The organism is Paracidovorax wautersii (genome assembly GCF_900113035.1).
GTDB lineage: Bacteria > Pseudomonadota > Gammaproteobacteria > Burkholderiales > Burkholderiaceae_C > Paracidovorax > Paracidovorax wautersii.
The window spans coordinates 168626-223570 of sequence record NZ_FONX01000006.1; the positions used below are offsets into that span (position 1 = coordinate 168626).

A 54945-nucleotide genomic window follows, 5' to 3' on the forward strand; every position below is an offset into this window, starting at 1 on the left:
CAGCATCCGCTGCCCGTGGCGCGCTGGGTGGAGCGCCATGCGGGTTCGGGCGGTGGCGACGACTTCCTGGTCTGCGCGGCGCCGATCAGCGGCGGGCCGCGGCTGCGGGAACTGCTGTGGAACAAGGTCGGCGCTGCGGTGTTGACGTCGGCGACCTTGCGCGCCTGCGGGCGCTTCGCCATGTTCCTGGAGGAGGCGGGACTGCAAGGCTATGCGGCACTGGAACCTTTGGCGCTGGCATCGCCGTTCGACTATGGGCGCCGGGCGGTCCTGCATATCCCGGGAGTGCGCGCCGATCCCCGCGATGCGGCCGCCCATGGGCAGGAGATCGTGCGGCGTCTTCCTGCCTTGCTGGCGCGCCAGCGCGGCTCGCTGGTGCTGTTCGCCTCGGCCCGGCAGATGCGCGAGGTCCAGGCAGCCTTACCCGACGAACTGAAGGCCTGCGTGCTCATGCAGGGTGAATGCTCCCGGCGCGAGCTGCTCGAGCGCCACCGTGCCCGGATCGATGCGGGCGAGCGCTCGGTGCTGTTCGGTCTGGCCAGCCTGGCCGAGGGCGTCGATCTGCCGGGCGAGTACTGCACCCATGTCATCTGCGCCAAGCTGCCGTTCTCCGTGCCGGACAACCCGCTGGAAGAGACGCGCCGCGAGTGGATAGAGGCACAGGGGCGCTCCGCATTCCTGGAACGCAGCGTGCCGGAGGTCGGCATCCGGCTGGCGCAGGCCACGGGGCGGCTGCTGCGCACGGACGACGACCACGGCACGGTGACGGTGCTGGATCCGCGGCTCGGGAGAACGCATTGGGGCCGCATGCTGCTGCGCGGCCTGCCGCCGTTTCGCATCGTCATCGGCGACCGGCCGCTCGATGCGCCCGGCTTGGCCGAGGCGGCCTGACGTGGCGCGGGCGGCTCAGGCGACCCGCACGGCGGCAGCATGGAGCGGTGTCCGCCCGCGGCCGCCCCCTGGCCAAGCGGCGAACCGGACGGCGCGGCGCTGCTCAGCTGTGGCGGCATGCCCTCGGTTCCGGTACAACGCATTCGCAGGAGGAGAGAGATCATGCGCGTCATCAGGAAACCCCGGTATCCCGAGATCAACCAGCTCACCACGAAGCTGATCGTGGGCGTCATCGCCATTGCGATCGCTTCCGTCACCGGCTGGGTGTCCACACTCGAGCGCCCGCTCGCATCCATCAGCGAGTCGTATTTCGCGGGCGACTGGTCGCGCAACATCTTCGTCGGCTTCCTGTTTGCGATCTCGGCCTTCCTGCTCTCGTACAACGGGCAGACCCGGGCGCACATGGTCCTGTCCCGGGTGGCGGCGCTGGCGGGCCTCGGCGTGGCCATGTTTCCCTGCAAGTGCGGCGGCCGCGAGGAGATCATCCCCTATGTCCACTATGCCTGCGCCGCCGTCATGTTCTCGGTGCTGGCGTATTTCTGCATCGCGTTCTACCGGCATGCGCGCAGCAAGCCCCACCGGCAGGCGCACTGGCGCGCGAGGCTGTACCTCGCATGCTTCTGGGCCATGGTCGCGGCCATGGCCGTGCTGCTGGTCAATGGCATCTGGGGTGACGATCTGGGCATCGAGGCGCGGCTGCCGCGCATCGTGTTCTACGGCGAGGCGGTGGCGCTGTCGGCCTTCGGGGTGTGCTGGCTGGTGGCCAGCCGGGTGCTGCCCGGGCTGACCCGGCCCGAGGAGCGCCATCGGCTGCTGGCCGAGGACCCTCCCGGCGCGGACGACCGCGGCGGCGAGACGCCACGGTCGTGACGCTGGATCCGCAGTCCCTCGCGCCGCGGTGAGCGGCCGCGCCCGCGCGGAGCGCCCCTGACGGCGCTGCGCACCCTTGCCGGACAGTCCGCCGGATGGGGCGTCGGCCCGCTGCCGCTCGCACGCCCCTGGGAAGGGGCGGCGGGGTAAGGCTGCAAAATATGACAAGAATCGTCCGGCGCTCTGGTCTCGGTCCGGGCACAGGCATGGCATCCGAAACCATCTTGGGAGACATCATGGTTGTACCGTTTGATCACGGCGCCAGGCGTGACGGCGCACAGACGCTGGGGCGGGGCCTGCGGATCGCCTCGCTGATCATGCAGGCGGGCCAGGGCGGACTGGGTCTCTCGGACGTGGTGGAGGCCACGGGCCTGAACAAGTCCACGACCCATCGGCTGCTGTTGGAGCTCGTCGGCGCCGGACTGCTGTCCCGTGACGAGCAGCGCAGGTACCGGCTCGGGCCCCTGGCCTACGAGATGGGATTGGTCTCGTCCTACCGCTACGACGTGCGCCCGCTGTGCGAGACTTCGCTGGACCGCATCGCCTGCAGTACGGGCGACACCGTGTTCCTGGGCAAGCGGTGTGGCGCCTCGTCCGTGTGCATCGACCACCGCATCGGCGCCGAAGTGCGCCCGCCCATCGTGCCGCCGAAAGGCCGCGTCCATCCCCTGGGGGTGGGCTCGATGGGGATGGCGGTGCTCAGCCAGCTGAGCGACGAGCAGGTGACCGTGATCAACGCGGCGAACCGCAAGCGGCTGGAGGCCTTCGCCGGCGTCTCCTCGGCCTACGTCCAGGAGATGGTGGAGCGCACGCGCGCGCTGGGTTTCGCCCGGATGGCGAACCATGTGGCGCACGGGGTGGTGTCGCTCGGCGTGAGCATCAACGACGGGTCGGGACGGCCCCTGCTGGCCATCAGCGTGGCCACGACCCTGGGCCGCATGAGCCGCAGCCATGAGCAGTCGGTGCTGGACGCGCTCTATGCGGAAGCGCTGGTCCTGCAAGAGAGCCTGCTGCAACGCTCCCGCTTCCCGGCCGACGCTTTCGCCGTCCCCGTCACGCCCTAGCGCGCGGCCATTCGCGCGAAGTTCCCTGTATGTGGAACTTCGCGGCACCACGGGCGCGCCGCCCTTCCTAGACTTCGGTGCAACCGATGTGGATGGAAGGGAAAGCAATGCAGGCAAACGCGATGGCGTCGATGGGAGAGGCGCTGGTCCATGCGTTCGAGCGCTCCGGCGCCAGGGTGGCGATCGAGTGCGACGGCGCCGAGGTGACGTATGCGCAGCTGGCGTCGGACGTCGCCAGGACGATCGGCGCGCTGCGGGCCCTGGGCTTGAAGCCGGGCGACCGGATCGCGCAGATCGCGGCGAACGGCTATGAGGCCTTCCTGGTGGTCGCGGCGGCCTACGTCGGAGGCTTCACCCTGGTGCCGCTGCAATACAACGGCGATCTGGAGGACCATCGCTTCGCCATCGAGGACAGCCGGCCCGCCCTGGTGATCGTCGATGCAGGGCGTGCCGGCCGCGCGCAGCAATTGGCGGCGTCCTGCGGGCACGCATTCCTGCGCGCGACCCACGACGAGCTGGCCACCGCGGCCGCCGGGCAGCCGCAGCGCCCGCTGCGCTCGTTCGCCGGGGCCGCGGACCCGCAGGGCTGCGCCCGCCTCAACTACACCGGCGGCACGACGGGCAAGCCCAAGGGCGTGATGATCGCCTCGGCCGCGCTGACCTACGCCACGATGCTGCACGTCATCGCCAACGGCTACGACGGCGATACCCGGCTGCTCGTGGCCTCGCCGATCTCGCACGGCGGCGGCTCGTTCATCCCCCCGGTGCTGTGGATGGGCGGGCGCGTCGTCATCCACAACGGGTTCGATGCGGCGCGCGTGACCGCGGAGATCGCCAGCGGCCGGGTCAACTCGCTGTTCCTGGTGCCGACGATGCTGTACGCCTTGCTCGACCACCCGGACGTGGCCCGGATCCAGCGCGGGCAACTGCGCAGGGTCACCTACGGCGCCGCTCCGGCGTCGCCCGCCCGCCTGCGGCAGGCGCTGGAGCTGTTCGGGCCGGTGCTGGTCCAGAGCTACGGTCAGTCGGAGGCGCCCGGCGCCATCCTGTACCTGTCGGCGCAGGAGCATGTGCACGAGGATCCGCAGCGGCTCATGGCGGCCGGCAAGCCCTATCCGGGCGTGAGCATCAAGCTGGTCGGCCAGGACGGCCAGGCGCGCACCGGCTCCGGGGAGGTGGGCGAGATCTGCGTGCGGGCGCCGCACGTGATGCTGGGCTACCTGAACAACCCCGAGCTGACCGAGGCGACGATCAGGGACGGCTGGCTGCATACCGGTGACCTGGCCCGCGTGGACCCGTACGGCTTCTTCCATATCGTCGACCGCGCCAAGGACATGATCATCTCCGGCGGGTTCAACGTCTATGCGTCGGAGGTGGAAAGCGTCCTGGAGGCGCACCCGGACGTCAAGGCCTCGGCGGTGATCGGCGTGCCCGACGAACGCTGGGGCGAGGCCGTGAAGGCCTTCGTCGTGCCGCAGCCCCAGTGTTGCCCCGCCGAGGCGGATCTCATTGCCTTCGCCAAGGCGAACATCGGCTCGATCAAGGCGCCCAAGACGATCGAGATCACGGGCAGCCTGCCGGTGACGAAGGTCGGGAAGATCGACAAGAAGGCGTTGCGCGCGCCGTACTGGGAGGGCAAGGCCCGCGGAGTGAACTGAGCCTGCCGCGCTGCGGCCGGCCACGCAGCACCGTGTATCGGAGAGCCGCCAGCCGGTGCGGCCGCGCACCGGGTGGGGCAGGGCTGCTGTCCAAGGGAAGAACGGAAGACATCAAGGAGACAACGATGAAACGCAGATCGATTTTGCTGGGCGTGCCGCTGGGCGCCATCGCCCCCGCCATCTTCGCCAGCCCCAGGCCGGTCACGGTGGTCGTTCCGTACCCTGCTGGAGGCACCACCGACAAGGTGGGCCGCTACGTGGCGAATGGGTTGACGGAGAAGCTGGGCCAGAATTTCCTCGTGCTCAACAAGCCCGGCGCCGGCGGGACCATCGGCATCAGCGAGGTCGCGCGTGCGCCGGCCGACGGATCGATGCTCGGGATCGTCTACGACTCGCACGCCGTGGACCACCTCGTCTACCCGAGCCTTGCCTACCATCCGTTCAGGTCCTTCGAGTTCGTCAGCCTCGTGGTGACCGCGCCGCACGTGCTGGTCACCTCCGCCCGCACGCCCTACAGGACCCTGGACGACCTCATCGCCGCCGGCAAGGCGGGCCCGAACAAGGTGACGTACGGCGCGATCGGCGAGGGCACGTCGACGACCTTGAATGCGGCGCTGTTCGCCGAGAAGGCCGGCTTCCAGGCGCTGCGCGTGCCGTACAACGGCGGCGGTGGCGCCTACCTGGCGGATCTGCTGGCCGGGCGCTTCGACTACATCATGGGCGCCTTGCCGGCGGCCCTGGCCCATATTGAGAGCGGTCAGCTGCGCGCGCTCGCGTACGGCGGGCCCACCCGGTCCACCTTGCTGCCGGAGGTCCCGACGCTCAGTGAGACCTTCCCGGGCATGGAGGCTGCGTCCTGGGTCGGCGTGGTCGCTCCCGCAGGGCTGCCCAAGGCCAGGGTCGACCAGCTGAGCGATGCGATCCGCGCTGTGGTGCTCAGCGAGCCGCTGCGGCACAAGCTGGTGGCGGAGGGCTTCGTGGTGCAAGGGTCCACCAGTGCCCAGTTCCTCGAGCGCGCGCGCGCCGATTCCGAACTCCAGAGCCGGCTGCTCAAACGGGGCGCGAACAAGTAGCCCCCGACCGGCACCACCAGAACAAGAGGAGACAACCATGAAACACGCCATCGCGGCGGCGGGGGCTTGCTTTGCCCTGGCCGCCTCCCACTCCCACGCGCAGACCAACGTGGTGGTCTACGGCGTGCTCGACGTCGGCATGGACTACGGCAAGGCCGGATCGTTCAGCCAGGTGCGTCAGCTGTCCGGCGGGCTGGTCGGCTCGCGGCTGGGATTCCGCGGAACCGAGGACCTCGGCGGCGGCCTGTCGGCGGTGTTCCGCCTCGAAAGCGGCATCAACGCCGACACCGGCACGTTCGCCCAGGGCGGCCGCGCGTTCGGGCGGGAGGCCACGGTGGGGCTTTCCTCCAAGGACTGGGGCACGATCCGCCTCGGCCGCATGGGCAGCACCTTCTATGTGGCATCGCTTTCGGTCAATGCATTCCAGGCCGGCCAGTCGGGCTCGGTGTCGGCGATCACGAGGAGCACCGCGACGAGCGACAAGTACCCGCTGCACCTGATCGCCGCGGCCCGCTCCGACAACGCAGTGCACTACACCTCGCCGTCCTGGGGCGGCGTGCAGCTCCAACTGCACGGATCCGCCGGCGAGAAGAGCACCACGCAGGGCAGCATGGTCGGGGCCACGCTGCAGTACAACGCACGCCCCTGGAACGTCCTCGTCTCGGTGGCCAAGCAGCGCGGCGCCGGCAGCACGGACCGGGTGGGCGCGGCGCGCGGCCTGATGGTGGGCGGCAGCTACGACGCGGGCTTCGCAAAGGTCTTCGCCGGGTACACGCGCGAGAAGAACGACTGCCTCACCTGCACCGGCGTGCTGGAGCGCATGGAGGGGCTGACCGCCCGCGGCGCGGGCGACTTCACGCTGCTGAACCTGGGGGTGCGCGCGCCGGTGGGTGCCTGGACGCTGATCGGCGAGGTGTTCTACCTGCGCGACCGCAGCGACTACGCGGCGCCGGTGGGCAACAGGGATGTGCCGTGGCTGGCGCTCGGCGCGGAGTACGCACTGTCCAAGCGCACCACGCTGTGGGGATCCGTCGGGGCGGTGCGCAACCGCAACGGCTCCCAGTACGTGCTGTCGACCGGGCCCGCGCCGCGTCCGGCGAACGCGGTTCCCGCGGGCAACCCCACCGCCAAGAACATCGGCATCGGGATCACCCATGCGTTCTAGTTCCTTCGCCGCCGGCGGCCGGGAGGCGCGCCGATGAAAGCCGTCGTGGTGGTCGATTCGCCGCAAGGCAAGACGCTGCAGGTGCGGGAGGTGGCCGCGCCGGTGCCCGGGCCGGGCCAGGTGCTGGTGCACGTCCATGCCGCGGCCCTGAACCGCTCGGACCTGAGCCGTACGCAGAAGCACTATGCGCCGCGTCCAGTCCACATCGCGGGCAACGAGATGAGCGGCGAAGTCATCGCGCTGGGCCCGGGGGTGACGCGCTTCGCGCCCGGCGACCGCGTCATGGCCTTGGCCGACGGCAGCTACGCCGAACAGGTGTGCGTAGACGAAGACGTGGCCCTGAGGGTGCCGGACGCGCTGCCGCTGCTCGACGCCGCAGCCGTGCCGGTGAGCTACCTGACGGCGCACGACGCGCTGCGCAGCGCCGGCCACCTGGCCGGCGGCGAATCGGTCCTCATCCACTCCGTGACCTCCGGCGTGGGAATCGCCGCGGTGCAGATCGCGCGGGTGCTCGGCGCGGGCCTCGTCATGGGCTCGACGCGCCGTGCCGACAGGGCCGAGCCGCTGCGCGCGCACGGCCTGCAGGAGATCGTGGACCTGGCGCGGGCGCCCGACTTCTCGCGCGCCGTCCTGGAGAAGACCGGCGGGCAGGGGACGGCGCTGATCCTGGATGCGATCGGCGGCGGCGTGCTCGCCCAGAATCTGGCCGCGGCGGCGGTTCGCGGGCGCATCGTGGTGCTCGGCATGCTGGGCGGCACCGAGGACACGCTCGACCTGAACCTGCTCGCTTTGCGCCGGCTGCAGCTGATCGGCGTGTCCTTCCGCAGCCGCAGCCTCGCGGAGCGGGCGCAGGTGTGCCGGCGGTTCGAGGCGGAGCTTGGGCCGCGCCTCGCGGACGGCACGCTGCGCCCCGTGATCTCCAGGACGTTCCCCCTGGACGAGGCGCTGCAGGCCCAGGAGTTCATGCGCGGCAACCTGCACCTGGGCAAGATCGTCCTGCTGCCGTGAGCGACGCGAAAGACAAAAAGGAAGGTATCCGCCATGAACGTGACAGCCATCGGCCACGCGAGCACCCACACGGTCACGCTGCGCGGCCATGACCTGGCGCACGAGGTCCTCGGCAAGATGGACTTCGTGGAGGCGCTGGTCCTGTGCGTGCTGGGCCGCAGGCCGCGCGCCGAGGAGAAGCGGATGATCGACGCCATCCTCGTGGTGGCCCTGGACCATGGCCTGACCCCGCCGGCCATCGCCGCCCGGATGGCCTATCTCGGCGCACCCGAGTCGCTGGCTGGCGCCGTCGCGGCGGGGCTGCTGGGCGCGGGCTCCCGCTTCCTGGGCCCGGCGTCGCTGGCGGCCGAGCAGTTCGCCGGCTGGACGGCGGGCCTGACCGACGGCAACGGCCCTGAAGCCTACGCCCGGCTCGCGCGCGAACTGGCCGCACCTTCGGCGGGAACCCGGTTTGTCGGCTTTGGCCATCCGGTGCACACCGAGGGCGATCCCCGCGTCCCCGCGCTGCGGCGCATCGCGCAGGAGAACGGCTTCCACGGCAAGGCATGGCGCCTGGCCGACGCCATCGTGCAGGAACTCGAGCGGCAGGGCCGGCGCCTGCCGCTGAACGCGGCCGGCGGGACGGCGCTGTGCGTCCTGGGCATGGGGCTCGAGCCACGGCTCGCGACGTGCCTTGCGCTGATCGGGCGCTGCGGCGGACTGGTCGCGCATATCCTCGAGGAAAGCGCGGCGCCGCTGGCACAGGACGCCTGGCGCTTGATCGACACGCAATTCACCGCGCCGCCCGCGGACATCCGCCGGTGATCCCGGCGGGACCCGGGGATGGCGCCTCGGCAGCGCCCGGCCGGGCCAGGCGCCGCATGCTTGCGCCGAAGATCGTCGGCGCGTCCCAGCGGCCGGTGCGTTCATCCAGGCTTCAGGCGGCCTGAAAGGGCCAGGCGGCGGTGTCCGCCAGGGACAAACCGGCCGCCTCCGCGTCGAAGAGGCAGGCGCTCCGGAGGAAGCCTGCCTGGTGGCTCATGGGAACATGCCGCCTGGGTGATGCCCGGCGGCGCAGCGCCCCGCCGCTCGCGTGCTCCGGGCTACAGCGGGAACGCCGCGAGCAGCTCGGCGAAACTCAGTTGCGTGGGCAGCGCCGGAGCCTCATCCCGGCGGTACTGCTCGGGCACCTCCTGCGGCAGCATCTCGCCGCGTTGCACGGCGCGCTGGAGCAGGTCGTGCCGCTCGATCCAGAGCAGTTCATAGCGCGCGATCGCGTCCCATTCGGCCGGGGTGTTGCCCTCGACCTCGTAGGCGTGGTCGCAGGCGCGGGCATCGGTGTCGTCGTAGCGGACGCAGACCTCGCGGTAGGCGCCGAAATCGTGCGGAAAGCTCCGCACTGTGAACCGGGCCGGCACGTCGTCGGCCAGCGGGTACAGGCGCTCCAGCATGCGCAGGAACACCCGGCACTCGCGCCGCGAGCGCTCGTCGTAGTCGGCCCGGCCGACCTGGGCGCAGGCCTCCTCGCAGGGCGAGGGGCCGATGGTCATCAACTGGTAGGTCATGGGATATCTCCGAAAGAAGTGGCGGGCCGCCGGCCGGCATCGGCGACGGCGGCCCGGAGGTAAGGGCGCATTCCGGCCGGGCGGCCGGAATGCGCGCAGCAGGGGAGGGCGAGGACGCACTGAAGGCGCCGTCGCTGCCCCCGCCTTGCCCGGCTTACGTCAATCCCCAGGCCGCGCAGGCGAGGTCTCCGTCGAAGGGGCAGTGCTCAAGCAGCGTGGCGATGGCCGCGCGCTCCAGCGACACGGTGAGCGTGTCGAACCCCTCGGGATACTTGGCAAGACCGGTGTAGAGGTCGAATTCGCCGTCTTCCAGCGCTTCCTCGACGAGGCTGCTGGCGGCATCGAGGTCGAACTCACCATCCGGGAACGCCTCCTCTGGTCCGTTCAGCCCAGGAACCGCGCGGACCGCCGAGGCCTGGCACCGGATGCAGCGGTAGAAGCCCCCGCTGTCGTCGTACTCGGATGTGACCTCGAACGACAGCGTGACGGCGTCGAGCCAGGCGTGCTGGAGGAAGAGCGCCGCCAGCGTGGCGCCCGCCCAGCTGCGGTCGAGCCGCTCGCGATCGGCATGCGCCGCCCGGTAGCGGGCTTCGGCCCCGATGCCGGCGGCATTGAGCGCCACGGCGCCGTCGGCGCCCGCGAGGTAGGCGGGCTGCTCTTCTGTGGATTCAGTGGACATGGGTGTTCCTCGTTCTGCGGTGGTTTCCCTCTGAGAACACCACCGCGCTGGGTTGGATGTGGATCAGCAGCGGGTACCACCAGGACGGCACGGTGCAGACCTGGTGCCAGTCGCCGCGGCCGTCGTTGTCGCTGACGTGGACCTCGATGCAGCGCTCGCAGGCGAGCATCTCGGCCACGAACGTCGGCTCATGGCGTCCGGTGGCAGTCGCCAGGATGTGCAGGTGCGACAGATCGAGCGCGTAGGGCACGCCCGACTCGAACACCGCCCGGTATTCGGACCAGCTCGAGACCAGCCACGTGTCGCCCGGCGTGGGGTAGTGGCCCTCGATGCCGACCGGGCAGCCGAACAGGTCGGCGCAGCGGCGCGCGTGCTCCAGCGCCATGGACAGCGTCGCTTGCGCGCGCCGGCCGGCGTGCGCCGTGTACGCGGGCGCCCCGAGCCTGCGGCTGATGCGCGCCGCCTGGACGAACCAATCGGCGTGCAGCGTGAAGCCGCTGAGGTCGGCGAAGCGGCGGTCCGCGAGGACATGTACGTTGGCGTGCAGCCGGAAGCGTGTGCGCGGATGGGCCATGCGCAGCGCGTCGGCCCGGTCCTCGGTCAGGCAGCCCGTCGATTGCGGCACCAGCTGGACGTGCTCGGCCGACAGCGGTCCGAATAGCGGTTCGCCGATCGGAGCGTGCAGGAGCGCCGCGGCCGCTTCGTGGCGCATCCCCGGCCAGCAGGCCAGCGAGACATGCGCCTTCACAGCCGGACCTCCTGGTAGTCGGAGTCGGTAAAGTACGCCCGGTGCTCGATGACCACGCTGCCATCGGCCGTGTCGAAGACGACCTCGCCCGAGGCGCCGTCGCCGTTCTCCCAGCCGCCGAAGTGCTCGTCGACAAGCTCCATGGCGACGTCCGTGATGGCGTCGTCCAGGGGCCAGTCCTTCAGCGTCACCGTCATCTGCCAGGTGCCGCCGGACCATTCGCAGGTCTCCCTGTACTGGAGGACCTCGGGAATGGGCTCCAGCGTCCTGCCGTCCGGCAACTCGTATTGGACGCCTTCCGGGCCGCCGTTGTCGCCGGAGCCGGTGTAGCTGGCCACCGCGCGCGCGACGCCGTCGGCGCGCAGCGCGTCGAAGATCGCCGCCCGGTTGGCGGCGATGCGCTGCGGTGCGGAGAGCGGGGCGCTCTCCCGTTGCTCGTTGTCTTGCATGTCGTTTCCTCGAATGAAGGGGGCGCACGCGTTCCTCTCGGGACGGCGGCGCCCCAGGGGGTCATTGAAAGAGCCCGCCCTGACGGCGGGCTCGCTGTGGCGGCGCCTCGGGGCGAGGCGCCGTGATGGGGGCGCGCCAGTGGCGCGAGCGCGGACGCGGCCGGGTGTCCCGGCTGTCCGCTTTTCGCACCGTGGCGCGGCTAGGGCCGGCTCGGCGGCTGCGGTGTGCCCAGCAATCCGGCGAGCAGCGCGTCGTCCCTGGAAGGCCCGCCGCTGCCGGCGGGCAGCCGCGCGACGGTGTATCCCTGGGCGCGAAGCTGGCGGATGACCTCCGGCGCGTGGTGCGAGAACACCTTGCCGGTGCCCTCGGTGTGCGCAGTCAGCACGCGCCAGGCGTCCTCGCCGGCCTTCGTGTTCGGCAGGAACAACGTGAACAGCCCGTCGTCGCGCCAGCCGAGGTCGGGTGGGCCCGCCGCGGGCTTCGGACCGCGGCTCATCGCCGGTCCCGCGCCGCGGGCGCTTCCGTGAAGGCGACGACCCATTCCTCGGCGCCGTCGTTCACGTGGCAGGCGATGGCGAAGCGCCGCTGGCGCTCCGTCACACACTCGGGAAAGTGCGCGATGAGGTGCGCCACGCAGCGCACGTCCCAGTGATCGATGAGGCGGTGGCCACGGCGCCGCACGTGCAGCAGCCACTGCGACCAGTCGGTCCGGCCGGCCAGCGCCTGCGATCGGGCCCGCTGCCCCAGGGGCGAGCGTTGCGCGCTCTCTGCCGCGAGCGCCCTCAGCACCGCGCGTTCCTCGGCTTCCAGCAGCGTGTAGGGAATGAGCATGCGCACGGCGCGGCCGCCATCGAAGCCGACCGCGCCGTGCGAGGGATCGCAACGGGCGATCCGCTGGTCCAGCGCGCACTTGGCGCGCTCCTTGAGCGTCTCGAAAGGGATCTCGTACATGGTGTCTCCAGGCCGCCGCCCGCCAAGGGGGTGGTGGCATCGGGAAGAAGGGAAGGCGGGACGGCCCGTCAGGGCCGCCGTTGCCGCCTCACTGAAAAATCCGCGGCTCCACGGTCTCGCCGCACATGAAGGCGAGGTAGGCGCCAGCCCGGCCCGCGTCGGAAAACGCGGCGGCGACGGTGCCGCCCTGCAGCACCTGCCAGGCACGCGCTTTCTCCTCGGGGGTGTGGCGCAGCGCCAGCTTCGGCAGGCGGTAGGCGCGGTGCCGGTAGAGGTCGCGGCCGGTGTCCCACTCGACGATGCGCAGCAGGCAATCGGTCAGGATGGACCCGCCGCCGCCGGCGCCCGGCTCGACCAGCAGCGGCACCTTGAGGGTGCCGGTGGAGCGGCCGATGCAGCCGACGACGCCGTGTTCCTCCAGCCAGCACCGGCCGGTGGCGGTGTCGCCGAGCATCAGCCGCACCTTGCGGCCGTCGCGGCGGCAGGCTTCCAGCACGCGCGCCGCCTGAGGATCGGTGCCCGGCCCGAAATACGTACACCCGGCCAGCGGCGAGCGCCCCCAGGCGTGGACAGCCGTGCAGTATCTGGCGTAGCCGGCGAGCGTTCCGTGCTCGCCCTCCGCGAAAGCCAGATCCCGGCGGCCGAGCCGCTCGGCGATCAGGTCGGCATGGCCGCGGGCATTGTCGAAGCCCAGGCAGCTGTAGCCGTCGCCGCTCGGGATGACGTACAGCTGCATATCGGCATTCAGCGTCACATCCATGGTGGATTCCTCCGGTGAAGGCGGAACCCGGCCCTGCGCGGGACGGGCCCCGCGGGGTGGGTGAATGGTGGCGCCGTGGTGCCGGTGTCAGGCGACCAGGCGCGCCGGACGGCGTGCCGCAGGGTCGGCGAACAGGCGCCGCAGCGCCGTGGGATCGCCAGCGGTCAGCGCCGCGCAGGCGTGCTCGACCGCGCTCTCCACCTCGGGCGTGCTGGGCTCGGTCGGCAGGATGCTGGCGAGCACCATGTCCTCGCCGCCGAGGAACCTCAGCTCGCCGTCCGCGGCGTGGTGCAGCACCTGCCACACGGGCCGGGGCTGCGCGCACAGGTGCCCACGCACCAGCTGCGCGGCCTGGGCGAGCGTCTCGGTGAGCTCGACCCGCTCCAGTTCGCCGACGTCATGGCTGTAGAAATGGACCAGGTGGTGGCTCGGCTGCAGCGCCGTGAGCGTGTCCAGCGGCGGGCCGCCGCGGACCACGGGCGCGCCATCCGGCGCCGCCATGGCCAGGGGCGCGGTCTCCACGTGCTGGCAGCGCTCCAGATGGTCGAGCTTGAGCAGCAGCGCATCGGCGTGCGCGCGGTGCTCGTGCGACAGGTGGGTGCGCATCGCGAGGATCTCCTGCGTCATCACGCGCAGCTCTTGAACGATGGCGCGCTCGGCGCGGCGCTCGATGGCGCACAGGATTTCGGTGATGTTGGGCATGGGATGGCCTTTCTGAAAACGAGATGGGCCGCGACCCGCGAGCGGGTACGGCACGTTTGCGCGGACAGGGCCGCTGAGAAGGGGGAGGCGCCGCGCTGGGCGCGGGCGCAGTGGCTGGGGCCGGCGGGGCCGGCAGGCGATCGGCCGCCCGAGGGCGGCGATGCAGAGGGCAGCGGTGCAGTGCACCAGGCGGGTAACGACCGCAACGCCCGAGGTGCTCGGGAACGCACAAGGCGTGCTCGGGCGCGGGCCCGACAAGCGCCTTCAGCATGCCAGGGGCCGCGCAGGCTGGCGAGAGGGCGGCCGCGCTCGCGGCCGGAAACGGCGCCCGCGCGCGCTGATTCAGGGTGGCGGATCAGGCGCCGGGCATGGACGCCGTGGCAGGCGGGGGGATGGGAACGGCACCGGCCCGCGCATGCGGGCCGGTGCCGTCGGATCACCCGGCCGCCAGCACCGTCGGTGGCTGATCGCCGTGGTGCTCGACGACCAGGTTGCCGATGTTGCGGCACTGGTCGAGGAAGATGCTCTCGATCATGCCGACCGGCACCGCGATCCCGAGCGCTTCCAGCCTGTCGGCCACGGTGTTGATGTCGGTCCAGTCGTGGGCCGGATCGTCGAGGCTGGCATAGAGGAACTGCTCGTCCTCCCAGGGCGGCAGGTCGGCATAGAGGACCTGCAGGAACAGCTCGCGCAGCGGCCGGTCGTAGCCCGCCACCACGGTGACCTTGCGGCCGCGGTGCTCCAGATGGGCGATGTGGCGGCTCATGGCGCGTCCTCCGCGCCGTCGAACGCCGGCAGGCCGTCGACGGCTGGCGCATCCGCGTCGAACTTGATCCACACGACCCCGGCGGGCCGCGCGATGCGGAAGATGGCGGCCAGATCGGGCTCCTCCGGCGTCGTGTCCTCGGTGCCCACGTGGACGAAGCCGCCGTAGTCGTTGGGGTACGCGACGATGGACAGCCTGCCTTCGGCGAGCCGCTCGCGTGTCGGGCCGCTGAGGTGGACGATCGAGATCGCCGCCAGGGGCTCCAGGTGGCGCAGCAGGGATCGGGACAGCGCGGTCCTCATGACGCGCCTCCCTGCGCCTTGGGCGCCGGCGTGCGTGGGCCGCGGGCCCGGCGGGCGCGGCGGAAGACCATGCCGCACTGGCGGCAACGGAACCAGGTGCTGCGCCCCAGCGATCCGAGGAGGCAGCCGTCGCCCTGGCAGACAGGGCAGGGCGGGAAGGTGGCATGCGGCATGCTCGCCTCCGCTCAGGACATCGTGGCCGGAGTCCGGCCGTGGACAGGATGGGTCATGGAGTTCTCCTTGCAGATGGGCAGGGAACGCCGCGACCCCAGCGGGAAGCAGCATTCCCGTGGGAAAGAGGGCGCGATGCGCCCGCGGTCTCTGGTGCAGATAACGCCTGCGGCGCCCGGCGTCGGCCGGGAGGGCTTCCGCAGGAAGGCGCGGAAGCAAGGGACCAGCAGATTGTGGGCGGCTCCCGCCGCTGCAGGAAGCCGCCGCCCACCGCTCGCCCGCGCAATGGCCCCCGTAGACGGGGCATTGCGCGTGGCGGCAGCGCTCGGGGGCGCGGCACGCGCAGCGGCCGGGGCGGGGTGGCGTCGGCAGACCGCTCAGGGACCCGACAGCGCCAGCAGCTCGGCATAGAGGGCTTCGGCGGCGCGGGCGGTGCGTGCCTGCGCGCACCGGTCGAACCAGGCGTGGCCTGCGGGCACGCTGAACCGGGCGCCGCCCCCCTGCGCGATGGTCGCCAGCACGCGGCTGACCCGCACGCTGTAGGTGCCGTCGTCGAACACGACGCGCGTGCCGTTCCACCCCAGGCCGAGGGCCTGGTTCATGGCCTCGGCCGTGGCCTGGAAAAGTGCTTCGTGGCTGGCGCCGGGGTTGGCGGCGCGAAGCGCCGTCTCCACCGAGTTCCAGAGATTCATCGCGCCTTCGATGGCGCTGGGAATGGACATGCGGTACTCCTTGCAACGGAAGGCGGCCAGGCGATGCCTGCCCGCCGGTGGATGTGGCTTCAGGGGCGCGGCGTGCCGGGAGGCTTCCCGGGGTCCACGACGCGGGCGTCCGGCCCGAAATGCAGGCCGCTGATCAGGTAGTGCCGGCCGGTGGCCAGTGCGCGCACCTCGATCGCGTTCGGCGTGTGGACGCGGGCGACCTCGCATTCGCCCAGCCGTTGCGTCGCGACGAGGTCTCCGATGCCCAGCGCGCCCTCCCGGGCGAGTCGCACCAGTCGCAGGGTGCCGGGCGGGACGGGCTCGCTCTGGGGCGGCTCGCTGTACGAGCCCAGGAAGCGGCGGCGGCAGATGTGCCGGGCCGATTCGCGGTTCTGCGCATCGACGGCTTCTCCGTAGGTCCTCGCGTAGCCGTCGAGCAATTCGTCGAGCATCGCCTCGGTGCGCAGCTCGGCGCAGGCGTCCAGCCGCTCGATGGCCACCTTGGCCCAGAGGGGGAGGTACCGGTAGGGGGTCGGGCCCATGTCAGTGCTCCGTCGCTGGGGAGGTCTCGTCGACTGGCTCCGCACCCAGGCGGGCCAGCAGGCGGTTCATCTGCGGGATGCCGAAGTCCTGCGGCTCGAAGGGGCGGCCTCCGGGGCACAGGCCTTCGGCCTGGACGCTCTGCAGCGCTTCGAGCTTGTCCGCGCGCAGGCGGTAGAGGGCGTCCACGACGAGCTGCGCGTCGTCGTCGCCGAGGACCTCTTCGAGGTCGGAGGGGTCTCGGTCCGGTGCCGCATCGGCACCGGCATGGTCGGGAGTGGGCATGGTGTTCTCCAGGTGAAAAGGGGAACACCCGCCTCCCCAGGGAAGCGGTGTTCCCAGGGGAGTCGGCGAGCGCGGGTCGCGCTCAGGTCGGGGCAGGTGACGTCTGCGGCGCCCGGCCAGGGCCGGGAGGCGCCTCCTTGAAGGAGACAGCGCGCGAGGTCATTGTGGGCATCGCCGGCGGCACGCGGCGCGGCGCAGCGCGCATGCCCGCGAAACCGCCCCAGTACGCGGGCGGTTCGGGTGGCGATGCGGCGCGGCCTTCAACGGAAATCCCGCGACGTCGTCGCCAGCCGCCCCAGCAGCGGCGTGAGGTCGGCCAGCCGGTGCGCGACGAGGTTCTTCACGTCGCCCTCGCGCTGCCATTTCCCGTACACCGCGGCCAGGCGCGAGCGCAGCACCTCGGGCCGCTGCTTTTCCCGCAGCGACTTCCACACGGTGACCTGCACGTTGCCGGTCTCGGCCTCGAGGCTGACGAAGATGGTGCCGTTGGCCGCCTCCGGCTGCCGGCGCACCGTGCCGATGCCGGCGCAGCGCACGAAACGGCCGTCGGGCACGTCCTCGAGGTCGGCCGCCCTGGCCAACTGGCGCCGGGCCAGGGCAGGGCGCAGCAGCGCCAGCGGGTGGCTGCGCAGCGTCAGGCCGACCGTGGCGTAGTCGTGGCCCAGCTCCCCGCCCTCCCTCCAGCGCTGCGGGCAGTGCCGGTGAGGGTGCTGCGGTGGTCGATCACCTTCCGCACGCCGCGGCGCTCGTCCCGCTGAAACAGTGCGCCGCCGCCGTGACCACCCGGCGTGCATCGCCCGGGCGTGGTGGCGGGCGTCCGCCAGCCGCGAGGCCCTGCGTAAGGATTGAAGGAAGTGGTGGCCAGTGATAGAGTGAACGCGCTTGCGGTGCCATGCACCGGCGTGGGCAAGCTGCCAGCCCGCTGGTCGATCCAGCGAATCGCAGCCCTCAGAGACCACGGACTCCCGCCCGTTGTGCGACCCCGCCGCCCTTCCGATGGACGGCCCGACACCCGACCCGCGGCATCCCTTTCCAGGATGGCCCGTTTCTTTGTGTCCCGCGTGCCTGCGCATGCGGGATCGTCTTACCCTTTCCGCGGGAAGCTGCCACTTCCCCGAAGGGATCGGCGTGGCCCCGCGCGTTCTTCAAGGAGCCACCATGACCCATCCCGAATCGAACCCGGGCGCTTCCGGCACTGAGCCCCGCGAGGTGCCTGCGGGCACAGCACCGCCGTCAGCGGCATGCGCATGCCCCGAGACCGCCGGTAGCCATCGCGCCGCGGCCCTCGCGGCGCTGCGGACCGATGGCCTGGCCATTGGCGAGTGCATCAGGACGCTGGCCGTCCCCAATGACGATCCCTACGTCACTGCGGCCCGCGAGGCCATCCGATGGGACGACGACGTGGAGATCGACGACGAGACGACCACCTCGGTCGGCGACGGCGGCGCCTGGGTCCTGGCGTGGCTGTGGGTCAGCGACCACCAGGCCGGCGTTCTCTCGCACAGCGAGATGCTGGAGGAACTGGCCGAGCACGCGGGCCAGGCCCTCGCCGCCGTCCACGGCCTCGACAAGGAGACCTTCGCGCTGCGCGAGAACCAGCTCCTCTGGCTGGAGGAACTGGTCACCCACCATGCCGAAGAGATCGATGCGATCACGTCGGTACGGCCCACGGCCGAACCCGGCGCCATCCTGTGGGTCGACGAGACGGGGAGCGCCCTGTGGTTCGTTCCTTCCGAGGCGCTGCTGCATCTGCTTGGGCTCGCCAGGAAGGCCGGCCTGGCGCCGAAGCTCGCCGAACATTGCGAGCGCTTCTGCGCGCAGTACGGCAGGACGCTGGACGCGGTTCTGACCGTGATCCCGCTGGGCTGATCCGGTCGGGACAGGCACAGGCGCCGCCGGCGTTGCATCGGCCAATGCCGGATGGCCTCGATTTTTCCGGGCTGGGCTTGCCTGCGTACGCGGCGGCTCGGCCCGCCCTGGCCGGCGCCTGCCGGCCTTCGCTCTGGGCACCGGACCGCCGTGCGCGGACCGGGCGCCAGACCTTCATCGCCGTCCGACGCGCCGATCGGGCGCCGGACATGTTTCAACCCCCGCGGGACGCACTCCCGCAGGGGGCGGCCCCGCGACCTGTTCAATGGGACCGTCAATGAACAAGCACCAAGTCATGGCTCTTTCCAACCTGCGGCCGGAGACGGTCGTTGCCGTGGAAGGAGTTCCGTTCACCAGCCGCGCGCTGGCACTGCCTGGCGTCGAGGCAGCACGCGAGTCGCTGTCCGAAGTCGCCCCCGGCGGCGCGGCCGATGCGGACGAAGGGATCGACGTCAAGGCCGGATGCCGCCTGGAGCCCGACACCGAGGCCCGCATGGTCGTGATGGAGCAATTCATCGTGGCCGGCGGCCTGTGCCACGACGACGATGCCGGGCACTGCAACCCCCTGACCGAAGACCAGGGCAACGGCAGCCTGTACCACCGCGGGCGCCGCGCGCGCCCTGGCGAGGAGGCGTCCTTTTTCGAGGCGCTGGGCCGCGACGGCGAGGGCAACAAGGACCTCGCCGCGGAATGCGTGTCCGACCTCCTGGCCGGACAGGTCTGCGCGTCGATCCGTTCGAACCGTTCGCTGATGGCGACACTCGGCAATCTGCTGCGCAGCCGTGGCCGGGCGGCCGCCAGCTGGGACGCGGTCCTCAAGACGGTCGCGCAGGCCATCCACCAGGAAGGCTGGGCGTACGCGCTGGACTACGTGGCGCAGTGGTTCCTCGACGTGCCGTGGTGGGCCGAGCTGCCGCAGGCCTGGCGCGACAAGCTCAAGGACCTGTCCAGCCTGCTCGACGAGCGCGAGGCCGAGGCCGCGTGGAAGCGCGCCCGCGCCGCGGGCCGCATCGGCAGCCCGCTCGCCGTCCTGCTCGACATCTACGAGCATGGTGGCGTGGTCTACAGCGTCGCGGGTCAGGGCATGCAATGCCCCTGGGACACGACGCGCGGCGGCGCCATCTGGGTGCCGGACCAGCAGGCCGAGGACAACATCCGTTGCAACGTGCTGCGGGCGCTGGGCGGCGGCGAGGTGCGCTGGTTCGGCGCCACCGGCGGCGGGAACGAACCGCCGGTCGTTCGCCATTCCAACGACGGCGGGCACACCTGGGACGGTGACCATGCGACCGAGGCCGGCCCTCTGGCCGCGTGGGCCGACGCGCGCGGCCTGAGCCTCGCGCCGGCCGAGCTCGCGGCCACGCTCGCCGAGGAGGCCACGCGCTACTGCCAGGCCGTGCTGGAGGAATACAACGCCTGGGTCAACGGCGAGGTCTACGGCGTCGTCGTCTACGTGCTAGACCGCGCCACCGGACGGCGCATCGAGGACCGCGACGAGGAATGCTGGGGCTTCATCGGCCATGCGTATGCCGAGGAGACCCTGGAGGACACGGTGCTGTCCACGGTGGTGCGCCTGGGCGCCGCGGCGCACTAGCCGCGCAACGGCTGCCGCGGCCGGCCACTGTCCCATCCGGGGCGTGGCGCCGTGGCACTTCACATCCGTTCAGTCCCGGCGTACGGGCTGGGCACAAAAGGCCGTAGGCGGCAAGGCGCCGCCGCGGCGTCATCGATCACCCCCCGGGGCGCCGTGCCCCTCGGGGGCAGGCCGCCCCTTCACTTCCTGAAGGAGAAATCACATGAGCAACGACATGAGAGATCTTGTCGACAGCCTCCTGGCGTACGCGCTGAGGTACGCCGCCGACGACGGCAAGGCCGCCAGCGCCAGTTGCTGGGACCTGGTCGCCCAGGCGCGGCGCTGCCTGCGCGAGACCGAGCACCAGCGTAGGCCGGGCGAGGACGCAGAGGATGCCGAGGCGAACCGCGGGACGGCGCGCGCGCGAGCGCTGAACGCGCTGCGCCGCGACGGCCTGACCATCGGCGAGTGCCTCCAAGTGCTCGCCGCGCCCGAAGACGACCCGTATGTCTCGGCGGCCCGCGAAGCCACGGCGTCGAACGCGGACATCCGGATCGACGTCCACACGGCCACGGCGCGCGGAGAGGGCGGCGCGTGGGTGCTGTCCTGGCTTTGGATCAGCGACCGCCAAGCCGGGGTGCTTTCGCACAGCCAGATGCTGGAGGAAGTGTGGCGGCGTGCGGGCGACCTGCTCACGGGCGCGCACGGGCTCGATGACGGTACGGCGTGGCTGAGGAACAACCAGGTGCTCTGGCTCGACGCCGTGTGCGCCAGGTTCTCCCGGGAGATCGACGGCGTCGAGGCCGCCCGGCCCGGCGCCGGATGCGGCCCCATCGTGTGGGTCGATGAGCGGCGGCGCGAACTGCGGTTCGTGCCCTCGGAGGCCGTGCTGCAACTGCTGGCGCTGGCGCGCCGGGCGGGGCTCGAGCGCCATGTGGCGGAGCACTGCGAGCGCTTCTGTTCGCTGCACGGCCGCGCGCTGGATGCGTTGCTAGCTTCCGTCCCGCTGCGCTGACGCGGCGCAATGAACAAGGAGATGGACATGCCTCGATATGGCGTTTTTCAAGATGGCGGTCGCTATGACGACCTGGGCACACTCTGCGAGGCGATCGGCCTCGCAGAAGAGTTGATGGGAGGCATCCCGGTCGGCGAGTGCTCGACCTTCACCGTGGAGCGCGACGGCCGACTGCTGGCGAGCGTGACGAACCGCCGCATCACCGGGACCTTCCACAAGGAATACTGGAGCGCAAGGGAGGAGGCGGTGGAGTGCGAAGCGCTCGAGTTCGACGCGACCGGCCACGTGCTACGCATGGCGGGCGGAGAGCTGCGCGCGCTGCGCGACAACCGGGATAGCAGCGACGCGGTGGGGCAGGCGCACGTGGCGTGGAACGGTCCTTTCCGGGTCACCCTCGTGGAATCGGTGTGCGAGTTCTTCGGCGTGGACGACGTGGCGGACATCACCGACGAGGCCCTCGCGTTCGCGCGCTGGCGCTGGTACGAGGAAGCGCCGGTGAAGGCCTGCGTCCATCTGACGGTGGCGCTGCAGGTCCGCGTCGCGGCGGGAGCGAGTCTCGCCGAGTTCGTCGGGCGCCTCGACTGGGGATTCCATTCGCGGACCGTCGGCGTCTCGGTCACCGACGCGGAGATCCTCGGCGCGGAGCAGCCCGGGGACCCGGACGCCGCCGCCTTGTCCGAGGACGAGATCGCTGACTTCCTGTGCCGGCGAATCGAGAACGGTGAGCTGGCCGCCGAGGACATTCCCGTGCGCCTCGCACGGTACGGGCTGATGCAGCCGCTCGCCTTCGTCGAGGAGATGCGGGAGCGCATGGCGTCGGAGAAGGGCGGATAGCCGTCCCTGGCAGGACATCGACGAACCGTGGATCCCCCGCGCAGCTCGGCTGCCGGGGGATCGTCGCGTCCGCAGGCGCCGCCGCGCTTGAAATGAAGGCGGCGCGCGGGAGACTGGACGCGCAAAGGAGCCATCCGGCCATGTCATCCATCCTCAGCTTTCCAGAGCGCGGCCCATGGGGCAACGCGCGCTACCGGGGCAATTGCTCCGGCCATGTCTACCGCGCCTTGTTCGAGATGCTGCGGCCCCGCAGCTTCTGCGATCCCATGGCGGGCAGCGGCACCTCGGTGGAGGTGGCGCGCGAGCTAGGCATCCTCGCCCACGGCCTGGACCTGCGCATGGGCTTCAACGCGCTGCGGCACTCGATCCTGGCCACCATCGGCGGCGAGCCCGTGGACGCCTGCATCTCGCACGTGCCCTATGGGCCCATGATCGTCTATTCGGGCGAGGTCTGGGGCACGCAGGCGCATCCGGACGACCTGAGCCGCTGCGCCGACGACGAGGACTTCCACGAGAAGCTGCAGGTCGTGCTGCTCAACCAGCGCGCCGCCGCGCGTCCCGGGGGGCACTACGGCACCATCATCGGGGACCGTCGGCAGGGCGGGCGCTATGTCTCCTACCAGGCCGAGGCCATCGCGCGCATGCCCTCGGACGAGCTCGCGGCTGTGCTGCTGAAGGCGCAGCACAACGTGCGCAGCGATGCGCGCGCCTATCGCGGCATGGCGCTGCCGCGCATCACGCACGAATACATCCTGCTGTGGCGGCGCCGCGAGACGACGGTGTTCGGCGTGCTGCGCGGACTCGCGGCGGGGGCGCACCAGCGGCTGCGCTCGACGTGGCGCGCCATCGTCCACCTGTGCCTCATGCAGTTGGGCGGGCAGGCGGAACTGGCCACGCTTTACGAGGCCGTGCGCGGCGCGGCGGCGAACCGCTGCGAGGCGAACCCGCATTGGCAGGCCAAGGTGCGCCAGGTGCTCAATCGCTCGGAGCATTGGTTCGAGTCGCCCGGGCGGGGCGTCTGGCGGCTCAAGGACGCCTGAGGCTTCGCGAGGCAGCCGCGCGCGGCGGAGGTGATCTTGTCCGCGGCGCCCGCGCGGTGGCCGGGCCGTGGAAGAAACACCCCGGGCGCAATGCATGCGGCCCGGGGTGGCAAGACGCTCCGCAGTGGCGGCGGAGCGCGGCCTGCTCGGGGAGGAAAGCAGGGGGCTCGGCCCGGTGCCGATCGTAGCAGCGGCATGGCCGGACCAGCACCCTTCGGACCGTTGGAGCCCCGAAGGCGGTGGGCCAGCGGGCCATTCGGGCGGGCGCGGGTGCGCCCTTGATGGCGCCGATGCCGGGGCCAGACTGGCCGCATGACCATACCGTCTCGCTCCACCAAAGCCCCTGCAGGGAACCGCCGCCCGCCGACGGCGGCAGCGCCGCGCACCGCGGTGCGCCGGCCACCGGGGCCGTGCGCCGCCGACGCGCCGGGGAGGTGACCGCCATGGGCTATCTCAATCCCTTGCTGCGCTTGCCGGCCGCGCAGGGCCTGCAGGCGCTGGGTGCCCCGGAGCGTGCAGCGCTGGCGCGGCTCCTGATGGATCTGCGCGCCCAGGCCAACGACGAGGCCGAGAACGCGTGGCGCCGCCGCAAAGGCCCCATGGCCTGCTATTGGCGCGCGGTCGCGACGTATGCCCGTCACATCGCCCACGTGCTGCGCATGCCCCGGCGCCCGCGCCGCAGCCACGGTGCGGATGCCACGATGGCGCTGCCCAAGATCCACGCGGCCGCCATGACCGCGCAGGACATCGTCGCCGTCTTCGAGGACCTGTCGGTCCGCAACCGCAACCCGCCGCTCGACGAGGCCGTCGTGGGGCTCGCGCGCTGGATGTCGCAACGGCGCACGCGCCTGACGGACGAGGACTTCACGGCGCTCGCCGCCGTGGGCGGCGCGATCTACGAAGCCGCGCTGCAGCACCGGATGGCGGCCGGGTCGTTCCCGTCGATCCGGTGAACGGCTGGAGCCCCGCCCAGGCGGGCGAAGTCCGGAGAGTCGCGACGGGCCTCAGAAGGCCTTGGGCTGACTCCTGGCCTCCAGGATGGCCGACTGCAGTTTGCGCTTCACCACGGCGTCCTGGAGGTCGAGCCGGCCCCGCCGGGGATGTTTCGGCGTCTTGCCAGGCGCAGGCGCGAACCAGGCATCATCGAAGGGCAGCCGGTGGTGGTTGACCAGGTCGAACTTGGTGGCCTTGGTCAGGCCTGTCTTGGCGCTGGCATCGATCACGAACTCGCCCGGATACACCGCCGTCGTGTTCTGCGAAGTGGCGTACGCCACCACGACGACGGAACCCGCGGGATCGTCGGCCGCTTCCTCGACCTGAAGCACCAGGGCCGGCCGGTCCTTGGGGCCCGGCACGCCCACTTGCTGGGGAAAGCGGCATTCGACGATGTCGCCGGGCTTCGGGCGGGGTGTCCAGTAGGTCGCGCTCACAGCAGCGAACCGATGACCCTGCCTTTGCCCTTGGGCTCGGCCTTCGCGATCGCCTGGTGCTGGGTCCGGGTGAGCGGCAGGAGCTTCTCCGTGTCCTGCTCGACAAGCACCTCGTCCCTGAGCCTGGCGAGCGCGTAGAGAACCGTCTGGGTCTCGTTGAAACCCAGTTTCCTGGCAATGGCCTTCAACGCGTCGCGCGACACCGTCGTGAGGGTGTCGTCCTTGAAGTTCAGCTTCAGCGGCTGCTGGCCGGTGGTGGTGGGCATCGCACGATCCTTGTCATTTCGGTATATGCATAGGATATATATTTTTAGGGCATCCTGCAAACCGCCCGCCACCGGGGGACGTCGAGCGCGGACAGGGGCCAGGGCTATGATCTTTCCAGTGAAACAAGGGGTATGAAGATGGCGGATACCAGTGGGCCGGACGCCTCGACGCAGGAAGAGGCGCAGGCGCAACGATGGCTGGACGAGCTCCGGCGCGAGGTGCGCAGCGCGGCCGAGGGGCGCACGTCCGACGTGCAGCGGGGCGCCGAATCGCCGGCCGTCGCCGCCGCCCTGTTCGACAAGTTCGGCGGCGGCATCTGTGCGGCCGCCCATGTCCTCGGCCTTGACACCGGTGGCCTGCAGCGCGAGGTCGATGCGCTCGCCCGCCAGATCGATCCCGACTTCGATGCCCATCCCAAAGCGCGCTGGGCGGCGCGGCCGGGGGCGTTCTCGTTCGAACGTGACTAGGTGAGAGGTGCCGAGCGGGGTGGTCGGCCGAGGCCGGGGCCGTGAACGCTGGCGCGCTCGACGCCTGGCTGCAGAACCAGGGCTACCGCCAGTTGCGGCGGATCGGCGGCGTGGTCTGCGGCGTCCGTCGCTTCAACTTCACCTTCGGCCTTGTGGTCGGCCTCACCTGGGAAGGCTACGAGCGCCGCTATTGCTACGGGCACGGACAGGACGCGCTCGCGGCGCTGGGCGCGTGGGACGGCGAGGACCATCCTTGCGGTCCATGGATCAAGTGCAAGGGCGCCGGCATCGACCTGCTCAACCCGGCCCTGCAGGTCTGAGGGCGGCTGCGGAGCGCCCACCGCATCGGGAAAGAGGCCGGCGCGCGGGAACCGGCCGCATGCGCCCTTGAAGGCGCAAGGCGAGGCGATAGCCTGGAAACACACAGGAGCCTCGCCATGCCATCTTCCCTTCTCGATCTTCCATCGCGCGACGCGCCGGCCAAGCGCCCGCCCTGGCCCGACTGCACGACGCGCAGACAGACGCCCTCATCGGCGCCGTCCGCACCCTGCGCGCACCCCGGGGCGTTGTCGGCCAAGCAGGCGCACCCGCACCCGCGTGAGGACGGGGTCGTCCCGCCGGCCGCCGCGCAAGCGTCCCTGCGCTGCCGCCTGTGCACCTGCATCCTCGGTGCGGAGGAGGACGACGACCCCTCGCTGGCGCTGTGCGGCGCCTGCAAGCGCCGGCCCGAGGCGCGCCGCCTGGGGCTGGGCCAGCCCGGCGCCTCGCCGCCCACGGCGCCCGCGGCCCTGGCCGCGCGCGCGCCGTCGGCGCCTGCGCGCGAGTTCACCGAAGCCGAGCGCGCGCTGATCCGCAAGGTGCACGGCTTCATGCCGGCCCAGCAGTTGCTCGCGCTGCTCAACGAGCGGCTCGCCTGCGACCTCGGCCCCGATGCCACGCCGTACGGCATGGACCAGCTGCATGCGCAGATCGGCACCTTCACGGCGGCAGCCCCTGCGGGCGGCCACGGCTGGGCGGCCCAGCGCAAGCTGATCGCCCAGGCGCGCCGCTCGGGGCTGCTGGCCGCCATCACGGAGCAGGTCATCGACGACTTCGCCGTGGTGTTCTCGCTGAACCCCAAGCAGGTGCTCTGCCTGCGCGACACGCTGCTGCAGCCGGAGGACGGGCAATGAACCACCCTATGGTCCCCCACGCCGTCATCCGGCGCGAAGAGATGCTGACCGCGCACCTGGACCTCGGCGGCGCGCCGATCGACCTGGCCGAGTACGCCACCACGGGCCTGCTGGCGGTCGCGGTTGGCCCGCGCGGCATGGGCAAGACCAATGCCGGCCTGCTGATGGCCGAGCAGCTGTCGGCCCAGGGCTGGGTCAGCGTGCTGATCGACCCTGAAAGCGAGATGGAGTCGCTCTACGGCGCGGCGGTGCGCGACGCGGAGCATCTGGCCGCGCTGCTGCAAAGCCGCGCGCAGTCCATCGTCGTGGTCAGCGCGCGCGATGCCACCGCGTTCCTGCCCTATGGCCGCGCCATCCTCGACGCGGCCGAGCGCATCCGAAAGCCGCTGTTCGTCGTGGTGGACGAGGGACAGTTGTTCAGCACCGCCAAGAAATGCGCCGAAGATGCGGGCGAGGCCGCCGGCATCATCAACGAGTTCGCCGGCCGGGGCCGCAAGCGCGCCCTCGACCTGTTCATCACTGCCTTGCGGTACACCGGCACGCTGCACCGCACGCTCTTCGCGAACAAGAACCTGACCTTGATCGGCTGCCAGGAGGACGCGACTGCCTGGGCGGCACTGGCGCCGCAGTTCCGGGCATCGCGCATCGAGTTCACGGACCTCAATGCGCTGGCGCCGGGCGAATTCTTCTGTCTCTCGCGCCGCGGCGTCGAGAAGGTGCGCATGCCGATGGCGCAGGCGTTGGCCAGGGTGGCGCCCAAGGCCCGGCCCGTGCGCCGGACCCTGCCGGCCACCTTCAGCCAATGGGACCGCGCCATGCGGGGCATCCCGACCGGGCGCCTGCAGGCCTTGACCGATCCGGTGGTGGGCCTGCTGGGCGCCATCGCGGGGCTGTCCACCCAGCAGATGCTGGCCGGCGCTGCCGCGCTGCAGGACGAACTGGAGACGCGATGATGGAACGGCACGATGCTGCCGCGCTTGTTCCGGGCGGCGCGGACGAGGAACCGCGCTGGGTGGACTTCGTGCTCGCGCACGGCTGGCGCGCGGCCGTGCACCATCTGGCCACCGTGCTCGGGGTCGCCCGAGGCGGTCGCGTCGGTGCGGCGGACGGGCGCCTGCGAGAGGCGGGACAGGCCGCTCGACTTCGCCGAACTGTTCGCCCTGCGGCACGGCCGCGCTCCGGCCGAGGAGGAATGGCCCGCGCCGCGCAGGACGGGGCGGGGCGGCTACGAGTGGCAGGCGCCGGAGGTCGCTCTGCTGGCTGGGCTGGTGGGCCAGCTCGGGACGGAAGAAATCGCGCAGGTGCTCACGGCGCGCCTGCGCGAACGCACGGGCGATGCGGCCGCCGAGCGCACCGCCGTGGCCGTGCAGGGGCGCGTCCATCTGATCGGCCTGCAGTCGGGCGACGTGCTCGGCGGCATCACGACCACCGAGGCCGGGCGCGAGGTTGGCTCGACGGCGCTGATCCACCAGGCCATCCGCAGCGGCGCGCTCGCCGCGCACAAGGTCGGCCGCCGGCTCGTGATACCGCACGCGGCCTGGGCCGCCTGGAAGGCGCAGCGCGCCGCGCCACCCGAGGGCTTCGTGCGCCTTGCATCCCTGCGCGAACCCCTGGGCATCCGCAGCGACAAACTGTCCGAGTTCGCGCGCATGGGCCATGTGCCGACGGCCCTGCGCTGCAACCCCTTCGGGGTGCCCGGGCCGTCCACGCAGTTCGGCACCTGGCACATCGCGGCCGACATGGCGCGCCAGCTCATCGCGGACCGGCGCGCGGGCCGGCCCATGCCCTGGCATGGCAAGCCCCTGGCCGACAACCTGCGGGCCACCTGGCGCCGGTGGCAGCAGCGGCGCCACCCCGAGGACTGCGCGACCTGCCGGGACATCTGGGGCGTGCAGGGGGCGCCGAAGGACTTCGACGACTTCGCGGCGCGCTACCCGGGCCTGGCCCAGGGCGCCAAGCGCCACCTGACGCGGCCCTGGACGCCCGGAAGCACGGTGGCGGAGGTGGCCGCGGCGGCCTGCTGCCCGCAGAGCCACGTGCGCCGCGCCATCGCCAGCGGCGTCCTGGCGGCCGCGTCCTGCAACGGCACGCTCTACGTGACCCGCACCGACGCCACGCGGTGGATCGCTCGCCGCTGCCCCAGCGGCGAGGGAGAACGGTCCTGGATCGCGCTGGAGACGGCCTGTCGCCAGTACCTGTTCACGCCGCGCGAACTGCGCCAGCACATCGCGGCGGGCACCCTGGGCTCCAAACACGGCACGGAGGGCGCGATGCGCGGCAGGGACTACGTGCTGCGCCAGCAGTGCGCGCAGTTGCGCGAGCGGCTGGGGTTCAGCGAAGCGGAGGCCGCGCGCCGCGTGGGCGTCTCCATCGAGCGCCTGCGCGTGCTGCTCGACGGGCTCACGTGGCGGACGGCCCGGGGCATCCCGCTGGTGACGGTGCAGGCGGCCATCAAGCGGCGGGAATCCCAGGAGGGCCACACGCTGGAAGAGGCGGCGGCACTGCTGGACGTGCCGCTGGCCTGGGTGAAGGCGCGCAAGCGCGACGGCACCGTCCGCGTGGCGCAGGCGCGCTGGGACCGGCGCCGCCAGTACCTCACCGGGCCGATGGTGGAGCGGCTGCGTGAAGCGCTGCGGCATCCCCAGGCAGTGCGCGAGCCGCAGGCCCCCGAATGGCTGAGCCTGGGCGCCGCCGCGCGCGAGGCCGGGGTGAGCGCCACAACCATCCAGCACTGGGTGAACGCAGGGGAGCTGGCGTACCGGGGCACGCCGGGCCAGCGGCGCTACCACCAGGAGGCCTTGCGCGCACGGGCCCGGCGCCACTGGGCCACCTGCCGGTTCCACCGCGCCCGGCGGCCGGCGTGGCTCGAGTGCGCGCAGGACCCGTCCCCGACCCCCTGAGCGGCAGCGCCGGCCTGGAGCCGCCATCGGCGCTGTCCGATGCGCCGGCGTCCAGGCCACGGCCCTGGCCGGGCCCCGCCGGACGCGGGGTTGATCCGCCTGCTTTGCCTTCGAACCTGTCTCCGACGCCTCGCCATCGCGAGGACGAAGGAGAACGTGATGAAGCAACACCCTTCCGGCCGGGAAGGCCGGGGAATCGAGGATCCACGGCGCGAGCTTGTCGCGCTGCTGCAGGGCATGGCGCCGCGCTGGAGCGTTCGCGACGTGTTCGCCGACTTCATCGAGCTGTCGTGCCTGTCGATCAGCAACGCGGTGGACAAGGCCCAGTTCGACCAGCGGGAGGCCCGCTACCACGACATCGTGAAGAAGTACCCGCGCGAGGACTTTGAGCGCTTTCCGCGCATGCTGGGGTACCTCTCCCTCGCGATGGAACAGTGCTGCGCGCAAGGCGAGTTCGAGGACCTGCTCGGCAGCCTGTACATGACGCTGGACCTGGGCAACGACAGGGCGGGCCAGGTGTTCACGCCGTTCCACGTCTCGCAGCTCATGGCGCGGGTCCTCGTGGGGGACGCGGCCGCCGCCAGGGGCGAGGTCGAAGCCAATGGCTTCGTCGACGTCATGGAGCCCGCCTGCGGGGCAGGGGGGATGGTGATCGCGATGGCCGACGCGCTGCATGCGGCGGGGCTGAACTACCAGCAGGTCCTGCACGCCACGTGCGTCGACATCGACGTGCGGTGCGTCCACATGAGTTTCCTGCAGCTCGCGCTGCTGCACATCCCGGCCGTCGTGGTGCATGGCAACTCGCTGAGCGGAGAGGTCTGGAGCCGGTGGCATACCCCGGCCCATGTGCTCGGCGGCTGGCGATACCGCCTGCAGCGCCGGTTCGCCAGCGAGGAGGCATCCGCGCCCGAGGGGCAACCGGCCGCCGGAGCCGGCACCGGCGAGGTGCCGCGGCATGGGGGCGATGGAGGCCACGGGGCTTCGGCGTCGGCGACGCGCACGCATGCCGCCGCCCGCGAGCCGGGCTCCGCGCCGCACCTGCCACGCGCGCACGTGCAGAGGCTGCTGTTCGGGCCTGACGGCACCCAGGATACGGCGCGGCCGCCGCCCGGCGGGGTTGAACCCGCGCGCAAGCGCGGGAAGCTTGGGCAACGCGGCGACAGCGGCCGCCCCGACGACGAAACACCCCCTTCATCATGAACACGACCCGATTCTGCGAAGAAGTGCGGCGCCTGCTGCAGGCCGATGGCTACGAGGTCCACCGTGGCCGGCCGGAGGACGGCGCCGATCTGGCCGGCGCGTGCTGGTTCACCTGGATGCGGCCGGGCATGGCTAGCGCCGAGGTCGGCCCCACGGTCGCAGGCGAGCGGGAGGCGTGGGCAGCGGCGCTCGCACCGCCTGGACAACAGCGCCATCGCGCTGCAGCGGCTCGAGACGCCCCTGCCGCCGATGGGCCCCTTCGAAGCCGCGCGCCTGCCCGATGGCGCGTTCAATCCGCGTGTGCTGGCCGCGCGCTTCGGGATCGACGTGGAAGCGGCGCGCGCGCAGGCTGCGGCGCTTAGGCGCCAGCGCGTCTACGTGAACGAGCGCTACCAGGTCAACGTCCAGCGGATCGCGGCGCCCTTCGGGCCGGACACCAGCGACATGCTCTGGCTGTCGATCAAGCGCCGCGACCGCGCGCCCATCCACGACTGGCGCGATCTGCAGCGGATCAAGAACGCCATCGTCGGCGAGGAGCACGAGGGCTTCGAGGTCTATCCGGCCGAGTCGCGGCTCGTGGACACGGCGAACCAGTTCCATCTGTGGGTCTTCGCCGACCCCCAGGTGCGGCTGCCGGTCGGGTTTCGCACCCGCGAGGTGATGGATGCGCGCGCCGCAGCGGCGCAGGGGGCCCGGCAGCGGCCGCTCGATGGCGCGGCCCCTCCCGCGCACGCTGCCAAGGATGAGGACTGAGCGGCCGCGAGGCCGCACCACCACACATAGGAGCATTTGCCATGGAAATCAGAATCACGGATGCCGACGGATTCGGTCGCCTGTCGCCGAAGGCGGACCTGGCCATCGTCGTCATCACCCGCGCCGACATCGAGGCCTTCCGCGTCGGCAGCACGGTCGAGCGGCTCCTGCTGTTCAGCGATGACGCGAACCAGGTGATGCGCTTCGCCGGCCGCATGGTGATCCAGGTCGAAGGCTACGACGACGATCCCCGGCCGCTGCCGCTGATCCCCGAATGCGTGCGCTTCTTCCGCGCGGTCGATGCGCAGTGGGGCTATTGGCTGCACTTCCTGCTGCCCCTGCCCGACCAGTTGAAGCTGATCGTGCTGATGCTGGTGGACGCGGAGCCGCAGCCCGGGCAGGGCGCCGCGGTCAGCTACCGGATGCGCGCGCCCGAACAGCTGGGCCGCGTGATGCACCGCCTGTTCCATGCGATGAACACGTTGCACGAGACCTTCGACGTGCCGCGCGCGCTCAATGAAGCGATGACCGAGGCGCTGGTGGCGGCGTTGGAGTTGCCGGGCTGACCCCGACCCCGGTCCTCAGCCTGTGCGTGCACTCGCCGCAGCAGCTTTCGCGGCGGGTGATGCTGATGCTGCTGCAGGTCGTGGAGGGTCGCACCGACGGCCTGTAGCCGCCGCCAGCATTCCGGTGCAGCGCACCAAGCCGGGCACTGCCGCATGTCGGCTGCTGCGTTCTGGTGCAGCAAGCGCAGGCTTGTCGGTGTACCGGCGCTATATCCGTGGAGGTATATCGCTGGCACAAGTCTTGCGACACCGGATCCATGATCTAGGCAGATCCATGGACCTCGCCCGATGTTGGGCGTGATTCAGGCAGGACAACGGCGTCCGCACGTTCCTTCATCGCTTCAGCGCGGTGGTCAGGAAGGTGCGGACGCGTTTTTTTTGCGCATTCGACAGGCTGCTGTTGCCGACCGCCGCAGGACCCCCTGCGCCGCGCGCAGCGGCTCTCCGGGAGGACGGGATGAACTCGGCGACCACGACCTCGGTGAAGACCGTGTGCCCCTATTGCGGGGTGGGCTGCGGCATGGCCCTGGACGTGCAGGGTGGCAAGGTGGTCAAAGTCTCCGGCATCAAGACCCACCCCACGAACTTCGGACGGTTGCGGGAGCAGGGCGCGCTGCTGTGGGCCTGGTTGCAGGAGGGCGCGCACTTCTATGTTTGCGGCGATGCCGGCCGCATGGCCAGGGACGTGGATGCAGCGCTCCGGCAGATCGTGCAGGAGCATGGCGCCATGACGGCGGATGCCGCCACGGACTACCTGGCCTGTATGTCGAGAGACCGGCGCTATGCCCGCGACGTCTATTGAGGAGAACGTGCGCTGCTGTTCAGAGCGCGCGGGACGACAGCCTCCCTGCAGCCCCGGCGGCAAGCTGGAGGCGAATGAGGAGGGCGCGCGTGCGGGGCCGCCCTTGAATGCGCGCTGTTCGCAGGGATGCTGGGAGCATGACAACCCGCCCTGGCTCCGTTCCCGCACCGCGCTTCGACATCGCCCGCGATCCCATGATCGACGCGGCACTGGCGGAGCACGCGCCGGCCTATGTGGGGGTGAGCGGTGGCAAGGACAGCCAGGCGCTCGCGTACCGCGTGTGCAGCCATCTCGACGCCATCGGGCATATGGGGCAGCGGGTCCTGATCCACAGCGACCTGGGCCGGATTGAGTGGAAGGATTCGGCGCCGGTGTGCGAGCGCCTCGCGCAAAGGCTGGGCTGGGAACTGGTGACCGTCCGCAGGCCGGCCGGCGACATGGTGGACCGCTGGGGGGTGCGCTGGGAGACCAACGTGCGGCGTTACCGAGCGCTGTCGTGCGTCAAGCTCATCATGCCGTGGAGTTCGGCGTCCTCCAGGTTCTGTACCAGTTATGGGGAACGAGACATTGTAAATAGCGCATGCCCCATGTCGAACTGCCATCCTCGAGCAGCAGCAAACGCAATTGGATTGCGACCTTACGGTCGGAGGCGAAGAGGAAGTGTGAATTGACACGAGAGTGTGTGTTGGAACCTCGTGAATCTGTTGGATTCAGCAGTGGGAGCAGGTGTTCACGGCTTTGCAAACTTTCAGCCCGGTCATCGCACTAGAGCGTCATCTTCACCCACAGGTGGCGCAAGTGGATTGAAGGCAGACTGTTCCGGCTATGCACTGACTCATGTACCGCAATGCCGGCCGTGGGGTCTTGACCATGAGTTACCAGCGCATCGGCGACCGACCAGCCGGGAGTACCACTGGTGTGTAAGTCATGAATCCAGCCACTGATCAAAGCAAGCCAATGATCGAAGCTTTGTTCCTGCACGTACGCGATCAAGGCTGCACGAACATGCGCAGCACCATGCTTGCCCTCCTTGTAGCGTTGGATACCTCCACCCACTCCAACGCGTGTCACGACGTATTCGCGCTCGTCTCGTCCCGAGCCGACGGGAATGGGCAGTCGCTTGCATTCAATTGGCAAAATCGTCTCGAAATCACTGTAGCTCCGACCTTGCACGATCAGCGCATCGCCTGCAGCCGCAGCCACGAGATCGATCTTGCGCGAGACATGTGTCTCATCAGCTTCCTCCACACGAAATTGCAGGCAATCCCAGCCTGGAGTCTTGCGTGCTGCACTGTTGAGGTGGGCGCACAGTTGCGACGTAAGCATCGTCTCGCTGGTGCGTAGAGGTCGATCAGGCCGGTCTCGCCAGCGGGGGAGCTGTCCGAGAATAAAGTCCAGGATGGCGGCACGAGATTGGCCTTCGGCAAGAAACCCCGAGGCCAATTGGCCCAATGCGTGAGAGGTAGATCCGTCCGCCAGCATCGCGCCTCGCTAGTAGCCCTGGGCCCGCAGATCTGCCAAGATGTCATCGGCATCGCGCAGTCCGACGGAGCGCATCCAGTAGCGCAAACGGTCAGGTTTCAGTATGAACAGGAAACGGTGGTCATACAGTCGGCAGATGCGCGTGAGAGCCAGGTGCTGGTGCGATGGTGCGTGCAGCAAAGCCGAGATGCGGTCTCGCAGTTCTTCCGCCCCTGACCAATCGATCTGAGCGTCGCCAAACGCGTAGGCTTGGCACACCGCACCCGACCAACTGAACTGGCCACGCAGCCCGAAGCTGGGTGACCCGTATAGTGCGTTGACCTGATTCGCCAGAACCTCCGCGTACACCTGGAGGTCTTCATCGGCGACCTGGCGCATCGCTATCGACGATTCCCCCAGCCGTATCAGATCCGACTGGTAGTCCACGATGTCGTCGACCACGATGCGCTCGTTGTCGCTCAGATCGAACGATCCGTCAGCAGGGTATGGAATCGAGTAGATATCGTCGGCCTGCAGCGCAGTCGCCTTTTGAGCGAACAGCCCGGGGCTGGTCAGAGCCAAATAGGCCCGCAGAGTGCGCTTTTCGGCGCTCATCCAACGATCAATGGCGTTGAGCTTTGGCAAGTCCTTCTGCGGCGCGCAGAAGCCAACCATCCGCTGGCTATACGTTAGGTAGTGCCCTTGCCATACTGCGTGGGCGAGGTGCATCTGTTCACGCACCAGCAACATTGGCGGGGTGAAGCGTCGCTCGGTATACGCCGAGCGGAAAAACTCGTCTTTCAGGGGCTGAATCTGGGACTCGTCGATGCCGCTTGTCGTCAACGCCTTGGAGGGCAGATAGGGATGTCCTGTTAGATGGGGCGCGCGCTTACGCTGGACTTTTTTGCCAACAATGAAGCCTTCGCCAACGTCCCAATCCCGCTGTTCCGCATATTGGCGCAGCGTGCGCATCTGTGCTAACCGGTTCACAAGCGACAAGGTTCGACCGCCTCCCAGGAGGTTTGCACGCCAGAGGCGGTCGTTCGTCTGTGCAACGCGATATGGCACGACGTGCAGGTCGTAGTAGTCCAGATCCAGTCCCTGCTCGGCGTCAATGCGGCCGGTTCGGCGGAACGTTGCATGGAGCAAAGTGGCGGTGTCGGGACGGACTCGCTTTTGCGCCACGACAACAATGACTTTGGTATCGGCATCGCCCTTCTGGAAAAGGCCACGCACCGAAACGAAGTCCAGGATCTCGCGCACCCAGTAGCGCTCCAGGTACTGCTGCCGAAACGCGAGCGCATTCTGGTTGTACAAAAAGTTGTACTGCTGCAGCATGGAGATCGTTGCACCGTCCTCCATGATCTCGCTGGCCTCGTGCAGAAAGAGGTAGCCCGCCTGCTTGTCGGGGAGTTTCTTGTGATGCTCGGTTTGATACCGTGCATAGGCCCGTTGGGTGGCCGGTGTCTGCAGTGTGGACGCGAACGGTGGATTGCCCAGGACGGCCCCAATTCGGGCCGGCAACTGCCCGGCCTCTTTGGCTGCAAAGAAACAGCCATGATGCAATGTCTGTTGACGCAGGTTCGGGAACAGCTTGATGCTGCGCCGGATCTGTGCCGGCTGCAAGGCGTCGCACATGGCCAAGCACAGGCTGAAACCGGCGAGTTCGACGGCGTCCTCCTCAAGATCGACCCCATGGACGAAAGCCAGCAAGCTCTGCAGCACATGCTTGTCCGGGCGCCGCCACTGATGACGCAGGCGCCAGTGCAACACTAGGCGCTTGTAGGCCTCCACCAGGAACACGCCGGAGCCGCAAGACGGATCCAGCACCACTTGGTTGTGCGAAGTGATGTGGTCAAGTGCATCCCAGTTCAGGGCTTCCTCCACCAGGAACCGCACTAGGAATGGAGGGGTGTAGACCGAGCTGTCCTCGTTCTCCACAAACAACTGGTAGATCTGGCTGATCAACTCGACCGGCAAGTCCCGGAACGAATACAGATCCCACAGCGACAGCTGGCCCGTCTGATTCTCACGTGCTTCGATCATTCGAGCGAAGCGCTCCAACTGCTGGGTGCTCAGAAGCTTGTCCACTTCCGACGGTTCCAGTGTGAACACGTTGCCGTTGAACCGGTCTTCCAAGGCTGCAAGCAACTTGACCAGAGCCGGTCCGTTACCCAAAACCTCGAAAAAGCGTTGTGCATCGGGCTGAAAAGCTGCAAAAAAACCTTCGCCGAAAACGCCTCGTTGTTCTAGGTAGGCAATCAGCAACGACAGGATCAACAACCGGCGACGCAAACGCTTCGGAAGAATGTTCTTCTCGTCGAGATAGCTGCTCAGCCGCTTGAACGCATCGAACAGGCTTTTGTGTGCTGCCTTGCTGTTCGACAGAAGCAGGTCACAGGTTGCAGGATCCGTCCACAGTGTTCCGCTACGGATACTGTCCTCATCCCACCAGGGATCGAGCTCTATTGCCGTAGCCAGATCCAGATACTTGATTGGGTTGCACTGGATGCGCCCGTCATCAGTGAGAAAGTCGGGACGATGCGCACAACGGAACAACTGCAGCAATCCTGGCGTACGCCGATACACCAAGGGCACGCCACCCCAACTCCAGAGCATGCGGTGACGCTCGGCAAACTCCCGATCATCAGCCAACGTGTTGACGCCATAGATGAAGGCTTGCGCCGAGGCACGTCTACCGTGCTGTTCAATCTCGAAGAACACGGCGTCAGCCCCGTACTCGGCTGCCTTCTCCATGGTGGCGACTTCTTCGGGTGGACGGCCATCGGGCAGGTAGCCGAGTACCCGCACAAGCCCCTTTACTTGTGCGCCGGTGTCTGGTCGCAGCCAAGCATCCCACCAAGGCGGACGATTACCCATGGTTCGACCGCTCTCGATGTCGAGGCACCATCTCACGCGCGACACGTCCTTGACGTCCGACAGCCTTTGCGGTGGCGGGGTTGTGTTGCGTGCCAGTGGCGGAGAGTCCCACGTCTCGCTGTACCAGCGGCGTCGGTAGTAGATAGGAGTCGATGGCCAGGAAAATAGGTCCCAGCGCGACAACCAAGCCATCGTCGATCAGAGGTGCTGTATCGACGTATTCGCATGTTGCATCGTGGGCCCGCAAGATCAAGCAGGCCTGCTTGCTGACTTTGCGCGGTGCCGTCAAGCTCGCAGCGATCGATTCGCAGAGAGCAGAGACGATGCTTCTCCTAAGACCATACACCGTCTCCAGCCGACAGAGCACCACCACCAACATCACATCATGGTTTGAGTACACGCGAGCCACCCGCGCCTCAGCATGCCTACGCGCGAAACGTGGCAATTCAGCCAGCAGCCCGCGCATCTGGTCGCGCGAGTAGCCCGTGAGTTCGCACAGGTCGCTGATGGTTATGGATCGCATCTGCGTATTTTACACGCAGACATGCGTATGATCAACGCAGCTCTATGCATTTGCAGCGCAGAACGGTCCGGTTCTGCGAGGAGTGATATCTCCGTTCAGAGCACGAGGCGTGCCAATCATTCTTGAGCTACGTCGAGCCAGTGTGATGTGGTTGGTGGGGAGGTGTGCGATTGCCCCTGCGGTTCAGTGGTGGCAGCGGCTGATCCAGGAAGTGCTGGGTCAGCCCGCGCGAGCTGGCGTGGTAGGCCCACCGATGGAACTGCTCGAGCAGCAGCATCTCGCGCCTGCGGAGTTCCGCGTTCTCCTGTTGCAGGCGATGAACCCGATCCATCGCGGCCTGCAAGGCAGCGGATACAGGCCGGCCCGGCTTGACTCTCACCGACGCTGGAGTCGCGTTGCGGCAGACGTCGTACGCGATGCGGATCGGAGCGTGCTTGAACAGGGCCTGCCGTGTGTAGGCGCAGCCAAACCGTTTTTCGGCGGCCTGGATGAGCGCCGGCCACGTCAGCCGGCCCTCCCAGGCGCGGACCATCGTCAGGATGGCCTCTACCCGCTCTGGCGTGAGGTTAGGGGAACGTCGTGTCATGAATGGGATTTCCTGGATGAGGGGGTGGAAGTTGCGCCGGTCGGCGCTGCGAGCCGCAGAGCGTCGACGCCGGCCAGCCGATCACGGGCGGCGCTCTCGGAGAGGGAATCGGCTCCGCCGGTGCTGAGCTGGATCACAGCGCCGTCCTCGATCGCCGGGTCCCGCAAGATGGTCAGCAACTGGTCCAGCCGCTCCACGGTGGCTAGGTGGGTGGCAACCCAGTCCGCCGCGCCGTACACCCCCTCGGCAGCGGCGGCCTGCGCGGTCCTGAGTTGCGCCGACGCCTGCTCCAACGCGGCGGCCACGCGTTCGGTCTTGCCATCGATCCCCTTGATGCAGACGTGCTCCCGGCAGTCCAGGCAGTTGCGGAACATCTCGCACGGAGCCGAGGCGAAGTCATGGATGCAGAAGCCGTACAACGTTGTATGCGCTGTCGGCACGGCCATCGCCGCGTATTCGTCGCGCGACACCGGTAGATGCTTCGGAATCTCCGCCAGCGGGCCGATGACTTTCGCGTGATCGCCCACCACAGAACGGATGTGTGCCACGATCTCCTGGCTGGAGACGTGGTCGTAGGCCGCGTTCTGACGGATGTCCCTGCGGCCGCTCCACTTGGCGATGTCCACCTGGGACAGATTCGCGCCCTGGGCCAGGGTATTGAGCCAGTGCCGGAACTGGTGGCTCTTGATGGACAGCGTGCGATTCGGGTCGAGCCCGACGCGCTGGAACACGGTGACACTGCCGGCCTTGGCGTTCTGGCCGAGCCCATTGCCCACATGGTGGTACTTCAGCGGCTCCAGCATGCACGAGCTGCCGACACCGGTTCGGAACAACCTCGCGGGGATGACCAGCAGCGCCTCACCGTACTTCAGTCCGGTCCTGGCGTCTGCATAGGGAAAGTGCGGCGGCAACTGGTGGACGACGTGGCGCTCGAAGTCAGCGAATCGAACCACCATCGCTGGGATGTGGCCCGCCACGCGCACCACCATCGTGACGGGAAGCCCCGCGCTCTGCACCCAGGTGCGCGCGTGGTTCCGCTTGCTCACACCCCCGAGTCCCAGGAGATCGGCGATGTCCTCGAAGTCGATGAACTCCTGCGTGCGCAGGTGCTCCCATTCCGGCGGCAGGTAGATCCGCGTCGGGTTCGCCTCGTACCATCGGGCGAGGTGGCGGGCGTGTTCCGTGAGGCCGCGAATCCTGCGCAACGCCTCGCGCACCACGTCCGCCATCCCGGGCAGGATCAGCTTGACGTGGCCGTCGTAGCCTTTGGAGCCCGCCCAGCGCAGGCCAAGATGTCGTACCTCGCCATCGCCCGGAACGTCCACCTCGCAGTCCGCAGGCAAGGCCAGCACCTCGTTGAAGCGCTCCGGCGCGGCGCACAGGATGGCCGCCACGGACGTGATGAGCACGTCCCTCGGGTCGGATGCCAGATGGAATGCGCGCGCCAGGGCGTCCAGGGCTGCGGGGGCAGGCATCAGCCTGCGCTTGCGGGCCTCGAAGGCTTCGCCGATGCGACCGTAGGTACTGCCCCGGCGCATCGCGTAGCGCCAGGTGCCGGTCGTGTGGGCGCACAGCATCCGGTCTTCCAGAAACCGGGCGATCTGCCCGAGGCGGAAGCCGATCCCGTCGAGGGATGCATCGCCGCGGCCGTCGTCCATGGCAGTCACGGCGGCGTCGAAGGTGGTCCGGTCGATCTCTGCTGCGGAGGCGAGCCGCTGCTTCCTCATGGCAATGCCGAGTACGTGGAACGCCTGCACCGCCCGCAGCGCCGCGCTTGCCGAGCGCTGGGCCAGCTCGCTTCGCACGTAGGCCTTGGCCAGCGCGCGAACCTTGGGCGACAGTGTTTGCCCGCCGGCGCCGGGCACCTTGATGAAGAAGAAGCGCACGCGGGCCTGCTTGGCCCGCCGGTCCCCCTGGGCCAGGTAGTGCTCGGTCACGTCCCAGCAATCCGAATCGAACTCCAGGTCCTTCCCGAAGGCCGTGAGTTCGTTCCGAGCGTTGGCGATGAAGGCGTCCAGCTTGGCCTGCGCATCGCGCAATGCCCTGGGTTTCAGTCGGGTCACGGTGGTCATGCGGCCTCCCGTTCATGCTGAGAGTCCCGGCAACGCTGGACCACCTCGGCCACCGCAAGGATCGTCAGGTCGTTCACGGAGGCGACGCGAAGGTCGGTCGATGTCGCCAGCGCCGACCGCTCGCTGAGCAGGCCATCGAGCAGCGCCTCATGAGGGGCGTCGATCCAGGGGTGGAAGTACGAGCAGGTGTAGCAGGCCAGTGGCGCAGCGAGACGGCAGAAGTCGTGCTTGCCGCACCGGCCGATCGCGTCGAACGCTTCGGCCGACACGTGGTGAACGAGCCGTCCCTCGCTACTGTCGTCGCGCACTGCCAGGGTGCCGGCGAAGGCCTGGGCAAGCGGAGCGATCTGCAACGCAAGTGCCTTGTCGATGCGCTCGATCATGGCCGACCGCGTTTCGACATAGACCAGGCTGGAATCGAACCAACTGTGATCCAGCAGGTCCGCGATGACGGGCGCCGAGCATCCTTCGGCCGCCGCCCGGGTGCCGAGCGTGCGTCTCAGGCGGATGGGCGACATCACCAGAGGTTTCCCCGTGCGATGGGAGACCACTTCCAGTTTCTGGAACAGCCGACAGAGCTTGTCGCTGACGCCCCGGCCGGTGAAGTGGCCGAGCAGCCCGATCTCGGCCATATGCGGGGTTCTGGTGAACTGCGCCGAGGGGAAGATGGGCGCCTCGCCCACAGGCAGCCCGTGTCGCTGTGCCCAGTCCGCCGCTGCCTTGCATTGCGCCTGCACCAGGGCGCCGAGGCCGCTGGACAGCTCGCGCGGCCTGAACAGCGTTCGGGGACGGATGCCCTTGCCTTGCTTGAGGCGGGTGACCTGCAGGATGAAGATGCTGCTGCCGTCCTGCCGCTGTGTCGCGCTGAAATCCTTGCACTTCATCGCTGCGAGTTGCAACGGCCGGGTGCCCAGGGTCACGGCCAAGGTCAGGAGGGTGTAGTCGGCCAGGCCAAGGTGGCCGGCAGCGAACTCGCGCCGCATGGCCGTGGTGACACCCTCGTACTCGATGTCGGTCAGCGGGCCGGCGTCCACGTCCATCATGCGCACGGCATTGCCGACCTCATGCGTCTGCGTGACCAGCCGGGGCAAGGCACGATGGAGGTCGACGTCCAGCCCCGGGGTTCCCAGTTCCACCCACAGCAGCAGGTGTTCCTTGAGCCGGCGCAGCCGGTAGCGCTGTCGTACTTCGAGGGATTCACCGTACCGAACCACGTCGTTCAAGGCGATGGCGTCGAGGGGGTGTGGCGGCGCTGCGTGGCGAAGCAGCCTCCGGTATGCCGACAGCGCCTGGGCGGCACGCGATGGTGAGATCGAGACCAGCAAGGCGGCGCACACGTCCTTGATGCACTGCCGCAGCCGGGTTGACGCCCCGGGCAGGTTGTCGAAGTTGAAGGAAGCGATTCCTCCGGCCGTCGGAATCTTCCAGATGTCGTCGGCGGGATCGAACAGGTAGCCGTCGAGCGTCCGCGACATCGTGCGGTTGCAGGACCTGGTCGAGGTGCGGATGGGTTGTTCAGGCATCGCGAGACACCTCCTCGCCCAATACCTTGCGCTGGATCTCCACCGAGGCCTGCACTGCCAGGCGGCGGGTGCGGCGGTGCAGGTAGGTTTCTGCGCTGCGCGAGGATTCGGACCATCCCATGGCGTGGTTGCGTGCCCGGCGCTCGTCGCCCGGCGTCATCCCGGCGCGGTCGGCGATCTCAGAGAAATCCTCGTTCCAGGTGTGCCGCAGTACATGGGAGGAGAACGCATCACCAAGCTGGGGATGGTGCCGTCGCAACCCCTGGAAGATCTTTGTCACGGCAGACAGCGACAACGGATCGCCTGTGGCGGTGACGAACAGGAAGTCGTGCCGGAGCGCGCCAGCGATCCTGGCGCGGTGCTGCACGATGTGCTGGTGCGTCAGGTAAGCCAGTTCCTCGCTGATGCCGATGCTGCGCTCGCGCGTCTTGGTGTTCGGCTGGGCCATCCGGGGATCGGTCTTGTCATCGGGCCGACGCACGACGTCGGCCAGGTTGCGGCGAAAGTCGATGCTGCGTATCCGCAGGCCCAGCAGTTCCCCACGCCGCAGGCCGGTGCCAAGACCCCAGAGAGCCAGCAGCCGGTTGCGGTCGCGCAGGAACGCGGTCGACCAAGGGTTCTCCGCCGATGCGGGGTCGATGGCATGGAGCAGAAGTGCTCTGGCCTGCGCGTCCAGGCCGACCCGATGCCTGCTGGAGCGCGCCGAAGGTGCGCGGGCGGTCAGCCGCGCAAGGAACTCGCGCAGCATCACCATGTAGTTCGCCCGCTGTTCGAGGGTGGCGCACGTTTGTGAGGCAGCGGCCTGACCCAGCCACGACAGATAGGCGCGGCAGTATTGCAGCCGGATGGCGGCCGTGCTGACGGCGACCGTGGCTGGCGTTGCTCGCGCCAGAGGGGCCTCTTCTTTGCGATCGGTTCCGCCACTGCGAAGTGGCAGATACGCCAGCGCGGCGAGGTCATCCAACTCGTGCAAGTCGAGGAACCGAGCGTTGGCGAAACGATTCTGCAGGTCAATGCCGCGGAGGTCTTCAAACGCGAGGAGGAACTGGACCCCTCGCAGGGCCTGTTCGATGGTCGCGGGAGAGCCACTGCGCGGGCGAACCTCCGTCATGGCATAGACGCAGGCGGCGAACACCGGCATGCCGGTGTTCGCCGACACCAGCGCGGGCATGCGCTCGCCGGTGCTGAACAGGATGGTGCGGATGCGATGGTGGGATTGGAGTTGTCTTGAAGGGGATGCTCGGAATCTGGGAATCAAGGTGATCGCTTTCGGAGTTAACAGATGGGTCAAAGTACCCCATAACGCCAGGCAACCATGTCCTGCTCTGTGAGTGTCAACAGCCCCGCGCCCCTCTTGGATCAAGGGGGTTCAGGGAGGTTGTTCACACAAAGCAGATTCGGTCGCCCTAATACCTCGGAGATGAAGACGCAGATCATCGCCAGGGCAATCCGCGCACGGCACCCTGTCGGCCCCGTAGTCTCCGCGCTCGGGCTGCGCTGGGAGGAGAGCGCCGCGCGGTCGCGCCAGCCGGTCGCCAAGCGCGATGCGGCGCTGACCCGCGCGCGCGGCCTGGGCCTGACCTGGAACGCCATCATCCATTGGCCGCGCCGCGACGTGCTCGACTACATCAGCCTGCACGGCGGCGTGCTGCACGAGGCCTACCGCATCTACGGCAGCAGCCGCGTGTCCTGCGCCTTCTGCGTGCTGGCCTCGCGCAGCGACCTGGGCGCCGCATCGCGCTGCGGGGACAACGCCGCCGTCTACCGGGAACTGGTGGCGCTGGAGGCGCGCAGCACGTTCTCGTTCCAGCCGGGCGGCTGGCTGGGCGACGTGGCCCCCGACCTGCTCGACGCGCCGCTGTGGGCCGGGGTCGCCGAGGCCAAGGAGCGGGCCGCGGCGCGGCAGGCCGCGGAAGCCGAGATTCCCCCGCACCTGCTCTATGAAGCGGGCTGGCCGGTGTGCATGCCGACGCCCGCCGAGGCCCGCCACCTCGCCTCGGTGCGCCGACGTGTGGCGCGGGCGGTCGGTATCGCGGTGGATTGTCTCGACGGCGCGGCCGTCAGCGCTCGCTATGCCGAACTGATGCGCCAGCGCGCGCAGCGGGGCGCGCGGGCTTCTCAGTTCACGTGCTGATGCACGAGCCGCAGGAACTCGGGACGCAGCATGCGCCCGGGGTCGACCTTGAGCGCGTCGCACAGGCCGCTCGGCCAGATTAGTTCGGCCCGCTCGCCGTCCAGGGCCAGGACCGCACGGTCGAATGCCTTCCTTGACGGCGTTCCCGTGCCGATGGCCTGCAGCTCCGTGACGGTTCTCTCCTCGATCCAGAGCCAGTGGCTGCGCGTGCCGACCGGCAGGTCCGCGCGCGTCAGCTCGATCTCGGCCAGGCTGCCATGGGGGGCATCTAGCAGCAACAGAACGGAGAAGGAGACGGGAGCAGACACGGAAAGCAAGACGGACAAAGCGCGTATTGTCCCCGACCCGGGTTCGTGGCGGCAGCATGTGGACGGGCCGGCAGGTGCGCCGGGCACGCAAGTGCCAGTGGTGTGCGGGGCCGGGCGAGGCTCCCACCCATGGACTACGTCACGGGCCTCGTTGCGGTGCGATCCGCCTGCAGCGGCATCGCCTCCGACGCGGCAGCGCTCGGATGAGACCTCGAATTTCCGCGTGGTTGCGGAAGGACTGCCGGGTGCCCCGGCAATGGATGGAGCGGGAGACAGGCTGCTGGCGATGCGAACAGGCGCCGGCTCCCTGCCCGATGTCGCCGCGAGGGTTCGCGCGATTGCGCAACCGCGGCGACCCGGTTGCGCAGCCGCGCGGACCCGCAACCGGTTCCGGATCCGGACGCGCGCCCGGACCCGGACGGGGTCAGAGGGCGGCGTCCTTGAGCTTCTTGAGCGCGCGGGCCTTGATCTTCACCGATGCCGGCTTGGGCGGGAACCAGCGCTCCTCGCCGGTGAACGGATCCTTGCCGAAGCGCTTCTTCTTGGCCGGCACCTTCACCACGTCCAGCTTGAGCAGGCCGGGCAGCGTGAAGGTGCCCACGCCCTTCTTGTCGACCGAGCCGAGGACGGCCGTTTCGAGCGCGGCCAGGACCGCCTTGACCGACTTGGCGTCCACGTCGGCCTGCGCGGCGATGTGATTGACCAGCGCGGTCTTGTTGAGCGCGTCCTTGATGGGCTTGATGGGCGCGGCGGCCTTCGCCGCAGGCGCATCGGCCCGGGCGGTCTTCTTTGCGGGAGCAAAGGCCCTCGCGGTCTTCTTCGCAGGCGCAGCGGCCTTGGCGGTTGTCTTCGCAGTTGCCATGGAATGTTTCCCTTCTTTTGCGTTTGCGGCTGGGGGCGCATGCCCCCGCGTGCATCGAAGCTGCACAGCGGGAATTCTAGAGGGGGCTCGTCGGGCGCTCCCGTTGCCGCGCCAGCCGGTCCCGCGCGCCGCTGCGGGGGGGCAGCCGCGCGTGCCCTTGATGAAGCGCCGGCGGGTGAGAACCTGGACTCACGGACGAGGCATCCCGCCGCGTCCGGCGTCCATCCATCAGGAGCACCCATGAAGATTTCCAAAGCGGAAGTCGAGGCCATCATCGAGGCCTCGCCGCGCACCTACATCCCCTTCAACCAGCTGGTCCTTTCCGTCGACTACCAGGCACGCACGCCCAGCCCTGCGCCGGGCGGCAAGCCGCAGATGAGCCTCACCGAGCTGGCCGCCTCCATCAAGGAATGCGGCGTGCTGCAGAACCTCATCGCGGTCAAGGGCCCGCGCAACCTGCACGAGGTCTGCGCGGGCGGCCGCCGCCTGCAGGCCATCGGGCTGCTGGTGGCCGCAGGCGACCTGCCGGAGAACTACCCCGTGCCCGTGCTGGTCGTGCCCGCCGACCGGGGGCTGCTGTCCAGCCTCACGGAGAACACGTACCACGTGCCGATGCACCCGGCCGACGAGTTCCTCGCCTTCGCCAAGCTCATCGGCATGGGCAGGTCCGTCGAGGACGTGGCGGCGGCGTTCGGCGTCACGCCGCTGGTGGTCAAGCGCCGCATGAAGCTCGCCTCGGTGTCCCCCAAGCTCATGGCGCAGTACCGCGAGAAGAAGATCGACCTCGAATGCCTCATGGTGCTGGCCTCGGTGGACGACCACGAACGCCAGGAACAGGCCTGGGCCGGGCTCGATGCGTGGAACCGCCACCCCGACCACCTGCGCCGCATCCTCACGCAGGGAGAAATCGAGTCCGACCGCAACCCCGTGGCACGCTACGTCACGGTCAAGGCCTACGAGAAGGCGGGCGGTCCCACGCGGCGCGACCTGTTCAGCGAAGACGAGAAGAAGGTCTACCTGCTCGACCCGGTGCTGCTCGACCAGTTGGCCGTGGCCAAGCTGCAGCGCAAGGCCAAGCAGGTCGGCGCCGAGGGCTGGAAGTGGGTGGACGTCCGCGCCCGCTACGTCAGCGACGAATACGCCAAGCATGGCGAGTTGCGCAAGGCCGCGCGCGAGCCCAGCGCCGAGCAAGCCGCCGAACTGGACAACCTGGAGGCGCAGGTCGCCGAGCGCACCCAGCGCATGGACGACATCTGCGACCAGGAGGAAGACGACAGCGCCGCCGAGGAAGAGTACCGCCGCCTGGAAGCCGAGTGCGACGACCTGAACGCCAAGATGGAGGCGATCACCGAGGCGCTGTCGGTCTGGCCGCCCGAACTCATGTCGCAGGCGGGCTGCGTGGTCTACGTGGGCACCGATGCCGCGCCCGCCGTGCGCTACGGCCTGATCCGCCCGGACGACCGCGCCGACATGGCGCAACTGGCCCAGGCCACGCGCAACGGCAGCGCGCTGGCCGGCGAGGGCGATCCCGCGCTGGTGTCCCTGCCCGCCGCGAAGACCCGGCCCGTCCATTCCGACCGCCTGACGCGCAACCTCACCGCGCACCGTGTCGCGGCGATCCAGGCGGAACTGCTGGGCCGTCCCGACGTGGCGGTCGCGGTGGCCACTGCGCAGATGGCGACCAAGCTGCTGATCGACGGCTACCAGCACCTGTACAGCAGCGGCGATCCCCTCACGCTGGGCGTCTCCGACACCCACGCGATCCTGCACCAGGACGCCGACGACATCAAGGCATGCGCGGCGTGGCAGGCGCTGGAGGCCGAGCGCAAGCACTGGCAGGCGCTGCTGCCGCAGAAGGTGGATGCCGTGCTGCCCTGGATGCTCACCCTGGATGCGGCGGCCATCTCGCGCCTGTTCACCTTCCTGGTCGCGCTCACCGTCAGCGGCGTCTATCCCTCCGAGCCGAAAAAGCAGCGCACCGATGGCCTTGCCCTGGCGCTGGGCCTGGACATGAGCAAGTGGTGGAAGGCCACGGCGGGGTCCTACTTCAACCACGTGTCCAAGGCCCGCATCGCCGAAGTCGTGACCGAGGCGGTCAGCGCCCAGGCCGCCGCCCCGCTGCAGGCGCTCAAGAAGGACGCAGCGGCCAGCGGTGCCGAGCAGGCGGTCGCCGCGACCGGATGGCTTCCCGCCATGCTGCGCCTGCCGTCCCCGGACGATGCGGCGCAGCCGGATGCGGCACCCGCCGACGAGGACGAAGGCGAGAGCGACGACGTGCCGGGGCCGCAGGCCGGCGCAGCAGACGACGCCCCGGGCGCGGCCGGGACCGGCGAGGGCGATGCAGACGCCGACGCCGCTGATCCGCAGCCCAAAGAGGCCGTGGCCGAGGGTGCCTGATCCCCGGGCCAGCCCCCCCAGCCCGCGCAGGGCCGAGAGGGCGGCCTACTCAAGCACAACCGCCCCGTCCGGGGCACATCGACGACAGGAGTACAAGGCATGAACATGAAGGACTGGCGGGTTCTCGTGGTCCGCGACGGCGTTGCCGTGGACATCGGTAAGGTCAGCGAGACGGACGAACCCCTTGCCCGCTGCGCTGCCCTCTGGCGGTACGGGGTCAGCGAAGAGGAAATCACCGTGGGCGAGGCGCGGCGGCGCGGCGCCCGGATCTATCCCGACGAGGACTTCGAGGTGTTGCCGATGCCATGAGCCTCGCGAAGCCCATGTAGCTTGCGCCCCCGGTTGGTCCATTGCGGACGCCGGGGGCGTTTTTGTTGCCGGGGCAGTCTGGCCGTTGCTGCGGCGAAGCACAGGCGCTGCAGCAGCATGGACCGCCGAATACCCCTCGGGCTTCCCCTTCATGGCTGCCTGACGGCAGAGGGATTCGCAGCGCCTTCGTCGCCGGCCGTGCCCTGGCCGCGGGACGGGCCGTCCACCGTGGCCCGTGCCGTAGGACGCAGCGCGCGGACCGATCCGATGTACGCCCCGGCCGCGCGATTGCGGGCATGGCCCGCCATCTCGGCGATATCCTGCTGCGCGGCCTCCCGCACATCCTTCGGCGGGAGCGTGCCTCCCCGCACCGGGGGCTGGGTGCCGGTGCCATTCACCCAGACCTCCACGAAGACCTCGTGCCGAAGCCCGTGGCCGGTCGCGCCGCGTTCCTTGAGGGACAGGCCAAAGCGCCGCATCACGTAGCTGAAGTGGTTGAGGTTCTGTTTGAGGTCGCGCGACGGGTTGCTCAAGTGGGCGTCGGCAGCACCGGCCACGGACTTCGCATACGCGAGGGCCTGCCGCTGCTGCGCCGTGGCGATGGCCACGAAACGGGGTCGGCCCCCCTTGCTGCCCTGGCACACCCAGAGGTAGCTCTCGGCCTTCTGGCGCTCCGGCGGCAGCCTGGTGGCCGAGAAGGGCACCACGCAGGCATGGGGCCGCATCATGACGGCTTCCTTGCGGCGCAGCCCGAAGGCACGAATCAGCCGCAGGGCCGCTCCCACGTGGCGGTCGTAGGCGCACACCTGCGCGATCAGGGCTTCGATGTCGATCCCGGCACCGCTCCAAGTCCTGTCGCGCTGCGCGACTTCGTGCCGCTGGTATTCCGTGACGTCCAGGCCATAGGCGTCCGGCTTGCGCACGAGCCCTGGCTTCCCGATCCATTGCGCCAGCCCCCGCAGGAAGCTGAGGTAGGTCTGGATGGTCGCGGCCGCGAGCCTATCCTGGCGCCACAGGCTCACCATCGCCTGGATGTGGCGCCCCCCGATGTTGCGCGGGTCGGGCATCGTGGGGAACCCCGCCTTGGCCTGGAGGTCGCGCAGGAAGCGCCGCAGGAACACCGCCCGGTCGTGGCGCGTCTTGTGCGACACGCTCTTGAGCATGGCCGTGTGCTGTTCGTTGAACAGCTTCAGCAGGATCTCCAGTACTTCCTCGGGCGGCGTCGATCCCGGCGGATGGCGGGCCAGCACGTCGGCGGCGCTCAGGCCCGACCAGTCCCGGTGGCGCCGCCCGGGGTGGCGGCGGGATGTGTTCTTCGGCCGCGCGGGCCGCCTGCGGTTCCGGGTGGGCGAAGGGGCATGGGCATTCATCGGTCTCTCTCCTGTCGTGCGGCCCGCGTCCCGAGCGCGTGCCATCGGGTGTGAAAGGAAATCCGGGGGGTGTTGCGTGCCGTCGCTGGGGAATTCCGGTGCCAGCGGCGGACGGTGGCCGATGCGTCGAGCGCCGTGCGCGGCCACGCCGCACGGCACCTACCCAGGGTTTCGCTGCACGGCTGCCAGGGGCAGCGCGGCGGCGCGGTCGTTCTTAAAAATGAACACGGGTTGATCCGGTCCTGCGCGCGCGTTTCCGCGGCAAACACAGGGTGGGGTGCGCCAATGACCTTGGAGGTTCACGGCCTTGGAGGTCCGTGAGCGCCGCGCACCGGTCTGGCCGGTGCACGTCTGCGGGATCAGTGCTGGATTCGTAGCGCCACCCATCTGCTGGGTCGCTCTCCTGACCGTGGCCGGAGAGCGTCAGATGTCCGAGCGGGGACACACGTGGAGCCCATCAGGGCAAGCACGACCGTGTGCCGCGCGATGCGCGTGCTCGGAAGGTGGCGGGAACAGTGCCTGGGCATCGGGTGCCCGGCGAACGGTTTGACCTGCACCGCGACGCGTCCTTGGAGGACGCCCAGCCGCAAGGGCTGGCAGGTCGCGGGCTTTCACTACGAATGGATTCCTCGGAGTGCTGCTCTGTGGCAGGACTCGGTCCGGGCTCGGGGCCGGGACATGAGGGGCGGGTAACGACCGCTACGCCTTTTTGCGCTCCACCGATGGGAGCGAGGGCAAGGAGCCTTCGGGAGCCCTCAGTGGACACCGGCGCTGCGGCGTCGTCAAGGCCATGCGCGGGGCTTCGGGGTGGCGATCACAGCTTCCTGCGAGGCCGCTCTATGTCTGGATTCCCCCTGGGGGGCGCTCGCGCGAGAGGGGGTTGACAAAGAGGGGGTATGACTCTGGTTGTGAATCCGACCTGGAAGGCGGCGCCGGCGATACGGCGTGAGACGCGATGAGGCGAAGGCCGCAGTTGAAGGATGCTCGAACAACGGCGCGGAGCGAGCGCTTCGAAGTGCGGGCGCCTGAACTGTCCTTGAAGCAGCGGCGAAGGGCGGTCTGACCGCATGGCGAGCGGAAGTTTTGTCCAGACGGCTCTCGGCACGCCCCTTTGCAGCTCCTCGCCCAGCCACAGCCCCACCCTGGACGGCTACGGAAGACGCTTGACCCTCTCACAGTGTCAAGGTCGATAGTCTCCCCATCAACCTCGACGTGAACTCCTGATGGGTCGTCTCAAAGTCCTCGACATGAGCCACAGGCACTGCGGCAGTACGATCGCAAGGTCCTTAGCCGGCAGGGAAAGACCTGCCGCGATCGAAGGCCGACATCCCTGGGAAACAGGTGTCGATCCCGGTAGCCGTGGCTGGGATGGTGGCGATCGCACAGAGGGTCTGCATCCAGGGTTGTCCGCAGGTGCGGTCCGCGGTCGGAACGGCAGGGCCAAGAGCGCCGCTGCCGCTGCGGCTTATCTCCGAGAGTTTTGTGCCGGGCGCATGGGTGAATTTTGGCCTGCACCTGGTGGGAGCGACATACAAGCCATGGACAAGAACGCGACCTCCTCCTCCGCCAAACATGTTCACAGCCATCACGAGCACGAGGGGCCATCTCGCGCCGCCGAGCCAATGGCTCCGGCGCCGCGCGCGGGCTACGCCTGCCCGATGCATCCGGAGGTGAGACAGGCGGAGCCCGGGAAGTGTCCGAAGTGCGGAATGTTCCTGGAGCCGGTCGGCCTCCCGCCCGGCCACGGCGGACCCGGACCTGCGCAGCACGGGCATGACCATCATCGGCATCACGCGGCGGCACCGCTGGCTGCACCTGCAGCGGCGGGCAAAGGTGACAAGGATGCGGAATACACGTGCCCGATGCACCCGCAGATCCGCCAGAGGGGACCAGGGAACTGCCCGATCTGCGGAATGGCGCTGGAGCCGGTGATCGCGACGGGCACCACGGGCGAAAGCGCCGAACTGCGCGACATGACGCGCCGGTTCTGGATCGGGCTGGCGCTGGCGCTGCCCGTGTTCGTCCTGGAAATGGGCGGTCACCTCGTGGGCTGGCATCTCCTTCCGGCGCAAACCTCGAACTGGTTGCAGTTGCTCCTTGCCACGCCGGTGGTCCTCTGGGCAGGCTGGCCGTTTTTTGCGCGCGGCTGGGCGTCGATCCGGAACCGCAGCCTCAACATGTTCACGCTCGTCGCGCTGGGAACGGGTGCCGCCTGGCTCTACAGCATCGTCGGCACGCTTGCGCCCGACCTGTTTCCCGCCGAACTGCGGGGCCATGAAGGCGCGGTGCCAATCTACTTCGAGGCAGCGGCTGTCATCACGGTGCTGGTGCTGCTCGGTCAGGTCCTGGAACTGCGCGCGCGCGAGAAGACGTCGGGCGCCATCAAGGCCTTGCTCGACCTGGCGCCGAAGACGGCCCTGCGCGTGCGGGCGGATGGCAGCGACGAGACGGTCCAGATCGACACCATCCAGGTCGGCGAGCGCCTGCGGGTGCGGCCGGGCGAGAAGGTGCCCGTGGACGGGGAACTGATCGAGGGCAAGGGAACGGTCGATGAGTCCATGGTCACGGGTGAACCCATGCCGGTGCCCAAGGCTGCCGGTTCCAAGGTCACCGCCGGCACCCTTAACCAGACGGGCGGCTTCGTGATGCGGGCGGACAAGGTCGGTGCCGACACACTGCTCTCCCAGATCGTCCACATGGTGGCGGCCGCACAGCGCAGCCGCGCGCCGATCCAGCGCATGGCCGACGAAGTGGCGGCCTGGTTCGTGCCGATCGTCATCGCCGTGGCCTTGCTGACCTTCGTCGTCTGGCTGGTGTGGGGGCCCGACCCCTCGCTCTCCTACGCGCTCATCACTTCGGTTGCCGTACTCATCATCGCCTGCCCCTGCGCCCTGGGGCTGGCCACGCCCATGTCCATCATGGTGGGCGTCGGCCGAGGGGCCCAACAGGGCGTGCTGATCCGTGATGCCCAGGTCCTCGAACGAATGGAGAAGGTCGACACCCTGGTCGTGGACAAGACCGGGACCTTGACCGAGGGGCGGCCGAAGGTCGTGCACATCGAGGCGGCCGAAGGCTTTGGACGCGACGACCTGCTCCAGAAGCTGGCCAGCGTGGAGCGGGCGAGCGAGCATCCGCTGGCGATGGCAGTCGTCCAGGCTGCCCAGGCACGAAAGCTCCCGTTTTCCGAAGTGAGCAACTTCGACTCGCCCGTGGGCAAGGGCGTCGTCGGACGGGTCGACGGTGTGGACCTGATCAGCGGGGCAGCCAAGTTCCTGAAGGAGCGCGGCATCGACGTTTCGCCCTTGGAGGCGGCGGCGGAGAAGCAGCGTGCCAGGTCGGCGACGGTCATCTTTGTTGCGCTGGGCGGCAGCCTGGCGGGCTTCGTGGCGATCGCGGACCCCATCAAGGAGACCACGCCGGAGGCCCTGCGAGGACTGCGCGAAGCCGGCGTGCGCATCGTCATGCTCACGGGCGACGGCAGGACCACGGCGGACGCCGTTGCCAGAGAGCTTGACATTGACGAAGTGGTCGCGGAGGTGTTCCCCGAGGACAAGGCAAAGATCGTACAGCGCCTTCGGGGCGAGGGCCGCGTGGTGGCCATGGCCGGTGACGGTGTCAACGACGCGCCGGCGCTTGCCGCGGCCGAGGTCGGCATCGCGATGGGCACCGGGACGGATGTGGCGATGGAAAGCGCCGGGGTAACCCTCCTCAAGGGCGACCTGACGGGAATCGTCCGTGCGCGGAAGCTGTCGCACGCCACCATGCGGAACATCCGGCAGAACCTTTTCTTCACCTTCGTCTACAACGTGGCGGGCATTCCGCTCGCCGCGGGCGCGCTCTATCCCTTCCTTGGGATGCTCCTCTCGCCCGTGGTGGCCGCCGCCGCCATGGCGCTGTCGTCCGTCAGTGTCATTGTCAATGCGCTACGGCTGCGGACTGCAAAGGTGGATTGAGATCAGCCAGCGACGAATGCAAGCTGCAGGCATTGAGCCCGGCACCCGTAGCCGCAACTTCAGCCGAAGCGGCGCCAGGCGCTGGAACCGATCGCGCAGGACCACACCCGCCACGCCAGCCGCGAGAGCATCGAGCTCAAGCGGAAGGGCCCAGCCCGGGGTGGCGTACCGCCTGCAGGGTTCCATCCGATCGGTGGGATGGCTGATGTCGGATTGCCGGGGTAGTTCAGGCCACGCACCGGCGCGCGCCACTTCGAAGGCAGGCTGGCGACGATGCCCAGAGCCCACGCTCTTCGGCCGTTGACAGGAACTCGCTTGGGTAGGCCGGTCGCATCGGCTGCGCTGGCGCAGCGGCGACGTCCTTCCGGCTCGCGCGGGAATTCGACGCGGTGCAGACCCATCATGCACCGGTCGACGAGAGCGGCCTGACGGCACCTGCCCTGAAGCACCTGGTGCCACTGCGCCGGGCCAGCGGGCGAAGCCGCGGGCGGTCGGCGGCGGAGCCCGCTACCGGGGCAGACGCCTTTCGGCCAGACCTCGGCTTGCGCCGCCGCAGGCTTGCGCACAGGCGCCGCCGTGGCGCGCACCGGCACCAAGGCATGCCTCGCGGGCCGTCCGGTGGAGCTGTCGGCGAAATCCGCTCACAAACGCTCGACTTTCTCGTTGCGCATCCGGAGCGCGGTAGACGACCCTTTCGGATGTTTGTGTCCACGGCAAGGAGCCTGCAATGAGCAAGATCGTCAGGGCCATCGACGTCGGCTTCGGCAACACGAAGTTCGTCGTCGGGCACACGGAGCAGGAGATCAAGTGCGCGTCCTTCCCGTCGCTGGCCTATACCAGCGCCAAGGACCCGGCGACGAGGCCGGCAGCCGAGCGCCGCAGGACGGTGGCCATCCCGATCGACGGAACCTTCTACGAGGTCGGGCCGGAAGTCCACCTGGCGGCGGACACCTTCCGGGCGACGCAGTTGCACGACCAGTACGTCGAGACGCCCGAGTACATGGCGCTGGCGCGCGGTGCGATGGCCTACATGAAGCTCAGCGCGATCGACCTGCTCGTGGTGGGGCTGCCGGTGTCGTCCTTCCAGGCACGCAAGGCCTATCTGGAGAAGGCGATGGTGGGCGTGCACGATCTCGGCGGCGGCAAGACGGTGGAGGTGAGGAAGGCCGTCGCCGTGGCCCAGCCGCAGGGCGCACTCGTCTACTACACGGCAGCGTACCACAAGCAAAAGAGCATCGAGCACGAGCAGAGCCTCATCATCGATCCGGGCTCGCGCACCTTCGACTGGCTGCTGTCGCGGGGCATGCGGCTGGTCCTGAAGGTCAGCAACTCCGTCAACCGCGGCATGTCCGATGTCCTCAAGACGATCGCCCAGGAGATCAGCAGCGACATCGGCCGGCCCTACAGCGACCTGCCTGCCATCGATGCGGCCTTGCGCACCGGCAAGCCGCTGATGATCTACCAGAAGCCCTACGACCTCGCTCCGATCCTGCCGACCGCGCGCGCGGTCGCGCGCCGCGCCGTCTCGTCGATGATGGAGTGGATCACGGAGGACTACAGCATCCAGAACGTGATCCTCGTCGGTGGCGGCGCGTTCATGTTCAAGGACGCGGTCAAGGCGGCGTTTCCGAACCACAAGATCTACGTGGTGAAGGAGCCGATGTTCGCCAACGTGAAGGGCTTCCAGATCGCGGGGGACAACCTCCTCAAGGCCCAGGGCACTGCCGGCGAGGACCGAGATGGACAGCGATGAGACACGCCGGTCGCAGGCCTTGCGCATCCGCGTCACCCTGGAGCTGAGCCGCAGCGACGATCCTCTCCTGTTCGACGCACTCGTGCAGTTGAAGAAGGGGCGCAGGCGCGTCGCGCGGCTGCGCACCCTGGCCCATGACGGTCTGCTGGCGAGCCAGCTGAAGCTGTCGGGTCCCGCCGCGCCAGCGCCGGCGCAAGCCGGTCCCGCCCTCGGCAGCGAGGACGGGGGCGAGCATGCAGACCTCGCGGCCTTGGACCCCAGCGTGACCTCCGGGCTCTTTGAAGCGCCCCTGAGGGAATGAGCCTCGGGCCGAGCCCTCCGATCCCAGACGCCCCCTTGACGCGTGGGACTCCCGTGAGACCGTGGTGAGACGGAATGCGCAGCGCCCGGCCTGTATGGGACGGCGCGGGACGAACTGAGACCGTGGTCGGGGTGGAGTCGCGCCCGAACGGAATCATGGGATGCCCAGGCGCGGTCCGCGTGGGCGCCGTCGATGGCCGCCCGTTTCGCAACACAGTTCAGGAGAACCATATGAATCCAGTGGTCAGGGCCGTAGACGTCGGGTTCGGCCATACCAAGTTCGTCACGGGGGTGGCCGGCA

General features: G+C 69.3%; 55 protein-coding genes and 2 pseudogenes (2 of these 57 only partly in view). 31 read left to right on the plus strand and 26 right to left on the minus strand.

The features are described from left to right. The 8 genes from dinG to BM070_RS11415 form a co-directional block, all read left to right on the plus strand. Positions 1–891 carry the 3' portion of an ATP-dependent DNA helicase DinG gene (dinG, locus tag BM070_RS11380; protein ID WP_059400388.1) on the plus strand. It extends 1263 nt beyond the left edge of the window, so only the last 891 of its 2154 coding nucleotides appear in the window; its start codon lies off the left edge, out of view; the stop codon is at positions 889–891. A 162-nt stretch (positions 892–1053) separates the two neighbouring features. Beyond that, positions 1054–1761: a hypothetical protein gene (locus tag BM070_RS11385; RefSeq protein ID WP_059400389.1), complete on the plus strand. Its 708-nt coding sequence runs from the start codon at positions 1054–1056 to the stop codon at positions 1759–1761. Positions 1762–1997: 236 nt separating this feature from the next. Further along, positions 1998–2825, plus strand: coding sequence for an IclR family transcriptional regulator (locus BM070_RS11390; protein WP_172739422.1), 828 nt, complete (start codon positions 1998–2000; stop codon positions 2823–2825). A 92-nt stretch (positions 2826–2917) separates the two neighbouring features. Then, on the plus strand, positions 2918–4483 hold the full coding sequence (locus tag BM070_RS11395; RefSeq protein ID WP_063840201.1) for an AMP-binding protein: 1566 nt from the start codon (positions 2918–2920) through the stop codon (positions 4481–4483). 125 nt (positions 4484–4608) lie between these two features. Continuing rightward, the gene (locus BM070_RS11400; RefSeq protein ID WP_063840196.1) at positions 4609–5556 is read left to right on the plus strand and encodes a tripartite tricarboxylate transporter substrate-binding protein; all 948 of its coding nucleotides are present in this window, start codon (positions 4609–4611) and stop codon (positions 5554–5556) included. Between the two features lie 37 nt (positions 5557–5593). Then, on the plus strand, positions 5594–6721 hold the full coding sequence (locus tag BM070_RS11405; protein WP_059400393.1) for a porin: 1128 nt from the start codon (positions 5594–5596) through the stop codon (positions 6719–6721). 33 nt (positions 6722–6754) lie between these two features. After that, positions 6755–7729, plus strand: a complete 975-nt coding sequence (locus BM070_RS11410; protein WP_059400394.1) for a zinc-binding dehydrogenase — start codon at positions 6755–6757, stop codon at positions 7727–7729. Between the two features lie 33 nt (positions 7730–7762). After that, complete coding sequence (locus BM070_RS11415) at positions 7763–8533, plus strand: citryl-CoA lyase (RefSeq protein WP_059400395.1); 771 nt, start codon at positions 7763–7765, stop codon at positions 8531–8533. 278 nt (positions 8534–8811) lie between these two features. Here BM070_RS11415 and BM070_RS11420 read toward each other — a convergent pair whose 3' ends face one another. The 14 genes and pseudogenes from BM070_RS11420 to BM070_RS11485 all read right to left on the minus strand — a co-directional run. Further along, positions 8812–9273, minus strand: coding sequence for a hypothetical protein (locus BM070_RS11420; RefSeq protein WP_059400396.1), 462 nt, complete (start codon positions 9271–9273; stop codon positions 8812–8814). Between the two features lie 154 nt (positions 9274–9427). Next, positions 9428–9952, minus strand: coding sequence for a hypothetical protein (locus tag BM070_RS11425; RefSeq protein ID WP_059400397.1), 525 nt, complete (start codon positions 9950–9952; stop codon positions 9428–9430). Next, complete coding sequence (locus tag BM070_RS11430; protein ID WP_059400398.1) at positions 9942–10700, minus strand: apurinic/apyrimidinic endonuclease family protein; 759 nt, start codon at positions 10698–10700, stop codon at positions 9942–9944. Before BM070_RS11430 ends, BM070_RS11425 begins: the two co-directional genes overlap by 11 nt. After that, a complete protein-coding gene (locus BM070_RS11435) occupies positions 10697–11149 on the minus strand; it encodes a DUF6878 family protein (RefSeq protein WP_059400399.1) in 453 nt (150 codons plus the stop codon). Before BM070_RS11435 ends, BM070_RS11430 begins: the two co-directional genes overlap by 4 nt. Positions 11150–11349: 200 nt before the next feature. Further along, a complete protein-coding gene (locus tag BM070_RS11440; protein WP_059400400.1) occupies positions 11350–11646 on the minus strand; it encodes a hypothetical protein in 297 nt (98 codons plus the stop codon). Next, a complete protein-coding gene (locus tag BM070_RS11445) occupies positions 11643–12101 on the minus strand; it encodes a hypothetical protein (RefSeq protein ID WP_059400401.1) in 459 nt (152 codons plus the stop codon). The genes BM070_RS11440 and BM070_RS11445 overlap by 4 nt, the downstream gene beginning before the upstream one ends. Positions 12102–12189: 88 nt before the next feature. Next, the gene (locus tag BM070_RS11450) at positions 12190–12861 is read right to left on the minus strand and encodes a hypothetical protein (protein ID WP_059400402.1); all 672 of its coding nucleotides are present in this window, start codon (positions 12859–12861) and stop codon (positions 12190–12192) included. Positions 12862–12948: 87 nt separating this feature from the next. Further along, positions 12949–13563 carry a hypothetical protein gene (locus BM070_RS11455; protein WP_059400403.1) on the minus strand — a complete coding sequence of 205 codons (615 nt, stop codon included), beginning with the start codon at positions 13561–13563 and terminating at the stop codon, positions 12949–12951. 436 nt (positions 13564–13999) lie between these two features. Beyond that, a complete protein-coding gene (locus BM070_RS11460) occupies positions 14000–14329 on the minus strand; it encodes a hypothetical protein (protein ID WP_059400404.1) in 330 nt (109 codons plus the stop codon). Beyond that, positions 14326–14631 (minus strand): DUF5983 family protein, encoded by a 306-nt coding sequence (locus tag BM070_RS11465; RefSeq protein WP_059400405.1) that lies wholly within the window; start codon positions 14629–14631, stop codon positions 14326–14328. Before BM070_RS11465 ends, BM070_RS11460 begins: the two co-directional genes overlap by 4 nt. 548 nt (positions 14632–15179) lie before the next feature. Beyond that, entirely contained in the window at positions 15180–15524 is a 345-nt protein-coding gene (locus BM070_RS11470; protein WP_059400406.1) for a hypothetical protein, read from the minus strand. Between the two features lie 59 nt (positions 15525–15583). After that, on the minus strand, positions 15584–16045 hold the full coding sequence (locus BM070_RS11475) for a hypothetical protein (protein ID WP_059400407.1): 462 nt from the start codon (positions 16043–16045) through the stop codon (positions 15584–15586). A gap of 1 nt (position 16046) precedes the next feature. Further along, positions 16047–16328, minus strand: a complete 282-nt coding sequence (locus BM070_RS11480; RefSeq protein ID WP_059400408.1) for a hypothetical protein — start codon at positions 16326–16328, stop codon at positions 16047–16049. Between the two features lie 260 nt (positions 16329–16588). Then, positions 16589–17005: pseudogene (locus BM070_RS11485) on the minus strand (error-prone DNA polymerase); the annotation flags it as partial. Between the two features lie 481 nt (positions 17006–17486). Here BM070_RS11485 and BM070_RS11490 point away from each other — a divergent pair. The 6 genes from BM070_RS11490 to BM070_RS25150 all read left to right on the plus strand — a co-directional run bounded on the left by BM070_RS11490 (position 17487) and on the right by BM070_RS25150 (position 23609). Further along, a complete protein-coding gene (locus BM070_RS11490) occupies positions 17487–18197 on the plus strand; it encodes a hypothetical protein (RefSeq protein WP_059400410.1) in 711 nt (236 codons plus the stop codon). A gap of 295 nt (positions 18198–18492) precedes the next feature. Continuing rightward, positions 18493–19788 (plus strand): hypothetical protein, encoded by a 1296-nt coding sequence (locus BM070_RS11495; RefSeq protein WP_139222809.1) that lies wholly within the window; start codon positions 18493–18495, stop codon positions 19786–19788. A gap of 202 nt (positions 19789–19990) precedes the next feature. Then, on the plus strand, positions 19991–20782 hold the full coding sequence (locus BM070_RS11500; RefSeq protein ID WP_059400412.1) for a hypothetical protein: 792 nt from the start codon (positions 19991–19993) through the stop codon (positions 20780–20782). 9 nt (positions 20783–20791) lie between these two features. Further along, on the plus strand, positions 20792–21616 hold the full coding sequence (locus tag BM070_RS25145) for a hypothetical protein (RefSeq protein ID WP_242455313.1): 825 nt from the start codon (positions 20792–20794) through the stop codon (positions 21614–21616). Between the two features lie 140 nt (positions 21617–21756). After that, positions 21757–22656 (plus strand): hypothetical protein, encoded by a 900-nt coding sequence (locus tag BM070_RS11510; protein WP_059400413.1) that lies wholly within the window; start codon positions 21757–21759, stop codon positions 22654–22656. 443 nt (positions 22657–23099) lie between these two features. Next, positions 23100–23609: a hypothetical protein gene (locus tag BM070_RS25150; RefSeq protein WP_242455314.1), complete on the plus strand. Its 510-nt coding sequence runs from the start codon at positions 23100–23102 to the stop codon at positions 23607–23609. Positions 23610–23660: 51 nt separating this feature from the next. Here BM070_RS25150 and BM070_RS11520 read toward each other — a convergent pair whose 3' ends face one another. Both BM070_RS11520 and BM070_RS11525 read right to left on the minus strand, forming a co-directional pair. Continuing rightward, the gene (locus BM070_RS11520; protein ID WP_059400414.1) at positions 23661–24086 is read right to left on the minus strand and encodes a type II toxin-antitoxin system PemK/MazF family toxin; all 426 of its coding nucleotides are present in this window, start codon (positions 24084–24086) and stop codon (positions 23661–23663) included. Then, positions 24083–24352 (minus strand): hypothetical protein, encoded by a 270-nt coding sequence (locus BM070_RS11525; protein ID WP_059400415.1) that lies wholly within the window; start codon positions 24350–24352, stop codon positions 24083–24085. Before BM070_RS11525 ends, BM070_RS11520 begins: the two co-directional genes overlap by 4 nt. Before the next feature lie 132 nt (positions 24353–24484). Between BM070_RS11525 and BM070_RS11530 the strand changes: the two genes are divergently transcribed. The 10 genes and pseudogenes from BM070_RS11530 (at position 24485) to BM070_RS11575 (ending at position 32884) form a co-directional block, all read left to right on the plus strand. Next, positions 24485–24820, plus strand: coding sequence for a hypothetical protein (locus BM070_RS11530; protein ID WP_059400416.1), 336 nt, complete (start codon positions 24485–24487; stop codon positions 24818–24820). 41 nt (positions 24821–24861) lie between these two features. Beyond that, on the plus strand, positions 24862–25140 hold the full coding sequence (locus BM070_RS11535; protein WP_059400417.1) for a hypothetical protein: 279 nt from the start codon (positions 24862–24864) through the stop codon (positions 25138–25140). Positions 25141–25257: 117 nt separating this feature from the next. Beyond that, positions 25258–25992 (plus strand): hypothetical protein, encoded by a 735-nt coding sequence (locus BM070_RS11540; RefSeq protein ID WP_139222810.1) that lies wholly within the window; start codon positions 25258–25260, stop codon positions 25990–25992. Beyond that, complete coding sequence (locus BM070_RS11545; protein WP_139222811.1) at positions 25989–26945, plus strand: hypothetical protein; 957 nt, start codon at positions 25989–25991, stop codon at positions 26943–26945. The genes BM070_RS11540 and BM070_RS11545 overlap by 4 nt, the downstream gene beginning before the upstream one ends. Before the next feature lie 144 nt (positions 26946–27089). Beyond that, positions 27090–28892, plus strand: coding sequence for a helix-turn-helix domain-containing protein (locus BM070_RS11550; RefSeq protein WP_059400420.1), 1803 nt, complete (start codon positions 27090–27092; stop codon positions 28890–28892). Positions 28893–29051: 159 nt separating this feature from the next. Further along, the gene (locus BM070_RS11555) at positions 29052–30092 is read left to right on the plus strand and encodes an N-6 DNA methylase (protein WP_059400421.1); all 1041 of its coding nucleotides are present in this window, start codon (positions 29052–29054) and stop codon (positions 30090–30092) included. Positions 30093–30341: 249 nt separating this feature from the next. Next, a complete protein-coding gene (locus tag BM070_RS11560) occupies positions 30342–30845 on the plus strand; it encodes a DUF7694 domain-containing protein (protein ID WP_059400422.1) in 504 nt (167 codons plus the stop codon). A 41-nt stretch (positions 30846–30886) separates the two neighbouring features. Next, the gene (locus BM070_RS11565; RefSeq protein ID WP_059400423.1) at positions 30887–31411 is read left to right on the plus strand and encodes a hypothetical protein; all 525 of its coding nucleotides are present in this window, start codon (positions 30887–30889) and stop codon (positions 31409–31411) included. 592 nt (positions 31412–32003) lie between these two features. Next, a pseudogene (locus BM070_RS25160) lies at positions 32004–32213 on the plus strand (diflavin oxidoreductase); the annotation flags it as partial. A gap of 137 nt (positions 32214–32350) precedes the next feature. Further along, complete coding sequence (locus BM070_RS11575) at positions 32351–32884, plus strand: adenine nucleotide alpha hydrolase family protein (RefSeq protein WP_175518477.1); 534 nt, start codon at positions 32351–32353, stop codon at positions 32882–32884. Between the two features lie 94 nt (positions 32885–32978). On the opposite strand, the gene BM070_RS24205 is transcribed toward BM070_RS11575, so the two are convergent. From BM070_RS24205 to BM070_RS11605, 7 genes are all read right to left on the minus strand, one after another. Next, positions 32979–33695 (minus strand): hypothetical protein, encoded by a 717-nt coding sequence (locus tag BM070_RS24205; protein ID WP_172739423.1) that lies wholly within the window; start codon positions 33693–33695, stop codon positions 32979–32981. Positions 33696–33704: 9 nt separating this feature from the next. Next, complete coding sequence (locus BM070_RS11585) at positions 33705–36554, minus strand: HsdM family class I SAM-dependent methyltransferase (protein ID WP_047783224.1); 2850 nt, start codon at positions 36552–36554, stop codon at positions 33705–33707. After that, positions 36547–37077: a hypothetical protein gene (locus BM070_RS24210; RefSeq protein WP_103738758.1), complete on the minus strand. Its 531-nt coding sequence runs from the start codon at positions 37075–37077 to the stop codon at positions 36547–36549. Before BM070_RS24210 ends, BM070_RS11585 begins: the two co-directional genes overlap by 8 nt. Positions 37078–37204: 127 nt before the next feature. Further along, positions 37205–37663 carry a hypothetical protein gene (locus tag BM070_RS11590; RefSeq protein WP_047783154.1) on the minus strand — a complete coding sequence of 153 codons (459 nt, stop codon included), beginning with the start codon at positions 37661–37663 and terminating at the stop codon, positions 37205–37207. Next, positions 37660–39735: a hypothetical protein gene (locus BM070_RS11595; RefSeq protein ID WP_047783153.1), complete on the minus strand. Its 2076-nt coding sequence runs from the start codon at positions 39733–39735 to the stop codon at positions 37660–37662. Before BM070_RS11595 ends, BM070_RS11590 begins: the two co-directional genes overlap by 4 nt. Beyond that, positions 39732–41258, minus strand: coding sequence for a site-specific integrase (locus tag BM070_RS11600; protein WP_139222813.1), 1527 nt, complete (start codon positions 41256–41258; stop codon positions 39732–39734). The genes BM070_RS11595 and BM070_RS11600 overlap by 4 nt, the downstream gene beginning before the upstream one ends. Then, positions 41251–42429, minus strand: a complete 1179-nt coding sequence (locus BM070_RS11605) for a tyrosine-type recombinase/integrase (protein ID WP_059400425.1) — start codon at positions 42427–42429, stop codon at positions 41251–41253. Before BM070_RS11605 ends, BM070_RS11600 begins: the two co-directional genes overlap by 8 nt. Positions 42430–42678: 249 nt before the next feature. Between BM070_RS11605 and BM070_RS11610 the strand changes: the two genes are divergently transcribed. Beyond that, a complete protein-coding gene (locus BM070_RS11610) occupies positions 42679–43392 on the plus strand; it encodes a phosphoadenosine phosphosulfate reductase family protein (protein WP_242455315.1) in 714 nt (237 codons plus the stop codon). On the opposite strand, the gene BM070_RS11615 is transcribed toward BM070_RS11610, so the two are convergent. Both BM070_RS11615 and BM070_RS11620 read right to left on the minus strand, forming a co-directional pair. Continuing rightward, entirely contained in the window at positions 43377–43700 is a 324-nt protein-coding gene (locus BM070_RS11615) for a hypothetical protein (RefSeq protein ID WP_059400453.1), read from the minus strand. The two genes, BM070_RS11610 and BM070_RS11615, sit on opposite strands and share 16 nt — an antisense overlap. A gap of 424 nt (positions 43701–44124) precedes the next feature. After that, positions 44125–44562, minus strand: coding sequence for an HU family DNA-binding protein (locus BM070_RS11620; RefSeq protein WP_059400426.1), 438 nt, complete (start codon positions 44560–44562; stop codon positions 44125–44127). A 240-nt stretch (positions 44563–44802) separates the two neighbouring features. Here BM070_RS11620 and BM070_RS11625 point away from each other — a divergent pair, with 240 nt between their 5' ends. Both BM070_RS11625 and BM070_RS11630 read left to right on the plus strand, forming a co-directional pair. Further along, positions 44803–46959, plus strand: coding sequence for a ParB/RepB/Spo0J family partition protein (locus BM070_RS11625; RefSeq protein ID WP_059400427.1), 2157 nt, complete (start codon positions 44803–44805; stop codon positions 46957–46959). A 99-nt stretch (positions 46960–47058) separates the two neighbouring features. Continuing rightward, positions 47059–47268, plus strand: a complete 210-nt coding sequence (locus tag BM070_RS11630) for a hypothetical protein (RefSeq protein ID WP_059400428.1) — start codon at positions 47059–47061, stop codon at positions 47266–47268. 149 nt (positions 47269–47417) lie between these two features. Here the strand turns inward: BM070_RS11630 and BM070_RS11635 are convergent, their stop codons facing one another. Further along, the gene (locus BM070_RS11635) at positions 47418–48638 is read right to left on the minus strand and encodes an integrase domain-containing protein (RefSeq protein ID WP_059400429.1); all 1221 of its coding nucleotides are present in this window, start codon (positions 48636–48638) and stop codon (positions 47418–47420) included. A 1538-nt stretch (positions 48639–50176) separates the two neighbouring features. On the opposite strand from BM070_RS11635, the gene BM070_RS11640 reads away from it, so the two are divergent. The 4 genes from BM070_RS11640 to BM070_RS11655 all read left to right on the plus strand — a co-directional run. Continuing rightward, positions 50177–52591 carry a copper-transporting P-type ATPase gene (locus BM070_RS11640; protein ID WP_092939584.1) on the plus strand — a complete coding sequence of 805 codons (2415 nt, stop codon included), beginning with the start codon at positions 50177–50179 and terminating at the stop codon, positions 52589–52591. A 727-nt stretch (positions 52592–53318) separates the two neighbouring features. After that, positions 53319–54344: a PRTRC system protein D gene (locus BM070_RS11645; protein ID WP_059400431.1), complete on the plus strand. Its 1026-nt coding sequence runs from the start codon at positions 53319–53321 to the stop codon at positions 54342–54344. Further along, entirely contained in the window at positions 54331–54645 is a 315-nt protein-coding gene (locus tag BM070_RS11650) for a hypothetical protein (protein WP_059400432.1), read from the plus strand. Before BM070_RS11645 ends, BM070_RS11650 begins: the two co-directional genes overlap by 14 nt. A gap of 230 nt (positions 54646–54875) precedes the next feature. Beyond that, positions 54876–54945: the 5' end (the start) of a PRTRC system protein D gene (locus BM070_RS11655; RefSeq protein ID WP_059400433.1), read on the plus strand. Its footprint extends 950 nt past the window's final position; the window shows 70 of its 1020 coding nt (coding positions 1–70); it begins with the start codon at positions 54876–54878; the stop codon falls past the right edge of the window.

What these genes read in the sequence shown, in the direction of transcription:
- BM070_RS11385 (WP_059400389.1), top strand. Translation starts at nt 1,054, where the DNA reads ATGCGCGTCATCAGGAAACCCCGGTATCCCGAGATCAACCAGCTCACC.
- BM070_RS11390 (WP_172739422.1), top strand. Translation starts at nt 1,998, where the DNA reads ATGGTTGTACCGTTTGATCACGGCGCCAGGCGTGACGGCGCACAGACG.
- BM070_RS11395 (WP_063840201.1), top strand. Translation starts at nt 2,918, where the DNA reads ATGGAAGGGAAAGCAATGCAGGCAAACGCGATGGCGTCGATGGGAGAG.
- BM070_RS11400 (WP_063840196.1), top strand. Translation starts at nt 4,609, where the DNA reads ATGAAACGCAGATCGATTTTGCTGGGCGTGCCGCTGGGCGCCATCGCC.
- BM070_RS11405 (WP_059400393.1), top strand. Translation starts at nt 5,594, where the DNA reads ATGAAACACGCCATCGCGGCGGCGGGGGCTTGCTTTGCCCTGGCCGCC.
- BM070_RS11410 (WP_059400394.1), top strand. Translation starts at nt 6,755, where the DNA reads ATGAAAGCCGTCGTGGTGGTCGATTCGCCGCAAGGCAAGACGCTGCAG.
- BM070_RS11415 (WP_059400395.1), top strand. Translation starts at nt 7,763, where the DNA reads ATGAACGTGACAGCCATCGGCCACGCGAGCACCCACACGGTCACGCTG.
- BM070_RS11420 (WP_059400396.1), bottom strand. Translation starts at nt 9,273, where the DNA reads ATGACCTACCAGTTGATGACCATCGGCCCCTCGCCCTGCGAGGAGGCC.
- BM070_RS11425 (WP_059400397.1), bottom strand. Translation starts at nt 9,952, where the DNA reads ATGTCCACTGAATCCACAGAAGAGCAGCCCGCCTACCTCGCGGGCGCC.
- BM070_RS11435 (WP_059400399.1), bottom strand. Translation starts at nt 11,149, where the DNA reads ATGCAAGACAACGAGCAACGGGAGAGCGCCCCGCTCTCCGCACCGCAG.
- BM070_RS11440 (WP_059400400.1), bottom strand. Translation starts at nt 11,646, where the DNA reads ATGAGCCGCGGTCCGAAGCCCGCGGCGGGCCCACCCGACCTCGGCTGG.
- BM070_RS11445 (WP_059400401.1), bottom strand. Translation starts at nt 12,101, where the DNA reads ATGTACGAGATCCCTTTCGAGACGCTCAAGGAGCGCGCCAAGTGCGCG.
- BM070_RS11450 (WP_059400402.1), bottom strand. Translation starts at nt 12,861, where the DNA reads ATGGATGTGACGCTGAATGCCGATATGCAGCTGTACGTCATCCCGAGC.
- BM070_RS11455 (WP_059400403.1), bottom strand. Translation starts at nt 13,563, where the DNA reads ATGCCCAACATCACCGAAATCCTGTGCGCCATCGAGCGCCGCGCCGAG.
- BM070_RS11460 (WP_059400404.1), bottom strand. Translation starts at nt 14,329, where the DNA reads ATGAGCCGCCACATCGCCCATCTGGAGCACCGCGGCCGCAAGGTCACC.
- BM070_RS11465 (WP_059400405.1), bottom strand. Translation starts at nt 14,631, where the DNA reads ATGAGGACCGCGCTGTCCCGATCCCTGCTGCGCCACCTGGAGCCCCTG.
- BM070_RS11470 (WP_059400406.1), bottom strand. Translation starts at nt 15,524, where the DNA reads ATGTCCATTCCCAGCGCCATCGAAGGCGCGATGAATCTCTGGAACTCG.
- BM070_RS11475 (WP_059400407.1), bottom strand. Translation starts at nt 16,045, where the DNA reads ATGGGCCCGACCCCCTACCGGTACCTCCCCCTCTGGGCCAAGGTGGCC.
- BM070_RS11480 (WP_059400408.1), bottom strand. Translation starts at nt 16,328, where the DNA reads ATGCCCACTCCCGACCATGCCGGTGCCGATGCGGCACCGGACCGAGAC.
- BM070_RS11490 (WP_059400410.1), top strand. Translation starts at nt 17,487, where the DNA reads ATGACCCATCCCGAATCGAACCCGGGCGCTTCCGGCACTGAGCCCCGC.
- BM070_RS11495 (WP_139222809.1), top strand. Translation starts at nt 18,493, where the DNA reads ATGGCTCTTTCCAACCTGCGGCCGGAGACGGTCGTTGCCGTGGAAGGA.
- BM070_RS11500 (WP_059400412.1), top strand. Translation starts at nt 19,991, where the DNA reads ATGAGCAACGACATGAGAGATCTTGTCGACAGCCTCCTGGCGTACGCG.
- BM070_RS25145 (WP_242455313.1), top strand. Translation starts at nt 20,792, where the DNA reads ATGAACAAGGAGATGGACATGCCTCGATATGGCGTTTTTCAAGATGGC.
- BM070_RS11510 (WP_059400413.1), top strand. Translation starts at nt 21,757, where the DNA reads ATGTCATCCATCCTCAGCTTTCCAGAGCGCGGCCCATGGGGCAACGCG.
- BM070_RS25150 (WP_242455314.1), top strand. Translation starts at nt 23,100, where the DNA reads ATGGGCTATCTCAATCCCTTGCTGCGCTTGCCGGCCGCGCAGGGCCTG.
- BM070_RS11525 (WP_059400415.1), bottom strand. Translation starts at nt 24,352, where the DNA reads ATGCCCACCACCACCGGCCAGCAGCCGCTGAAGCTGAACTTCAAGGAC.
- BM070_RS11530 (WP_059400416.1), top strand. Translation starts at nt 24,485, where the DNA reads ATGAAGATGGCGGATACCAGTGGGCCGGACGCCTCGACGCAGGAAGAG.
- BM070_RS11540 (WP_139222810.1), top strand. Translation starts at nt 25,258, where the DNA reads ATGCCATCTTCCCTTCTCGATCTTCCATCGCGCGACGCGCCGGCCAAG.
- BM070_RS11545 (WP_139222811.1), top strand. Translation starts at nt 25,989, where the DNA reads ATGAACCACCCTATGGTCCCCCACGCCGTCATCCGGCGCGAAGAGATG.
- BM070_RS11555 (WP_059400421.1), top strand. Translation starts at nt 29,052, where the DNA reads ATGAAGCAACACCCTTCCGGCCGGGAAGGCCGGGGAATCGAGGATCCA.
- BM070_RS11560 (WP_059400422.1), top strand. Translation starts at nt 30,342, where the DNA reads ATGGGCCCCTTCGAAGCCGCGCGCCTGCCCGATGGCGCGTTCAATCCG.
- BM070_RS11565 (WP_059400423.1), top strand. Translation starts at nt 30,887, where the DNA reads ATGGAAATCAGAATCACGGATGCCGACGGATTCGGTCGCCTGTCGCCG.
- BM070_RS11575 (WP_175518477.1), top strand. Translation starts at nt 32,351, where the DNA reads ATGACAACCCGCCCTGGCTCCGTTCCCGCACCGCGCTTCGACATCGCC.
- BM070_RS24205 (WP_172739423.1), bottom strand. Translation starts at nt 33,695, where the DNA reads ATGCTGGCGGACGGATCTACCTCTCACGCATTGGGCCAATTGGCCTCG.
- BM070_RS11585 (WP_047783224.1), bottom strand. Translation starts at nt 36,554, where the DNA reads ATGGGTAATCGTCCGCCTTGGTGGGATGCTTGGCTGCGACCAGACACC.
- BM070_RS24210 (WP_103738758.1), bottom strand. Translation starts at nt 37,077, where the DNA reads ATGCGATCCATAACCATCAGCGACCTGTGCGAACTCACGGGCTACTCG.
- BM070_RS11590 (WP_047783154.1), bottom strand. Translation starts at nt 37,663, where the DNA reads ATGACACGACGTTCCCCTAACCTCACGCCAGAGCGGGTAGAGGCCATC.
- BM070_RS11595 (WP_047783153.1), bottom strand. Translation starts at nt 39,735, where the DNA reads ATGACCACCGTGACCCGACTGAAACCCAGGGCATTGCGCGATGCGCAG.
- BM070_RS11600 (WP_139222813.1), bottom strand. Translation starts at nt 41,258, where the DNA reads ATGCCTGAACAACCCATCCGCACCTCGACCAGGTCCTGCAACCGCACG.
- BM070_RS11605 (WP_059400425.1), bottom strand. Translation starts at nt 42,429, where the DNA reads ATGCCCGCGCTGGTGTCGGCGAACACCGGCATGCCGGTGTTCGCCGCC.
- BM070_RS11610 (WP_242455315.1), top strand. Translation starts at nt 42,679, where the DNA reads ATGAAGACGCAGATCATCGCCAGGGCAATCCGCGCACGGCACCCTGTC.
- BM070_RS11620 (WP_059400426.1), bottom strand. Translation starts at nt 44,562, where the DNA reads ATGGCAACTGCGAAGACAACCGCCAAGGCCGCTGCGCCTGCGAAGAAG.
- BM070_RS11625 (WP_059400427.1), top strand. Translation starts at nt 44,803, where the DNA reads ATGAAGATTTCCAAAGCGGAAGTCGAGGCCATCATCGAGGCCTCGCCG.
- BM070_RS11630 (WP_059400428.1), top strand. Translation starts at nt 47,059, where the DNA reads ATGAACATGAAGGACTGGCGGGTTCTCGTGGTCCGCGACGGCGTTGCC.
- BM070_RS11635 (WP_059400429.1), bottom strand. Translation starts at nt 48,638, where the DNA reads ATGAATGCCCATGCCCCTTCGCCCACCCGGAACCGCAGGCGGCCCGCG.
- BM070_RS11640 (WP_092939584.1), top strand. Translation starts at nt 50,177, where the DNA reads ATGGACAAGAACGCGACCTCCTCCTCCGCCAAACATGTTCACAGCCAT.
- BM070_RS11645 (WP_059400431.1), top strand. Translation starts at nt 53,319, where the DNA reads ATGAGCAAGATCGTCAGGGCCATCGACGTCGGCTTCGGCAACACGAAG.
- BM070_RS11650 (WP_059400432.1), top strand. Translation starts at nt 54,331, where the DNA reads ATGGACAGCGATGAGACACGCCGGTCGCAGGCCTTGCGCATCCGCGTC.